The organism is Streptomyces sp. NPDC058464, from assembly GCF_042721035.1.
Classification (GTDB): Bacteria; Actinomycetota; Actinomycetes; order Streptomycetales; family Streptomycetaceae; genus Streptomyces.
In genome coordinates, this window is record NZ_JBHXMA010000059.1 from 1 (window position 1) to 54,648 (window position 54,648).

54 protein-coding genes and 5 pseudogenes are annotated in these 54,648 nt (G+C 71.3%); 34 read left to right on the forward strand and 25 right to left on the reverse strand.

What is annotated here, in order from left to right:
* Nucleotides 1–56: 56 nt before the first annotated feature.
* From sepH to ACFWPQ_RS46170, 3 genes are all read right to left on the reverse strand, one after another.
* Nucleotides 57–1,094: a septation protein SepH gene (gene sepH, locus ACFWPQ_RS46160; protein WP_384049529.1), complete on the reverse strand. Its 1,038-nt coding sequence runs from the start codon at nt 1,092–1,094 to the stop codon at nt 57–59.
* Nucleotides 1,095–1,646: 552 nt separating this feature from the next.
* Nucleotides 1,647–2,966 carry a D-arabinono-1,4-lactone oxidase gene (locus tag ACFWPQ_RS46165; protein WP_384049533.1) on the reverse strand — a complete coding sequence of 440 codons (1,320 nt, stop codon included), beginning with the start codon at nt 2,964–2,966 and terminating at the stop codon, nt 1,647–1,649.
* The gene (locus ACFWPQ_RS46170) at nt 2,926–4,164 is read right to left on the reverse strand and encodes an MFS transporter (RefSeq protein WP_384049536.1); all 1,239 of its coding nucleotides are present in this window, start codon (nt 4,162–4,164) and stop codon (nt 2,926–2,928) included. The genes ACFWPQ_RS46165 and ACFWPQ_RS46170 overlap by 41 nt, the downstream gene beginning before the upstream one ends.
* A 164-nt stretch (nt 4,165–4,328) precedes the next feature.
* Between ACFWPQ_RS46170 and ACFWPQ_RS46175 the strand changes: the two genes are divergently transcribed.
* Entirely contained in the window at nt 4,329–5,456 is a 1,128-nt protein-coding gene (locus ACFWPQ_RS46175; RefSeq protein ID WP_384049539.1) for a ferrochelatase, read from the forward strand.
* Between the two features lie 8 nt (nt 5,457–5,464).
* Entirely contained in the window at nt 5,465–6,280 is an 816-nt protein-coding gene (locus tag ACFWPQ_RS46180) for an inositol monophosphatase family protein (protein ID WP_384049542.1), read from the forward strand.
* Between the two features lie 260 nt (nt 6,281–6,540).
* Here the strand turns inward: ACFWPQ_RS46180 and ACFWPQ_RS46185 are convergent, their stop codons facing one another.
* Nucleotides 6,541–6,714, reverse strand: a complete 174-nt coding sequence (locus ACFWPQ_RS46185; protein WP_167450044.1) for a hypothetical protein — start codon at nt 6,712–6,714, stop codon at nt 6,541–6,543.
* A gap of 417 nt (nt 6,715–7,131) precedes the next feature.
* Here ACFWPQ_RS46185 and ACFWPQ_RS46190 point away from each other — a divergent pair, with 417 nt between their 5' ends.
* The 4 genes from ACFWPQ_RS46190 (at nt 7,132) to ACFWPQ_RS46205 (ending at nt 10,670) form a co-directional block, all read left to right on the forward strand.
* Nucleotides 7,132–7,785: a response regulator transcription factor gene (locus ACFWPQ_RS46190; RefSeq protein ID WP_003993508.1), complete on the forward strand. Its 654-nt coding sequence runs from the start codon at nt 7,132–7,134 to the stop codon at nt 7,783–7,785.
* Nucleotides 7,786–7,790: 5 nt separating this feature from the next.
* Complete coding sequence (locus ACFWPQ_RS46195) at nt 7,791–9,041, forward strand: sensor histidine kinase (protein WP_384049655.1); 1,251 nt, start codon at nt 7,791–7,793, stop codon at nt 9,039–9,041.
* Nucleotides 9,042–9,442: 401 nt separating this feature from the next.
* The gene (locus tag ACFWPQ_RS46200; RefSeq protein WP_003997302.1) at nt 9,443–9,739 is read left to right on the forward strand and encodes a DUF4193 domain-containing protein; all 297 of its coding nucleotides are present in this window, start codon (nt 9,443–9,445) and stop codon (nt 9,737–9,739) included.
* 13 nt (nt 9,740–9,752) lie between these two features.
* A complete protein-coding gene (locus ACFWPQ_RS46205; protein ID WP_384049545.1) occupies nt 9,753–10,670 on the forward strand; it encodes a hypothetical protein in 918 nt (305 codons plus the stop codon).
* A gap of 136 nt (nt 10,671–10,806) precedes the next feature.
* Here ACFWPQ_RS46205 and ACFWPQ_RS46210 read toward each other — a convergent pair whose 3' ends face one another.
* The gene (locus ACFWPQ_RS46210; protein WP_384049548.1) at nt 10,807–11,271 is read right to left on the reverse strand and encodes a DUF3093 domain-containing protein; all 465 of its coding nucleotides are present in this window, start codon (nt 11,269–11,271) and stop codon (nt 10,807–10,809) included.
* Between the two features lie 58 nt (nt 11,272–11,329).
* Here ACFWPQ_RS46210 and ACFWPQ_RS46215 point away from each other — a divergent pair, with 58 nt between their 5' ends.
* The 8 genes from ACFWPQ_RS46215 to ACFWPQ_RS46250 all read left to right on the forward strand — a co-directional run bounded on the left by ACFWPQ_RS46215 (nt 11,330) and on the right by ACFWPQ_RS46250 (nt 19,288).
* Nucleotides 11,330–11,914 carry a PaaI family thioesterase gene (locus ACFWPQ_RS46215; protein ID WP_384049551.1) on the forward strand — a complete coding sequence of 195 codons (585 nt, stop codon included), beginning with the start codon at nt 11,330–11,332 and terminating at the stop codon, nt 11,912–11,914.
* Nucleotides 11,911–12,492, forward strand: coding sequence for a dUTP diphosphatase (gene dut / locus ACFWPQ_RS46220; RefSeq protein WP_384049554.1), 582 nt, complete (start codon nt 11,911–11,913; stop codon nt 12,490–12,492). Before ACFWPQ_RS46215 ends, dut begins: the two co-directional genes overlap by 4 nt.
* A gap of 1 nt (nt 12,493) precedes the next feature.
* Nucleotides 12,494–13,255 (forward strand): DUF3710 domain-containing protein, encoded by a 762-nt coding sequence (locus ACFWPQ_RS46225; protein ID WP_384049557.1) that lies wholly within the window; start codon nt 12,494–12,496, stop codon nt 13,253–13,255.
* 188 nt (nt 13,256–13,443) lie between these two features.
* Complete coding sequence (locus ACFWPQ_RS46230; protein WP_384049560.1) at nt 13,444–14,613, forward strand: alginate lyase family protein; 1,170 nt, start codon at nt 13,444–13,446, stop codon at nt 14,611–14,613.
* Between the two features lie 154 nt (nt 14,614–14,767).
* Nucleotides 14,768–17,326: an ATP-binding protein gene (locus ACFWPQ_RS46235; protein ID WP_384049563.1), complete on the forward strand. Its 2,559-nt coding sequence runs from the start codon at nt 14,768–14,770 to the stop codon at nt 17,324–17,326.
* Entirely contained in the window at nt 17,323–18,009 is a 687-nt protein-coding gene (locus ACFWPQ_RS46240; RefSeq protein WP_360488783.1) for a response regulator, read from the forward strand. Before ACFWPQ_RS46235 ends, ACFWPQ_RS46240 begins: the two co-directional genes overlap by 4 nt.
* A gap of 94 nt (nt 18,010–18,103) precedes the next feature.
* Entirely contained in the window at nt 18,104–18,502 is a 399-nt protein-coding gene (locus tag ACFWPQ_RS46245) for an OB-fold nucleic acid binding domain-containing protein (protein ID WP_384049566.1), read from the forward strand.
* Nucleotides 18,503–18,505: 3 nt separating this feature from the next.
* Nucleotides 18,506–19,288, forward strand: a complete 783-nt coding sequence (locus ACFWPQ_RS46250; RefSeq protein WP_384049569.1) for a DUF3159 domain-containing protein — start codon at nt 18,506–18,508, stop codon at nt 19,286–19,288.
* A gap of 74 nt (nt 19,289–19,362) precedes the next feature.
* On the opposite strand, the gene ACFWPQ_RS46255 is transcribed toward ACFWPQ_RS46250, so the two are convergent.
* Together ACFWPQ_RS46255 and ACFWPQ_RS46260 are read right to left on the reverse strand one after the other, a co-directional pair.
* Nucleotides 19,363–20,034 carry a TrkA family potassium uptake protein gene (locus tag ACFWPQ_RS46255; protein ID WP_351713759.1) on the reverse strand — a complete coding sequence of 224 codons (672 nt, stop codon included), beginning with the start codon at nt 20,032–20,034 and terminating at the stop codon, nt 19,363–19,365.
* Nucleotides 20,034–20,705, reverse strand: coding sequence for a TrkA family potassium uptake protein (locus ACFWPQ_RS46260; protein WP_089104280.1), 672 nt, complete (start codon nt 20,703–20,705; stop codon nt 20,034–20,036). Before ACFWPQ_RS46260 ends, ACFWPQ_RS46255 begins: the two co-directional genes overlap by 1 nt.
* A 363-nt stretch (nt 20,706–21,068) precedes the next feature.
* Here ACFWPQ_RS46260 and ACFWPQ_RS46265 point away from each other — a divergent pair, with 363 nt between their 5' ends.
* Together ACFWPQ_RS46265 and ACFWPQ_RS46270 are read left to right on the forward strand one after the other, a co-directional pair.
* Nucleotides 21,069–23,114, forward strand: coding sequence for an APC family permease (locus ACFWPQ_RS46265; protein ID WP_361304586.1), 2,046 nt, complete (start codon nt 21,069–21,071; stop codon nt 23,112–23,114).
* Nucleotides 23,115–23,345: 231 nt separating this feature from the next.
* Nucleotides 23,346–24,674, forward strand: coding sequence for a class I SAM-dependent RNA methyltransferase (locus ACFWPQ_RS46270; protein WP_384049573.1), 1,329 nt, complete (start codon nt 23,346–23,348; stop codon nt 24,672–24,674).
* On the opposite strand, the gene ACFWPQ_RS46275 is transcribed toward ACFWPQ_RS46270, so the two are convergent.
* Nucleotides 24,626–25,192: a hypothetical protein gene (locus ACFWPQ_RS46275; RefSeq protein WP_384049576.1), complete on the reverse strand. Its 567-nt coding sequence runs from the start codon at nt 25,190–25,192 to the stop codon at nt 24,626–24,628. The genes ACFWPQ_RS46270 and ACFWPQ_RS46275 overlap by 49 nt on opposite strands.
* Before the next feature lie 174 nt (nt 25,193–25,366).
* On the opposite strand from ACFWPQ_RS46275, the gene ACFWPQ_RS46280 reads away from it, so the two are divergent.
* Nucleotides 25,367–26,680: a DUF418 domain-containing protein gene (locus ACFWPQ_RS46280; protein WP_384049578.1), complete on the forward strand. Its 1,314-nt coding sequence runs from the start codon at nt 25,367–25,369 to the stop codon at nt 26,678–26,680.
* A gap of 17 nt (nt 26,681–26,697) precedes the next feature.
* Here the strand turns inward: ACFWPQ_RS46280 and ACFWPQ_RS46285 are convergent, their stop codons facing one another.
* A complete protein-coding gene (locus ACFWPQ_RS46285; RefSeq protein WP_384049581.1) occupies nt 26,698–27,105 on the reverse strand; it encodes an ArsR/SmtB family transcription factor in 408 nt (135 codons plus the stop codon).
* Nucleotides 27,106–27,246: 141 nt separating this feature from the next.
* On the opposite strand from ACFWPQ_RS46285, the pseudogene ACFWPQ_RS46290 reads away from it, so the two are divergent.
* Both ACFWPQ_RS46290 and ACFWPQ_RS46295 read left to right on the forward strand, forming a co-directional pair.
* Nucleotides 27,247–29,204: pseudogene (locus ACFWPQ_RS46290) on the forward strand (heavy metal translocating P-type ATPase).
* Entirely contained in the window at nt 29,201–29,605 is a 405-nt protein-coding gene (locus tag ACFWPQ_RS46295) for a (2Fe-2S) ferredoxin domain-containing protein (RefSeq protein WP_384049584.1), read from the forward strand. The pseudogene ACFWPQ_RS46290 and the gene ACFWPQ_RS46295 overlap by 4 nt, the downstream one beginning before the upstream one ends.
* A gap of 148 nt (nt 29,606–29,753) precedes the next feature.
* Here ACFWPQ_RS46295 and chrA read toward each other — a convergent pair.
* The 4 genes and pseudogenes from chrA to ACFWPQ_RS46315 form a co-directional block, all read right to left on the reverse strand.
* Nucleotides 29,754–30,992, reverse strand: a pseudogene (gene chrA / locus ACFWPQ_RS46300) (chromate efflux transporter).
* Between the two features lie 56 nt (nt 30,993–31,048).
* Entirely contained in the window at nt 31,049–31,480 is a 432-nt protein-coding gene (locus ACFWPQ_RS46305; protein ID WP_384049587.1) for a chromate resistance protein ChrB domain-containing protein, read from the reverse strand.
* Complete coding sequence (locus ACFWPQ_RS46310; RefSeq protein ID WP_384049589.1) at nt 31,477–32,007, reverse strand: Chromate resistance protein ChrB; 531 nt, start codon at nt 32,005–32,007, stop codon at nt 31,477–31,479. Before ACFWPQ_RS46310 ends, ACFWPQ_RS46305 begins: the two co-directional genes overlap by 4 nt.
* 102 nt (nt 32,008–32,109) lie before the next feature.
* Nucleotides 32,110–32,430 (reverse strand): ATP-binding protein, encoded by a 321-nt coding sequence (locus ACFWPQ_RS46315; protein WP_384049592.1) that lies wholly within the window; start codon nt 32,428–32,430, stop codon nt 32,110–32,112.
* Between the two features lie 107 nt (nt 32,431–32,537).
* Between ACFWPQ_RS46315 and ACFWPQ_RS46320 the strand changes: the two genes are divergently transcribed.
* Nucleotides 32,538–33,215: an ATP-binding cassette domain-containing protein gene (locus ACFWPQ_RS46320; RefSeq protein WP_384049595.1), complete on the forward strand. Its 678-nt coding sequence runs from the start codon at nt 32,538–32,540 to the stop codon at nt 33,213–33,215.
* The gene (locus tag ACFWPQ_RS46325) at nt 33,212–34,027 is read left to right on the forward strand and encodes an ABC transporter permease (protein ID WP_384049598.1); all 816 of its coding nucleotides are present in this window, start codon (nt 33,212–33,214) and stop codon (nt 34,025–34,027) included. Before ACFWPQ_RS46320 ends, ACFWPQ_RS46325 begins: the two co-directional genes overlap by 4 nt.
* A gap of 6 nt (nt 34,028–34,033) precedes the next feature.
* On the opposite strand, the gene ACFWPQ_RS46330 is transcribed toward ACFWPQ_RS46325, so the two are convergent.
* Nucleotides 34,034–34,246 (reverse strand): hypothetical protein, encoded by a 213-nt coding sequence (locus ACFWPQ_RS46330; protein ID WP_384049601.1) that lies wholly within the window; start codon nt 34,244–34,246, stop codon nt 34,034–34,036.
* Here ACFWPQ_RS46330 and ACFWPQ_RS46335 point away from each other — a divergent pair.
* Nucleotides 34,245–36,701, forward strand: a complete 2,457-nt coding sequence (locus ACFWPQ_RS46335) for a family 16 glycoside hydrolase (RefSeq protein ID WP_384049603.1) — start codon at nt 34,245–34,247, stop codon at nt 36,699–36,701. The genes ACFWPQ_RS46330 and ACFWPQ_RS46335 overlap by 2 nt on opposite strands.
* 916 nt (nt 36,702–37,617) lie before the next feature.
* On the opposite strand, the gene ACFWPQ_RS46340 is transcribed toward ACFWPQ_RS46335, so the two are convergent.
* Together ACFWPQ_RS46340 and ACFWPQ_RS46345 are read right to left on the reverse strand one after the other, a co-directional pair.
* Nucleotides 37,618–38,313 carry a response regulator gene (locus tag ACFWPQ_RS46340; RefSeq protein WP_384049606.1) on the reverse strand — a complete coding sequence of 232 codons (696 nt, stop codon included), beginning with the start codon at nt 38,311–38,313 and terminating at the stop codon, nt 37,618–37,620.
* Nucleotides 38,285–39,514 (reverse strand): sensor histidine kinase, encoded by a 1,230-nt coding sequence (locus tag ACFWPQ_RS46345; protein ID WP_384049609.1) that lies wholly within the window; start codon nt 39,512–39,514, stop codon nt 38,285–38,287. Before ACFWPQ_RS46345 ends, ACFWPQ_RS46340 begins: the two co-directional genes overlap by 29 nt.
* An 88-nt stretch (nt 39,515–39,602) precedes the next feature.
* Between ACFWPQ_RS46345 and ACFWPQ_RS46350 the strand changes: the two are divergent.
* Nucleotides 39,603–39,992 (forward strand): annotated as a pseudogene (locus ACFWPQ_RS46350) (LacI family transcriptional regulator); the annotation flags it as partial.
* A gap of 46 nt (nt 39,993–40,038) precedes the next feature.
* On the opposite strand, the gene ACFWPQ_RS46355 reads toward ACFWPQ_RS46350, so the two are convergent.
* Nucleotides 40,039–40,659 carry a TetR/AcrR family transcriptional regulator gene (locus ACFWPQ_RS46355; protein ID WP_384049612.1) on the reverse strand — a complete coding sequence of 207 codons (621 nt, stop codon included), beginning with the start codon at nt 40,657–40,659 and terminating at the stop codon, nt 40,039–40,041.
* Between the two features lie 91 nt (nt 40,660–40,750).
* Here ACFWPQ_RS46355 and ACFWPQ_RS46360 point away from each other — a divergent pair, with 91 nt between their 5' ends.
* The 7 genes from ACFWPQ_RS46360 (at nt 40,751) to ACFWPQ_RS46390 (ending at nt 46,879) form a co-directional block, all read left to right on the forward strand.
* A complete protein-coding gene (locus tag ACFWPQ_RS46360) occupies nt 40,751–41,410 on the forward strand; it encodes a class I SAM-dependent methyltransferase (RefSeq protein ID WP_384049615.1) in 660 nt (219 codons plus the stop codon).
* Nucleotides 41,411–41,649: 239 nt separating this feature from the next.
* Nucleotides 41,650–42,159 (forward strand): hypothetical protein, encoded by a 510-nt coding sequence (locus ACFWPQ_RS46365; RefSeq protein WP_384049618.1) that lies wholly within the window; start codon nt 41,650–41,652, stop codon nt 42,157–42,159.
* Nucleotides 42,160–42,246: 87 nt separating this feature from the next.
* Nucleotides 42,247–43,419 carry an FAD-dependent oxidoreductase gene (locus ACFWPQ_RS46370; protein WP_384049621.1) on the forward strand — a complete coding sequence of 391 codons (1,173 nt, stop codon included), beginning with the start codon at nt 42,247–42,249 and terminating at the stop codon, nt 43,417–43,419.
* Nucleotides 43,420–43,607: 188 nt separating this feature from the next.
* On the forward strand, nt 43,608–43,826 hold the full coding sequence (locus tag ACFWPQ_RS46375; protein WP_384049624.1) for a hypothetical protein: 219 nt from the start codon (nt 43,608–43,610) through the stop codon (nt 43,824–43,826).
* Nucleotides 43,827–43,909: 83 nt separating this feature from the next.
* A complete protein-coding gene (locus tag ACFWPQ_RS46380; protein WP_384049627.1) occupies nt 43,910–44,341 on the forward strand; it encodes a hypothetical protein in 432 nt (143 codons plus the stop codon).
* A 154-nt stretch (nt 44,342–44,495) separates the two neighbouring features.
* Nucleotides 44,496–45,632: a PLP-dependent cysteine synthase family protein gene (locus tag ACFWPQ_RS46385; protein WP_384049630.1), complete on the forward strand. Its 1,137-nt coding sequence runs from the start codon at nt 44,496–44,498 to the stop codon at nt 45,630–45,632.
* Nucleotides 45,629–46,879, forward strand: coding sequence for an MDR family MFS transporter (locus ACFWPQ_RS46390; RefSeq protein WP_384049632.1), 1,251 nt, complete (start codon nt 45,629–45,631; stop codon nt 46,877–46,879). The genes ACFWPQ_RS46385 and ACFWPQ_RS46390 overlap by 4 nt, the downstream gene beginning before the upstream one ends.
* 14 nt (nt 46,880–46,893) lie before the next feature.
* Here ACFWPQ_RS46390 and ACFWPQ_RS46395 read toward each other — a convergent pair whose 3' ends face one another.
* The gene (locus ACFWPQ_RS46395; protein ID WP_384049658.1) at nt 46,894–48,258 is read right to left on the reverse strand and encodes an MFS transporter; all 1,365 of its coding nucleotides are present in this window, start codon (nt 48,256–48,258) and stop codon (nt 46,894–46,896) included.
* Between the two features lie 141 nt (nt 48,259–48,399).
* On the opposite strand from ACFWPQ_RS46395, the gene ACFWPQ_RS46400 reads away from it, so the two are divergent.
* On the forward strand, nt 48,400–48,759 hold the full coding sequence (locus ACFWPQ_RS46400) for an ArsR/SmtB family transcription factor (RefSeq protein WP_384049635.1): 360 nt from the start codon (nt 48,400–48,402) through the stop codon (nt 48,757–48,759).
* A gap of 156 nt (nt 48,760–48,915) precedes the next feature.
* Here ACFWPQ_RS46400 and ACFWPQ_RS46405 read toward each other — a convergent pair whose 3' ends face one another.
* Both ACFWPQ_RS46405 and ACFWPQ_RS46410 read right to left on the reverse strand, forming a co-directional pair.
* Complete coding sequence (locus tag ACFWPQ_RS46405; protein WP_384049638.1) at nt 48,916–49,632, reverse strand: DUF1775 domain-containing protein; 717 nt, start codon at nt 49,630–49,632, stop codon at nt 48,916–48,918.
* A gap of 79 nt (nt 49,633–49,711) precedes the next feature.
* A complete protein-coding gene (locus ACFWPQ_RS46410; protein ID WP_384049661.1) occupies nt 49,712–50,167 on the reverse strand; it encodes a hypothetical protein in 456 nt (151 codons plus the stop codon).
* Between ACFWPQ_RS46410 and ACFWPQ_RS46415 the strand changes: the two are divergent.
* A pseudogene (locus ACFWPQ_RS46415) lies at nt 50,136–51,080 on the forward strand (APC family permease); the annotation flags it as partial. The gene ACFWPQ_RS46410 and the pseudogene ACFWPQ_RS46415 sit on opposite strands and share 32 nt — an antisense overlap.
* A gap of 7 nt (nt 51,081–51,087) precedes the next feature.
* Here ACFWPQ_RS46415 and ACFWPQ_RS46420 read toward each other — a convergent pair.
* Entirely contained in the window at nt 51,088–51,402 is a 315-nt protein-coding gene (locus ACFWPQ_RS46420) for a PadR family transcriptional regulator (RefSeq protein ID WP_384049641.1), read from the reverse strand.
* Between the two features lie 113 nt (nt 51,403–51,515).
* Nucleotides 51,516–51,764 (reverse strand): Tn3 family transposase, encoded by a 249-nt coding sequence (locus tag ACFWPQ_RS46425; protein WP_384049644.1) that lies wholly within the window; start codon nt 51,762–51,764, stop codon nt 51,516–51,518.
* Between the two features lie 120 nt (nt 51,765–51,884).
* Here ACFWPQ_RS46425 and ACFWPQ_RS46430 point away from each other — a divergent pair, with 120 nt between their 5' ends.
* Nucleotides 51,885–52,544, forward strand: coding sequence for a TetR/AcrR family transcriptional regulator (locus ACFWPQ_RS46430; protein ID WP_384049647.1), 660 nt, complete (start codon nt 51,885–51,887; stop codon nt 52,542–52,544).
* An 85-nt stretch (nt 52,545–52,629) separates the two neighbouring features.
* On the opposite strand, the gene ACFWPQ_RS46435 is transcribed toward ACFWPQ_RS46430, so the two are convergent.
* From ACFWPQ_RS46435 to ACFWPQ_RS46445, 3 genes and pseudogenes are all read right to left on the reverse strand, one after another.
* Complete coding sequence (locus ACFWPQ_RS46435) at nt 52,630–53,313, reverse strand: DUF2218 domain-containing protein (protein WP_384049650.1); 684 nt, start codon at nt 53,311–53,313, stop codon at nt 52,630–52,632.
* A gap of 28 nt (nt 53,314–53,341) precedes the next feature.
* A complete protein-coding gene (locus ACFWPQ_RS46440) occupies nt 53,342–53,959 on the reverse strand; it encodes a class I SAM-dependent methyltransferase (RefSeq protein ID WP_384049652.1) in 618 nt (205 codons plus the stop codon).
* A 221-nt stretch (nt 53,960–54,180) separates the two neighbouring features.
* Nucleotides 54,181–54,330, reverse strand: a pseudogene (locus ACFWPQ_RS46445) (multicopper oxidase domain-containing protein); the annotation flags it as partial.
* Nucleotides 54,331–54,348: 18 nt separating this feature from the next.
* Between ACFWPQ_RS46445 and ACFWPQ_RS46450 the strand changes: the two are divergent.
* Nucleotides 54,349–54,546: a hypothetical protein gene (locus tag ACFWPQ_RS46450; RefSeq protein ID WP_384049664.1), complete on the forward strand. Its 198-nt coding sequence runs from the start codon at nt 54,349–54,351 to the stop codon at nt 54,544–54,546.
* The last annotated feature ends 102 nt before the right edge of the window (nt 54,547–54,648 follow it).

Sequence of the window (54,648 nt, forward strand, 5' to 3'; positions counted from 1 at the left end):
GTACGAAGAGGGGGCACGCTCGCGTGCCCCCTCTTCGTACTGCCTGTTCCGGCTTCCTACTCCTGCTTCTTGCGCCGCGTCCCGAAGACGATCTCGTCCCAGCTCGGTACGGCGGCCCGGCGGCCCGGGCGGACCCCGTCGGCCTCGGCCTGGCGGTCGGTGGCGCCGACCAGCCGGTCGCGGTGGCTGCCGACGGAGCGGGGCATGAGGACGTCCGCGTAGGCGGAGCCGGCCGAGGCCGCAGGGGCCGGGGGCTCCTCCGCCGCCGGTTCCGGCGCGGGCTCCTCCGGGGCCTCCACGGGGCGCTCCGGCACCACCATGTCGCCCCGGAAGCTCGGCACCGCCTCCAGCAGGCTGGTCAGCGAGTCCCGTTCGCTCGTGCTCTCCTCGACCGGCTCGGACGACTGCGCGGGCAGGCTCGGCCGCTCGCGGTCCCGGTCGCCGGGACGGTCCAGCGGGCGGTCGCGCGGCAGCCGCGCGATGCGCGGCACGAACGGAAAGCTGGGCTCCGGTGCGGCGAGGTCGTCGGACTCGCCGATCAGCGAGCGCGCCTCGTCGTCGACCGCCTGGACGAGCCGCCGGGGCGGGTCGTAGGTCCAGCTCGCCGAGTGCGGTTCGCCCGCGACCCGGTAGACGAGCAGGACCTCCCAGGTGCCGTCGTCGCGGCGCCAGGAGTCCCACTGCACGGTGTCCTTCTCGGCACCGCGCAGCACCAGCCGCTCCTGCACGGCCTCGCCGAGCAGTGGACCGGAGTTCTCGCCGGGCCGGCGGACGGGCGTCTTGCGGGCCCGCTCGGCCATGAAGGCGCGCTCGGCCAGTACCGGACCCTCGAAGCGCCGCACCCTGTCCACGGGGATCCCGGCGAGCTGGGCGACCTCTTCCGCGCTCGCGCCCGCCCGTATCCGCGCCTGGATGTCTCGGGGCCGGAGATGGCTCTCGACCTCGATCTCGATCTGGCCGAGCCGGGGCCGGTCGCCGCGTACGGCGGCACGGAGCCGTTCGTCGATCGGAAGGGTGTACTCCGTAGAGTCGGCAGCCTTGAGCACCAGCCGTGTGCCGTCATTGGAGACGGCCACGACACGCAGTTCGGGCATGGGGACCTCCCGGGTGGTGCCTGCCGACGTCACGTGCGTCGCTGCTTCCGCTAGTCGAGTGTGGCCTGCCCGGGTGCAGCCTGCCACAACCTTGCCGAGTTGCCCGGCGTGTCGGGCGTGAGCCCTGGGCCGCCGTTATGGCACGGTTACCTATTCGCAACGCTAAGTGACCAAAGCTGTCACCCTGTGCAACTAGCCCCCTCCCGGCGGTCCTGCAAGGCCTCGGACACCCCGGCGGGAGACCGGACCCAGGGCTCGCAACAGTACTCCATTCGGGCCACGTGCGTGGATTGGCGCGCCGCCCAACTTCTGGCAACAACCGCTCCTCGGCAGTTGTTTGCCCATCGCGGGCGATCTTGAACGTGGCGTACTTCACGCAATCTTCGGAAACGGAACCAATTGTTTCGTCCGTACGTCCCTTTCCTGCGCGGTCGGTCGAACAAGTGCGGGAAAGGAAGGCGGGGTTGGGAATGCGCGAAAGGCCCGGTTCTGATGACCGGGCCGGTGCGGGGGAGAGCGCGAGGGGGAGTTCGGAGCCGGGTGGCTCCCCGGCTACTGCCCCAGAACCCTTCGCAAGTAGTCGTTCTGGAACAGACGGTCGGGGTCGAGCCGGTCCCGCAGCGCCGTGAACTCGCCGAAGCGCGGGTAGACCTCGGCGAAGTAGCCGGCGTCCCGGGTGTGCACCTTGCCCCAGTGCGGGCGGCCCTCGTGCGCGGTGAAGATGCGCTCGGCGGCGGTGAAGTACGCCTGGTACGGCGTGCCCCGGAACATGTGCACGGCGATGTAGGCGCTGTCCCGGGCGGACGCGGTGGACAGGGCGATGTCGTCGGCGGGCGCGGTGCGGACCTCGACCGGGTAACTGATCCTGAGGTCCGACCGGTCGACCATGGCCTTCAGTTCGCGCAGGGTGTCCACCAGGGCTTCGCGCGGGACGGCGTACTCCATCTCGACGAACCGCACCCGGCGGGGCGAGGTGAAGACCTTGTAAGGGATGTCGGTGAAGGTCCGGGCGGACCAGGCGCGGGTGGAGATCCGCGCGATGGACGGAATGGTCGCGGGCACCGCGCGGCCGACCATGTTCACCGCCTGCCAGAGGCCGTTGGCGACGAACTCGTCGTCGAACCAGCCGGCCAGCTGCCCCACCGGCTGGGGCGGGCCCGCGCTGCGGTTGTTGCGCTTGGTGTTCGTCGACGCGGTGTGCGGGAACCAGTAGAACTCGAAGTGCTCGTTCTCCGTGCTGTGTTGGTCGAACTCGGCCAGCACCCGGTCGAAGGCCATCGGTTCCTCGCGGGCCGTGAGGAGGAAGACCGGTTCTACCGCGAACGTGATCGCGGTGACGATGCCCAGCGCGCCGAGGCCGACCCGCGCGGCCGCGAATATCTCCGGGTTCTCCTTCTCCGAGCAGGTGAGCACCGAGCCGTCGGCGGTGACCAGTTCGAGTTCCCTGATCTGCGCGGCGAGCGAGGCGGACTCGCGGCCGGTGCCGTGGGTGCCGGTGCTGGTGGCTCCGGAGACCGTCTGCTCCATGATGTCGCCCATGTTGGTCAGCGAGAGTCCCTCGCGGGCCAGGGCCACATTGAGTCTCTTGAGCGGCGTACCGGCCTCGACCGTGACGGTCATGGCCTTACGGTCGATGTTGCGGATGCCCGTCAACAGTTGAGGGCGGATCGAGAGACCGTCGGTCGCGGCGATCGCGGTGAAGGAGTGGCCGCTGCCGACCGCCTTCACCTTCAGGCCGTCCTCCGCCGCCTGCCGTACGGCCGCCGCCAGCTCGTCCACGGAGGCGGGCGTCACCTCCCGCGCGGGGCGGACGGTGACATTCCCTCCCCAGTTACGCCACGTGCCGCTCTTCCCGCTCGCTGTACTGCTCAACGGTGCCTCCCCGACCCGTGACCGGCCTGCTGAGCCGGCGGTACCCGAGGAAACCGACCGCGACCGCGACGGCTCCGGACACGGCCGGAACCCCGTACCCGGCACGGGCGCCGGCCGCGTCGATCACCCAGCCGGCGACCGAGGAGCCGAGCGCCACCCCGACCGCGAGGCCGGTGCTCACCCAGGTCATGCCCTCGGTGAGTTTCGCGCGAGGTACGTGCTTTTCGATGAGGGACATCGTCGTGATCATCGTCGGTGCGATGGACAGGCCCGCAACGAACAGCGCCACGGCCAGAAGCGGCAAGTTTCCGACCAGTAGGAGGGGGATCATACTCACGGCCATCGCGCATATGCCCAGCAGCCACCGGCGTTCCGGCTTCCCCCCGAACCGCATGAGCCCGAAGACCACCCCGGCCACGCAGGAACCCGCCGCGTACAGCGCCAGGACGATGCTGGATGCGGCCTTGTGGCCGCGTTCGTCGGCGAAGGCGACGGTCACCACGTCGACCGCCCCGAAGATGGCTCCGGTGGCCACGAAGGTCGCCACCAGCACCTGGAGACCGGGCGCACGCAGCGCCGAACCGCCGCCGTGGCGGTCACGCGGGTGCGGCTCGGGCTCGGTGGCCCGCTGGGCGGTCAGCCAGAAGACGCCGGCGGCGAGGAAGCCGGCGGCCAGCAGCGGGCCCGACTCCGGGAACCAGGTCGTGGACAGGCCGATGGAGAGGATCGGCCCGAAGATGAAGCACACCTCGTCGACGACGGACTCGAACGAGTAGGCGGTGTGCAGCTGCGGGGTGCCCCGGTAGAGGGCGGCCCAACGGGCCCGGATCATCGCGCCCAGGCTCGGCACCGCGCCGATCCCGGCGGCGCACACGAACAGCACCCAGTCCGGCCACCCGTAGTGCGCGGCGAACAGCAGTCCGGCCGCGGCCGCCAGCGCGAGCAGGGTCGCGGGGCGCAGGACGCGGCGCTGGCCGTGCCGGTCGACCAGCCGGGACACCTGCGGCCCGATCGCGGCGGCGGACAGTGCCATGGTGGCCGACAGCGCACCCGCGAGCCCGTACCGACCGCTGAGCTGGGAGATCATCGTGACCACGCCGATGCCCATCATGGACAGCGGCATCCGGCCGACGAAGCCCGCGGCGGAGAAGCCCTTGCTGCCGGGGGCGGCGAACAGGGCGCGATAGGGGCTGGGCACGGTGGTCTCCGACAGATGTACGAGGTAAGGCGTGATTGCGGCTGATACAGCTTACGAGTGAGGTGGCCGTCCTGCACCCGCCGGGTACCGGGGATAAACCTCCCGAATCCGACTCTTCATGCTCCTGTTTCCGGGCCGTCAGTGCCGGGTGGCAGGATCGGCTCATGCCAGACGCGCTCGATGCCACCCCCTACGACGCCCTGCTCCTGCTCTCCTTCGGCGGCCCGGAAGGCCCGGACGACGTGGTCCCGTTCCTGGAGAACGTGACGCGCGGGCGCGGTATCCCGAAGGAACGTCTCAAGGAAGTCGGGCAGCACTACTTCCTGTTCGGCGGGGTCAGCCCGATCAACGACCAGAACCGCGCCCTGCTGGACGCCCTGCGCAAGGACTTCGCCGAGCACGGCCTGGACCTGCCGGTCTACTGGGGCAACCGCAACTGGGCGCCGTACCTCACGGACACCCTGCGTGAGATGGTCGCCGACGGCCGCCGCCGCATCCTGGTGCTCGCCACCAGCGCCTACGCCTCCTACTCGGGCTGCCGCCAGTACCGCGAGAACCTCGCCGACTCGCTGGCCGCGCTGGAGGCCGAGGGCCTCGAACTCCCCGAGATCGACAAGCTGCGGCACTACTTCAACCACCCCGGCTTCCTCGACCCGATGATCGACGGGGTCCTCGCGTCCCTCGCCGACCTCCCCGAGGACGTCCGCGCGGGCGCCCACATCGCGTTCACGACCCACTCCATCCCGACCGCGTCCGCCGACACCTCCGGCCCGGTCGAGACGCACGGCGAGGGCGGCGCGTACGTCGAGGAGCACCTGGACGTGGCCGAACTGATCGCCGCCGCGGTCCGCGAGCGCACCGGCATCGACCACCCCTGGCGGCTCGTCTACCAGTCCCGCTCCGGCGCCCCGCAGATCCCGTGGCTGGAGCCGGACATCTGTGACCACCTGGAGGCGCTGCACGGCGCCGGGGCCCCGGCCGTCGTCATGGCCCCCATCGGGTTCGTCTCCGACCACATGGAGGTCCTCTACGACCTCGACACGGAGGCCACGGCCAAGGCGGAGGGGCTGGGTCTGCCGGTCCGCCGGTCCGCGACCGTCGGGGACGACCCGCGGTTCGCCGCCGCGATCCGCGAGCTGGTCCTGGAGCGCGCCGCCGTGGAGAGCGGGCGGGAGGTCACGCCGTGCGCTCTGGGCACGCTCGGCGCGAGCCACGACCTCTGCCCGGTCGGCTGCTGCCCGGCCCGCGCGCTCCGCCCCGCCGCGGCCGGCGCCGACAGCCCCTACGCGTGAGGAGCCCCGTGACCGACGCCCTGCACACCGACCTCCTGAAGCTCGCCCGGGAGGCGGCCGCCCGCGCGGGCGAGCTGCTGCGGGACGGCCGCCCGGCCGACCTCTCCGTGGCCCGGACCAAGTCCAGCCCGATCGACGTCGTGACCGAGATGGACATCGCGGCGGAGAAACTGATCACCGACCTGATCGCCGGTCACCGTCCCGACGACGGCTTCCTCGGCGAGGAGGGCGCGTCCACGCAGGGCACGAGCGGCGTGCGCTGGGTGATCGACCCGCTCGACGGCACCGTCAACTACCTGTACGGGCTGCCGACCTGGGCGGTCTCCATCGCCGCCGAGCAGGACGGGGAGACCGTGGCCGGCGTCGTGGCGGCCCCGATGCGGGGCGAGACGTACCACGCGGTACGCGGCGGTGGGGCCTGGGCGACCGGGGCGTGGGAGGGCGAGCGGGAGCTGCGCTGCCGTCCGGCGCCGCCGCTGGACCAGGCCCTGGTGTCGACCGGCTTCAACTACGTCACCGAGGTCCGCACCCACCAGGCCGAGGTCGCGGCCCGGCTGATCCCGCTGCTCCGCGACATCCGGCGCAGCGGTTCCGCGGCGATCGACCTCTGCGACGTGGCGTGCGGCCGGCTGGACGGCTACTTCGAGCGCGGGCTGAACGCGTGGGACTGGGGAGCGGGGGACCTGATCGCCCGCGAGGCCGGCGCCCGCACCGGTGGACGCCCCGGAGAGCCCCTGTCCCGCGATCTGACGGTCGCCGGCACCCCGGGTGTCTTCGAGTCCCTCCAGCGCCTCCTGGAGGACTTCGGAGCCTGGCACGACTGAGGACGCCTGAGGGAACGCCGCCCGCGTGGGCGGAGGGTGCTTCGGCACCGCCGGAGACCGCCGTCGTGGCTTGGCGCCGTGCCGGCGGGAAAAGAAAGATGATGACGGACGTCGGCGGGCCGATCTCGCGAAAAAGATCCCTTGTCCTGCCGGTCGGCAGGAATCGAACGCCGTTGCGGTGGGAATGGATCAGGTACGAGCAGGGCCCCGGCGCTGGATTCGCCGGGGCCCTGTTCTCGTGGTGTCCTGCTGCGGGACTGTCAGACGCTGGTCGCGCCGACTTCCACACCGTGTTCGGCTGCGAGGCGGCGCAGGTCGTCGAGCTCGGCCTGTTCCACTTCGACGAGGAAGTCGTCACCCTCGTCACGAGCCCTCGTGATGTCGGACTCGGTCGCCTTTATGCGCTGCAGAAGTCCTGCGGTGAATGCGTCCATGCTGCGCCCCCTCGTCCTGGGTCGTGGGTCGGTGGCACGGGGGTGTGCCGTTCAGAAGGGGCGATCACGTCTCTTGCGGGTGCCCAGCGCTGCCCAGCCGGGCGGCGACGGTGCCGGACACCCCCATCGTCCACTCTGCTGTAGCGGCGGTGTACGTACCGCATGGTGCTGCGGCACATGCAGAGCGTGATCGCGGGGTGTACATGCCGTCCTCCCCCCGCTCCCCTCCGTGGAAACCTCAACCGCAGGAGAAAATCTCGCATTCCCGCCCGGCGGCCTCCGATCCGACTGCCGGGGTCCCTGTCTTACTGCCGACTTATGGCCGAAAAGGGCAGGATGGAGGTCACACCCCACGGAGAACCCTGCCCGCGTGCGCCGGTGCGCGCTACGCGAGTGGACAGAGGAAGGACAAGCGACGTGCGCGTACTCGTCGTCGAGGACGAGCAACTGCTCGCCGATGCGGTGGCCACCGGACTGCGCCGGGAGGCCATGGCCGTCGACGTCGTGTACGACGGTGCGGCCGCCCTGGAGCGCATCGGCGTCAACGACTACGACGTGGTCGTCCTCGACCGCGACCTCCCCCTGGTGCACGGCGACGACGTCTGCCGCAAGATCGTCGAGCTCGGCATGCCCACCCGCGTGCTGATGCTGACCGCTTCCGGTGACGTCAGCGACCGCGTCGAGGGCCTGGAGATCGGTGCCGACGACTACCTCCCCAAGCCCTTCGCCTTCAGTGAGCTCATCGCGCGCGTGCGCGCCCTCGGCCGCCGTACCAGCGTCCCGCTGCCGCCCGTCCTGGAGCGCGCCGGCATCAAGCTCGACCCGAACCGCCGCGAGGTCTTCCGCGACGGCAAGGAGGTCCAGCTCGCGCCGAAGGAGTTCGCCGTCCTGGAGGTGCTGATGCGCAGCGAGGGCGCGGTGGTCAGCGCCGAGCAGCTCCTGGAGAAGGCCTGGGACGAGAACACGGACCCCTTCACCAACGTCGTGCGCGTGACCGTGATGACCCTGCGCCGCAAGCTCGGTGAGCCCCCGGTGATCGTCACCGTCCCCGGCTCGGGATACCGGATCTGATGACCGTGGCCACGACTCCCGCGCCCCCACAGGCGCCCCCCAAGCCCACCTGGGACCCCAGAAGGCCGCAGCCGGTCCTGCCGTGGCTGCGCCCGACCATCCGGATACGGCTCACCCTGCTGTACGGCGGCATGTTCCTGATCGCCGGCATCCTGCTGCTGTCGATCATCTACCTGCTGGCCGCGCAGGCGATCAGCACCGGAAACCAGCCGTTCTTCAAGATCGTCAGCGGCTCCGACATCAAGGTCTCCAGCGACAAGTGCGCGGCGATCACCGGCATGCCCAACGTGCCGATCACGGAATTCAACGCCGCGATCGCCCAGTGCGTGGACCACCAGCGCCAGGCGGCCCTGGACGACCTGCTGAGCCGCTCGCTGCTGGCCCTGCTGGGCCTGGCCGTGATCGCCTTCGCGTTCGGCTACGCGATGGCCGGCCGGGTGCTGTCCCCGCTCGGCCGGATCACCCGCACCGCCCGCGCGGTGGCCGGCTCGGACCTGTCCCGCCGGATCGAGCTGGACGGCCCGGACGACGAGCTGAAGGAGCTCGCGGACACCTTCGACGACATGCTGGAACGGCTGCAGCGGGCCTTCACCGCCCAGCAGCGCTTCGTCGGCAACGCCTCCCACGAGCTGCGCACGCCCCTGGCGATCAACCGCACGCTCCTGGAGGTGCACCTCTCGGACCCGGGCGCGCCCATGGAGCTGCAGCAGCTCGGCAAGACCCTGCTGGCCACCAACGAGCGCAGCGAGCAGCTCGTGGAGGGCCTGCTGCTGCTCGCCCGCAGCGACAACCAGATCGTCGAGCGCAAGCCGGTCGACCTGGCCGAGGTGGCCTCCCAGGCCGTCGACCAGGTGCACGCCGAGGCGGAGGCCAAGGGCGTGACGATCCGGGGCGTGCGGAAGCCGGCGGTGGTGCAGGGCAACGGCGTGCTGCTGGAGCGGGTCGCCCTGAACCTGCTGCAGAACGCGGTGCGCTACAACGTGCCCGAGGACGGCTGGGTCGAGGTCGACACGGAGATCCAGCACGGGCAGGCGGTGCTGTCCGTCTCGAACACCGGGCCGGTGGTGCCGGCGTACGAGATCGACAACCTGTTCGAGCCCTTCAGGCGGCTCCGTACCGAGCGCACGGGCAGCGACAAGGGCGTCGGCCTCGGCCTGTCCATCGTGCGGTCGGTGGCCCGGGCGCACGGCGGGTACATTGCGGCCCAGCCTCGCGAGGGCGGCGGTCTCGTGATGCGGGTCACGCTGCCGGTCTGACGCCGTTACAAGATCGCGACACACGCGGGGGATGTTCGCTTTGCGCTGAATTTTCCAGCGGCGCGGCACATTCCCCCGTGTGTGATCGATCACAAGGGCGGATTTCCGGCCATCTACTCTCTGTGATCATGACTAGGGGAATAAAGCCGGGAAAATCCCTGTTTTCAGGGGTCTTGATCACGGGAAGTACAGGGTGAGGCGCCTTTGAAGTGCCCCGGCAGGACCGTGTACGGTCCCCATCGCCATTCAACCTGATCACTCTTGAGGGGTCCGGTTGGGTGTCGATTGAGTAACAGACCTTGATGTGAGGCAAAATCTCCGCCTCGGGTCGGGCACAAGTCCGGCCTCTCACGCGTTACGTGCGCTGGAGACACCGCAGACACCCAGAGGGGGAGAGCGACATGGCAACCGATTACGACACTCCACGCAAGACCGACGACGACGTCGACTCGGACAGTCTTGAAGAACTGAAGGCCCGGCGGAACGACAAGTCAACGTCCTCGGTGGACGTCGACGAGTTCGAGGCCGCCGAAGGCCTGGAGCTGCCCGGCGCGGACCTCTCGAACGAGGAGCTGGCCGTCCGGGTGCTGCCCAAGCAGCAGGACGAGTTCACCTGCATGAGCTGCTTCCTGGTGCACCACCGCAGCCAGCTGGCCCGGGAGAAGAACGGTCAGCCGATCTGCCGCGACTGCGACTGAGGGCGGGTCGGGCATGACTGGCTCGACCCCACCTCGGAAGCGCCGCTTCCCGCTGCCGGGAGCGGACTCTGGGCCGTCCGACGGCCCACGTGCGCGTGACGACGAGCGGGGCTCATCCGAACCGGGAGCCTCGCTCGAACCGGCGGCCGGCCGGGGTGACCTCCCGGTGTCGGCGGACCAGCCCGCGCCCGTCGCCCGGCGACGGGCCGCGGTCATCCGCGACAAGGCCGTGGACATGGCCCGGGAAGGCGCCCGTAAGGGCGGCAGCCGCGCTAAAGCGGGGCTGGCGTACCTCGCGGACCGGATCATCGAGATCGCCCCGCGTGTCCCCGTACGTGACCTCGCGTCCCTGCGCCGGCAGTTCCCGGGTCTCGGGCCCGAGCAGCTCGCCGACAAGCTGGTGGCGGGCGCGGCGGGCGCGACCTCGGCGGTCGGGGCCGGTGTCGGGGCGGCCGCGATGCTGCCGGTGCCGCCGGCCATGCCGACCGAGCTGGCCGCCGAGATCACCGGGGTCGCGGCGATCGAGCTGAAGCTGATCGCCGAGCTCCACGAGGTGTACGGCGTGCGGCCGCCGGGGAACCTGAAGGCCCGCAGCACCGCCTATCTGTCCTCCTGGTCGGGGGAGCGCGGGATCGACGTGATGAAGCCGTCGACGATCAACACGGCCCTCGGGGGCCAGATGAAGCGCGAGCTGCGTCAGCAGATCATGAAGCGGGTGGTGCGGGACCTGCCCAACCTGATGCCGTTCATGGTGGGTGCCGCGGTGGGAGCGGTCATGAACCGCAGGGACACCAGAAAACTCGCGGCGCGCATCCGGGCGGACCTGAGAAAGATCCAGGTGCCGTGGGAGGAACTGCCGGAGCTGCCGCCGCTGGAGAAGCCGGCGGAGCCGCTGCCGATCGCCGAGCTGCCGGAGGACTTCGGGGGCTGACGGCCGTTCCGGGGACGCGGGCGTTCAGCGCTCCGCGGTTCGGCAGCGCCCCGAAGGGGCGCGGGGAACTGCGCGACCAGCCACGACGGCGCCGCAGTCGGCAGACGGCAGATCGTGGCACTTCCGGTGGGGGCGCTTACCCCTTCGGGGTCTTCGCCGCCTCGATCGCCGCCGCCAGGGCCTCCGGCTCCCGGGTCGACAGGTACAGGTACGGCGTCGGGTCCTCCGGGTCCGTGACCTCCACGCGCAGGGCCCTCGGGATGTAGGAGCGCAGCAGGAGGAAGGCGCGGACGTCGGCCTTGTAGGTGCGCCAGGCGCGCGCCTCGTCCGGGTCCAGGACCTCCGACGAGCCCAGGGCCGACACCGGGATCCGCGCCTCGCCCGCGATCAGCGAGTCGCCGACGACCCGGATGCGCGGGGAGCCGTACGAGCTGGCCACCACCGCCGCCGCCGCGGTGCCGCCGACCAGGCCGCCCAGCATCGGCAGGGTGCCGAACGGCAGCAGGACCAGGGCGAACGAGACGCCGATCAGGAAGCTGAGGAACCACCAGGACCGGGGGGCGGTCAGGCGTTCTTCGTACGGGGTCGCGGAGAGCTGCATGGAGCCAAGCTTGGCACGGTGTCCGGATTCACTGGACGCGCGGGTAAGGTCTGCGCCTGTGAGTGGTAGTTCCGCAGCTCTTCAGCCTCCCGCCAGTGCCCGGAAACCGGAGCGGCACCCCGACGCGCCCGCGCCCGGTCAGCTCATCGGTGCACACTACGAACACTGTTTCGGGTGTGGTCACGGGCAGTCCCACGGGCTGCACCTGGAGGCACGGGCCGGCGAGGGCGTCTCCCTCACCGCCGAGTTCACCGTGCGCCCCGCCCACCAGGGCGCCCCGGGCCTCGCGCACGGCGGCGTGCTCGCCACCGCCCTCGACGAGACGCTGGGCTCGCTCAACTGGCTGCTGCGGAAGATCGCCGTGACCGGACGGCTGGAGACCGACTTCGTGCGGCCCGTGCCCGTCGGCACCACCCTCCACCTGGCGGCCGAGGTGGTCGCCGTGGCCGGCCGGAAGATCTACTCGACCGCCACCGGACGCATGGACGGCCCCACGGGACCCGTCGCCGTCCGTGCCGAGGCCCTCTTCATCGAGGTCCCGGTCGAGCACTTCGTCGACAACGGCCGCCAGGAAGAGATCCAGGCCGCCATGAAGGACCCCGACCAGGCCCGGCGCGCCCGCGCCTTCGAGGTGAATCCGTGAACTCCGCAAGTCCAGTGACCCCGGCCCGCTCGGCGAGCCCGCTCGGCGTCCTCGTGCGCCGCGTCGACCCCGACGTACCGCTTCCGGCGTACGAGCACCCCGGCGATGCCGGGGCCGATCTGCGCACCACGGAGGTGTGCGAGCTGAAGCCGGGGGAACGGGCCGTGCTGCCCACGGGAGTGTCGATCGCCCTCCCGGAGGGGTACGCGGCCTTCGTGCACCCCCGCTCGGGGCTCGCCGCCCGATGCGGTGTGGCCCTCGTGAATGCCCCGGGGACGATTGATGCCGGGTACCGTGGGGAGATCAAGGTGATCGTGGTGAATCTCGACCCGCGCGAGGTGGTGCGGTTCGAGCGCTTCGACCGGATCGCCCAACTGGTCGTCCAGCAGGTCGAGAGGGTCCGCTTCCAGGAGGTGGCGGAACTTCCCGACTCGGCGCGGGCCGAGGGGGGCTTCGGGTCCACCGGCGGTCATGCCGCGGTGGGCGACGTGAGCGGCACAAGCGGTCAGGCCGCCGAGGGCGGTCGGACAGGTGGGAATCGATACGCTTCGGTCGTATCCGACCGGGAAGGACAGTGACGTGTTCGGACGTCGCAAGAAGAAGGGTGCCGCCGAGGACGCGGCCGGCGAGGCCGAGCAGGTCGTCGACAGCGTCGACACCGAGGCGGACGAGGAAGAGGGCGAGCGCGAGCGCGTTCGTCTGGAGCCGGAGCCCCGGCCCGACGGGCCGTGGGACGACACCGAGGTGCGCGAGCCCGGCGAGGGCCGGGTGGACCTGGGCGGTCTGTTCGTGCCCGGCGTGGACGGCATGGAACTCCGGGTCGAGGTCGCGGGCGACGCGATCGTCGCGGCGACCGTCGTGCTCCGCGACAGCGCCGTCCAGCTGCAGGCCTTCGCCGCGCCCAAGCGCGAGGGCATCTGGGGCGAGGTCCGCGAGGAGATCGCGACCGGCATCACCCAGCAGGGCGGCATCGTCGACGAGGTCGAGGGGCCGCTGGGCTGGGAGCTGCGCGCCCAGGTGCCGGTGCAGCTGCCGGACGGCACGGGCGGCTTCCAGGTCGTGCGGTTCGTCGGTGTGGACGGCCCCCGCTGGTTCCTGCGCGGGGTGATCTCCGGGCAGGGCGCGGTGCAGCCGCAGGCGGCCGGACTCCTGGAGCAGATCTTCCGGGACACCGTCGTGGTCCGCGGCGAGGGCCCGATGGCGCCCCGCGACCCGATCGTCCTGAAGCTCCCCAACGACGCCCAGATGGTCCCCGAGGGCGTCCAGCAGGAGGAGTCCTCGCGCTTCTCCGGCGGCATGGGCCAGCTCCAGCGCGGGCCGGAGATCACCGAGGTCCGGTAGCGGAACGGGCAGGCGACGAGGGCCGTACCCCACACCGGGGTGCGGCCCTTTCACATGCCCGGGTGCTCCGGTGTGAATGACTCCTGCTTACTTCACACCTTGACGGAAGTCTGGTCCGTACCTACGGTCTCGATTCACGCCTACGTTCACAGAGGCGCTCCACGTTCACATACGAGAACGGAGTCGCTGTGCGTCGTATCCCCCTGCTCGCGGCCGCGGGAGCTCTGCTCCTGGGCGTCTTCACGGCCCCCGCCGCCCACTCGGCCCCCAGCACCTTCGTGCACCCCGGGGTCACCGTCTCCAAGGCCCAGCTGGACTTCGCCCGCACCGAGGTGCTGGCCGGCGCCCAGCCCTGGAAAGCGGCCTACGACCAGATGATGGCGAGCAAGTACGCCGACCTGAACCGCACCCCCACACCCTGGGCGACGGTCGAGTGCGGCTCGTACTCGAACCCCAACTACGGCTGCACCGACGAGCGCGAGGACGCGATCGCCGCCTACACCGACGCCCTCGCCTGGTACATCACCAAGGACGCCCGCTACGCCCAGAAGGCCATCCAGATCATGGACGCCTGGTCGGCCACCATCACCAGCCACACCAACAGCAACGCGCCCCTCCAGACCGGCTGGGCGGGCTCCTCCTGGCCCAAGGCCGCCGAGATCATCAGGTACACGTACACCGGCACCTGGGCGAACGAGGCCCGCTTCGCCACCATGCTGCGCAACGTCTACCTCCCCACCGTCATCAAGGGCTCCAACTCCAACGGCAACTGGGAGCTGTCGATGATGGAGGCCGCCGTCGGCATCTCCGTCTTCCTGGAGGACAAGACGTCGTACGACACGGCCATGGCCAAGTTCCGCACCCGCACGGCCGCCTACGTCTACCTGGCCTCCGACGGGTCGGTGCCGAAGACCGTGCCCAGCCAGAACCTGGACACCACCGCCAAGATCGTCTCCTACTGGCAGGGCCAGTCCACCTTCGTCACCGGCCTCACCCAGGAGACCTGCCGGGACTTCACGCACACCGGGTACGGCATCTCCGCGATCTCGCACGTCGCCGAGACCAGCCGGATCCAGGGCGAGGACCTGTACGGCACGGACGTCGGCGAGCGGCTGCGCCAGGCGCTCGGCTTCCAGGCCAAGTACCAGCTGGGCACCGCCGTCCCCAGCTGGCTCTGCGGCGGCTCCCTCAACCTCGGGCTCGGACCCGTCACCGAGGTCGGCTACAACGCCCTCCACAACCGCCTGGGCATCGCCATGACCAACACCCAGACGCTCACCCTGAACAACCGCCCCGCGGGCAGCAACAACCTCTTCGTCGCCTGGGAGACCCTCACCCACGGCGACAACCCCAACTGACGTGCACGGTGATGGGCGCCGGACCCGCGGTACCGGCGCCCATCAGGGTTGCGTCAAAGATGCCCGCTGCCGGGCCCCCTGCCCCGTTCGCCCGGATTGTTGGCCGTAAGGTCGACGCTGCGTAGGCGGCAGTTGCAGGAAGACAATGGGAACCATGGCACGCGGCAGGCTTCGGATCTATCTCGGTGCGGCACCGGGCGTCGGCAAGACCTACGCCATGCTCTCCGAGGCGCACCGGCGGGTGGAGCGGGGCACCGACTGCGTGGTCGCCTTCGTCGAGCACCACGACCGGCCGCGCACCGAGGTGATGCTGCACGGCCTGGAGCAGATCGGGCGCAAGGAGCTCGAGTACCGGGGCGCCCTGTTCACGGAGATGGACGTGGACGCCGTACTGCGCCGGGCCCCCGCCGTCGCCCTGGTGGACGAACTCGCCCACACCAACATCCCCGGCTCCCGCAACGCCAAGCGCTGGCAGGACGTCGAGGAACTGCTGGCCGCCGGCATCGACGTGATCTCGACCGTCAACATCCAGCACCTGGAATCGCTCGGCGACGTCGTCGAGTCCATCACGGGGGTGCGCCAGCGCGAGACGGTGCCCGACGAGGTGGTACGGCGCGCGGACCAGATCGAGCTGGTCGACATGTCGCCCCAGGCGCTGCGCCGGCGCATGGCGCACGGCAACATCTACCAGTCGGACAAGGTCGACGCGGCCCTGTCGAACTACTTCCGGCCGGGCAACCTCACCGCCCTGCGCGAGCTGGCGCTGCTGTGGGTGGCCGACCGGGTCGACGAGTACCTGAAGCAGTACCGCAGTGAGCACCAGGTGTCGGCGATCTGGGGCTCACGGGAGCGGATCGTGGTCGGGCTCACCGGCGGTCCCGAGGGGCGGACCCTGATCCGGCGGGCGGCCCGGCTGGCGGAGAAGGGCGCCGGCGGCGAGGTGCTCGCGGTCTACATCTCCCGCAGCGACGGCCTGACCTCGGCCTCCCCGAAGGAGCTCGCCGTCCAGCGCACCCTCGTCGAGGACCTCGGCGGCACCTTCCACCAGGTCGTCGGCGAGGACATCCCCGCGGCCCTGCTCGACTTCGCCCGCGGTGTGAACGCCACCCAGATCGTGCTCGGCTCCTCGCGCCGCAAGGCCTGGCAGTACGTCCTCGGACCCGGCGTCGGCGCCACCGTCGCCCGCGAGTCCGGACCCGACCTGGACGTCCACATCGTCACCCACGGCGAGGCCGGCAAGGGCCGCGGACTGCCGGTGGCCCGGGGCGCCCGGCTCGGGCGGGGCCGGATCATCGCGGGCTGGCTGGTCGGACTGGCCGGCCCGGCCGTCATGGCGGTGCTGCTGAACACCGTCGATCTCGGCCTCGCCAACGACATGCTGCTCTTCCTGACCCTCACGGTCGCGGCCGCGCTGCTCGGCGGGCTCTTCCCGGCGCTGGCCTCGGCGGCCTTCGGATCGCTGCTGCTGAACTACTTCTACACCCCGCCCCTGCACCGGCTGACCATCGCCGACCCGAAGAACATCGTGGCCATCGTGATCTTCTTCGGGGTCGCGCTGTCCGTCGCCTCGGTGGTGGACCTCGCGGCCCGCCGCACCCACCAGGCGGCCCGGCTGCGCGCCGAGTCGGAGATCCTCTCCTTCCTGGCCGGCAACGTGCTGCGCGGCGAGACCAGCCTGGAGGAGCTGCTCGAACGGGTCCGCGAGACCTTCGGCATGGAGTCCGCCGCCCTCCTGGAGCGGGCGGGCGACGTCGAGCCGTGGAGCTGCGCGGGCCGCGCCGGGTTCGGGCCCGCTCTGGAGCGGCCCGAGGACGCCGACGTCGACATGCCGATAGGCGACCACATGGCCCTCGCGCTGACCGGCCGGGTGCTGCCCGCCGAGGACCGCCGGGTGCTGGCCGCCTTCGCCGCGCAGGCGGTCGTCGTCCTGGACCGCAGACGCCTCCAGGAGGAGGCCGAGCAGGCCCGCGCGCTCGCCGAGGGCAACCGGATCCGCACCGCCCTGCTGGCCGCCGTCAGCCACGATCTGCGCACACCGCTGGCCGGGATCAAGGCGGCGGTCACGTCGCTGCGCTCGGACGACGTCGAGTGGTCCGAGGAGGACCGGGCGGAGCTCCTCGAAGGCATCGAGGAGGGTGCCGACCGCCTCGACCACCTCGTCGGCAACCTCCTCGACATGTCCCGGCTGCAGACCGGCACCGTCACCCCGATCGTCCACGAGACCGACCTCGACGAGGTGGTCCCGATGGCGCTGGTCGGGGTACCGGACGGCAGCGTGGACCTGGACGTCCCCGAGACCTTGCCGATGGTCGAGGCCGACGCCGGGCTCCTGGAGCGGTCGGTGGCCAACCTGGTCGAGAACGCCGTCAAGTACAGCCCGCCCGACCGGCCCGTGCTGGTCTCCGCCAGCGCCATCGCGGACCGGGTGGAGGTACGGATCGTGGACCGCGGGCCCGGCGTGCCCGACGAGGCCAAGGAGCGCATATTCGAGCCCTTCCAGCGCTACGGTGACGCTCCGCGCGGCGCCGGGGTCGGACTCGGGCTCGCGGTCGCCCGGGGCTTCGCGGAGGCGATGGGCGGCACCCTGAACGCCGAGGACACGCCCGGCGGCGGGCTCACCATGGTCCTCAGCCTCCGCGCGGCAGGATCGGTCACCGAAGCGGCGCGAGCCGTGGCGGAACCCTTGGCAGAACCGGAAAGGACGCCCTCATGACCCGTGTGCTCGTGGTCGACGACGAGCCGCAGATCGTGCGCGCCCTCGTGATCAACCTCAAGGCGCGCAAGTACGAGGTCGACGCGGCCCCCGACGGCCGTACCGCCCTCGAGCTGGCCGCCTCCCGCCACCCCGACGTGGTCGTCCTCGACCTCGGCCTGCCCGACATGGACGGCGTCGAGGTGATCAGGGGGCTGCGCGGCTGGACCCGGGTGCCGATCCTGGTCCTCTCCGCCCGCCACTCCTCCGACGAGAAGGTCGAGGCGCTCGACGCCGGCGCCGACGACTACGTCACCAAGCCCTTCGGCATGGACGAGCTGCTGGCCCGGCTGCGGGCCGCCGTACGCCGCGCCGAGCCCGTCGCCGGGGGCGGCGAGGACGACGTCCTGGTGGAGACCGAGGGGTTCACCGTCGACCTGGCCGCCAAGAAGGTCAACCGGGCCGGCCGGGACGTCCGGCTCACCCCGACCGAATGGCACCTCCTGGAGGTGCTGGTGCGCAACACCGGGCGGCTGGTCAGCCAGAAGCAGTTGCTGCAGGAGGTGTGGGGGCCGTCGTACGGGACGGAGACCAACTACCTGCGCGTGTACATGGCACAGCTGCGCCGGAAGCTGGAGGCGGACCCGTCGCACCCGAAGCACTTCATCACGGAGCCGGGAATGGGGTACCGGTTCGAGAAGTGATCCGGTTCGGGCAGCGAGCCGGTCCGAGGAGTGAGGCGGGTCGCTAAGTGAGCTGGACTACGGCGGTGTCGGTGTGCCCCGGTACGCTTCAGACATGAGTGCTGTTCCTCGTTCCGAAAAGCCGGTCGGCCGGTTCCGGCGCATGCTCGACCGGCTCTCCTCGTCGCAGGAGGACCTGGAGTCGGAGGAGCTGCGCGAGGACGCCGACACCACGGGCTGCATCCGGATCGGTGACTGCCACGACCGGCAGATCGTCACCGTTACTGGTACCTTGCGCACGGTCACCCTGCGGCCGCGCGCCGGAGTCCCGGCCCTGGAGGCCGAGCTGTTCGACGGCTCCGCCGCGCTGGACGTGGTATGGCTCGGCAGGCGTTCCATCGTGGGCATAGAACCGGGGCGCAGGCTGATCGCATCGGGCCGGATCTCGCTGAGCCGGGGCCGCCGGGTGCTGTTCAATCCCAAGTACGAACTGAGACCCCTCGGTAGGGAGTAGCCGGTGACGTCGCTCGACAAGCCGACCGAAGACACGCAGACGGCGGACGCCCGGGCGGAAGACGCGCGGGCGGTGACCGAGGCCGCGCTCTTCGAGGCGTTCGGCGGTGTCCGGGGCATGGTCGAGACGGTCCTGCCCGGCCTGCTCTTCGTCACGATCTTCACCATCAACAAGGACCTGCACTGGTCGGCGATCGCCGCCCTCGCGGTCTCGGTGGTGCTGGTCGTGGTCCGCCTCGCCATGCGGGACACCGTCAAGCACGCCTTCAGCGGTGTCTTCGGCGTCGTCTTCGGCGTCGTCTTCGCGATGATGACCGGCAACGCCAAGGACTTCTACCTCCCCGGCATGCTCTACACGCTGGGCCTGGCGCTGGCGTACATCATCACGACCCTGTGCGGGGTCCCGCTGATCGGCCTGATCCTCGGCCCGGTCTTCAAGGAGAACCTCTCCTGGCGCACCCGCAACCCCGGCCGCAAGAAGGCGTACGCCAAGGCCAGCTGGGCCTGGGGCCTGATCCTGCTCGCCAAGTGCGCGATCCTCTTCCCGCTGTACTGGTGGGCGAACACGGCCCAACTCGGCTGGGTGCTCGTCGCCTTGAAGATCCCGCCGTTCCTGCTCGCCGTCTGGCTCACCTGGGTCTTCCTGGCCAAGGCGCCGGCGCCGATCGACGTGTTCGCGGAGATGGAGGCGGCGGAGAAGGCCGAGGAGAAGGCCGAGGAGGAGCGCAAGGCGGCGCAGGCCGCGGAGAGCGGTGAGGCGGCCTCGGGCGGACGCCACCGCAAGTAGGCAGATACGGCATATACGAGAGAAGGGGGCGCCCTCCCCGCGGAGGGCGCCCCCTTCTTCGTGCCCTGCCTGCGTCAGCTGTCCTCCCGCCGTACCGACAGCAGGTCCTCCAGCTGCTCCTCGCGGGCCTGGGCCGCCACGAAGAGGAGCTCGTCACCCGCTTCCAGGGAGTCCTCCTTGGACGGGGTGAGGACCCGGGTGCCGCGGATGATCGTGACCAGGGAGGTGTCCTCGGGCCACTCCACGTCGCCGACCTGGGTGCCGGCCAGGGCCGACTCCTCGGGCAGCGTCAGCTCCACCAGGTTCGCGTCGCCGTGGCTGAAGCGCAGCAGCCGGACCAGGTCGCCGACCGACACCGCCTCCTCCACCAGGGCCGACATCAGGCGCGGCGTCGAGACGGCGACGTCCACGCCCCAGGACTCGTTGAAGAGCCACTCGTTCTTGGGGTTGTTGACCCGGGCGACGACGCGCGGAACGCCGTACTCCGTCTTCGCGAGCAGCGAGACGACCAGGTTCACCTTGTCGTCGCCGGTCGCGGCGATCACGACGTTGCAGCGCTGCAGCGCCGCCTCGTCGAGGGAGGTGATCTCACAGGCGTCGGCCAGCAGCCACTCCGCCTGCGGCACCCGCTCGACCGAGATGGCGGTCGGGGCCTTGTCGATCAGCAGGACCTCGTGGCCGTTCTCCAGCAGCTCGCCCGCGATCGAGCGGCCGACGGCACCGGCCCCGGCAATGGCGACCCTCATCAGTGACCGCCCTCCTCTTCCGGACCCCCGGCGAAGGCGGCCTCGACCTTGTCGACGTCGTCCGTCCGCATCATCACGTGCACCAGGTCGCCCTCCTGCAGGACCGTCTGCGAGGTGGGCAGCATCGCCTCGCCGAGCCGGGTCAGGAACGCGACCCGGACCCCGGTCTCCTCCTGGAGCTTGCTGATCTTGTGGCCGACCCACTTCGGGGAGGCGTGCACCTCGGCGAGCTGGACCCCGCCGGTGGGGTCGCGCCACAGCGGCTCGGCGCCCGAGGGCAGCAGCCGGCGCAGCATCTGGTCGGCGGTCCAGCGGACGGTGGCGACGGTCGGGATGCCGAGGCGCTGGTAGACCTCGGCGCGCCGGGGGTCGTAGATCCGGGCCGCGACGTTCTCCACCCCGAACATCTCGCGGGCGACGCGCGCGGAGATGATGTTCGAGTTGTCGCCGCTGGAGACGGCGGCGAAGGCGCCGGCCTCCTCGATGCCCGCCTCGCGCAGGGTGTCCTGGTCGAAGCCGACTCCGGTGACCCGGCGGCCCCCGAATCCGGGGCCCAGCCTGCGGAAGGCGGTGGGGTCCTGGTCGATCACGGCGACCGTGTGCCCCTGTTGCTCCAGGGTCTGGGCGAGAGCGGAACCCACTCTGCCGCAGCCCATGATGACGATGTGCACGACCGTCCTTCCGGTGTCCAAAAGTTACTGCTCAGCCCCATCAGGGTCTCAGACCGAGCCCCAAGCTACACACGCACCGTCCCGGCCGGGCACCCCTCTGCCGTGCTCATCGCCGAGTGATGCTGCGCACGCTCCAGGCGGTGAGGATTCCGAGGCCGACGAGGGCGACCGTGGCACCGATCAGCTCTGCGGTCGCGGGCATAGGACCTCCGAAGTGCGAAGACAGGCGGGGTCTGCCATCTAGGCACGGATCGGGCGAAGGCCGCGGAATCCGCAGTTCCAGCAGTCACCTTTTTCACTCGGGAGGCAGATCATGTACTGCGGCTGGAGGACTGCCAGGTCGAAGGCCTACGATCCTCTCTCGTGTCCAAACTGACCGACGTGCCCAAACGGATCCTGATCGGGCGCGCTCTGCGCAGTGACCGGCTGGGCGAAACACTCCTGCCGAAGCGCATCGCACTCCCCGTCTTCGCCTCCGACCCGCTGTCCTCCGTCGCCTACGCGCCGGGGGAGGTCCTGCTGGTCCTGTCCATCGCGGGCGTGTCGGCGTACCACTTCAGCCCCTGGATCGCCGTCGCGGTCGTCGTGCTGATGTTCACGGTGGTCGCCTCCTACCGGCAGAACGTCCACGCCTACCCGAGCGGCGGCGGCGACTACGAGGTCGCCACCACCAACCTCGGCCCCAAGGCCGGCCTCACCGTCGCCAGCGCCCTGCTCGTCGACTACGTCCTGACCGTCGCCGTCTCCATCGCCTCCGGCATCGAGAACCTCGGCTCCGCGATCCCCTTCGTCGTCGAGCACAAGGTGCTCTGCGCGGTCACCGTGATCGTGCTGCTGACGCTGATGAACCTGCGCGGCGTGAAGGAGTCCGGCAAGCTCTTCGCGATCCCGACGTACGTGTTCGTCGGCGGCGTCTTCATCATGATCGCGTGGGGTGCGTTTCGGGGGCTGGTCCTCGGGGACACGATGCGCGCCCCGACCGCGGACTACCACATCAAGGCCGAGCACCAGGGCCTGGCGGGCTTCGCCCTGGTCTTCCTCCTCCTGCGCGCCTTCTCCTCCGGCTGTGCGGCGCTCACCGGTGTCGAGGCGATCTCCAACGGCGTCCCGGCCTTCCGCAAGCCCAAGTCGAAGAACGCGGCGACCACGCTGGCCGCGATGGGCCTGCTGGCCGTCACCATGTTCTGCGGCATCATCGCGCTCGCCGCGGTCACCAAGGTCCGCATGGCCGAGAACCCGGCCACCGACCTGATCCACAACGGCGTCGCGCTGGGCTCCGGCTATGTCCAGAACCCGGTGATCTCCCAGGTCGCCGAGGCCGTCTTCGGCAAGGGCAGCTTCCTGTTCGTCGTGCTCGCCGCGGCCACCGCCCTGGTCCTCTTCCTGGCGGCGAACACGGCCTACAACGGCTTCCCGCTCCTCGGCTCGATCCTCGCCCAGGACCGCTACCTGCCGCGCCAGCTGCACACCCGCGGCGACCGCCTCGCCTTCTCCAACGGCATCGTGCTGCTCGCCGGCGCCGCCGCCCTCCTGACGGTCATCTACGGCGCCGACTCGACCCGCCTGATCCAGCTCTACATCGTCGGCGTGTTCGTGTCCTTCACGCTCAGCCAGACCGGCATGGTCCGGCACTGGAACCGCCACCTGGCCACCGAGCAGGACCCGGCCAAGCGCAGCCACATGATCCGCTCCCGCGCGATCAACGCGTTCGGCGCCTTCTTCACCGGCCTGGTGCTGGTCGTCGTCCTGGTCACGAAGTTCACCCACGGCGCCTGGGTGGCGCTGCTCGGCATGTGCATCTTCTACGCCACGATGACCGCGATCCGTAAGCACTACGACCGGGTCTCCGAGGAGATCTCGGCCCCCGAGGAACCGGACGACGACCTGGTCCGCCCCTCCCGCGTCCACTCCGTCGTCCTGATCTCCAAGATCCACCGCCCCACCCTGCGCGCCCTGGCCTACGCCAAGCTGATGCGCTCGGACACCCTGGAGGCGCTCACCGTCAACGTCGACCCGGCCGAGACGAAGGCGCTGCGCGAGGAGTGGGAGCGGCGCGGGATAGACGTACCGCTGAAGGTCCTCGACTCGCCCTATCGCGAGATCACCCGGCCGATCATCGAGTACGTGAAGGGCCTGCGCGCCCAGTCCCCGCGGGACGCGGTCTCCGTGATCATCCCGGAGTACGTCGTCGGCCACTGGTACGAGCACATCCTGCACAACCAGAGCGCGCTGCGGCTCAAGGGCCGGCTGCTGTTCACGCCCGGCGTGATGGTGACCTCCGTGCCCTACCAGCTGGAGTCCTCCGAGGTGGCCAGGAACCGGGCCCGCAAGCGGCAGGAGTGGAACGCACCGGGCGCGGTGCGGCGCGGTCCGGCGGAGCACCGGCCCAAGGAGCACAGCGGGGGCTGACGGGGCGGGGGAGCGGGGGCGCACGGACGGAGGCGTTCGTCCCAACGGACGGAGGCGCTCGTCCCAACGGAGGGAGGCAGCCGTCTCCAACGGAGGGGCCTCCCTCGTCCCCCCGTCCCCCCCGTCCCCCTGTGCGGACACGGCGGGCACCGGCGACCACGTAGACTGGTGGGCTGTCGTCGGCCCTCGCCCGGGCCGTTTCCCTCCCCCTTGATCTGGAGTCACCCCGCCATGCAGGCAGAACCGAAGAAATCGCTGGTGGGGACGGAGTACGAGGTAGAGGTCGGCCCGGTCGCGCACGGCGGGCACTGCATCGCCAGGACCGCCGAGGGCCAGGTGCTGTTCGTCCGGCACGCGCTGCCCGGTGAGCGGGTCGTGGCCCGGGTGACCGAGGGCGAGGAGGGGGCCCGCTTCCTGCGCGCGGACGCGGTGGACGTCCTGGACGCGTCCAAGGACCGCGTGCCGGCCCCCTGCCCCTACGCCGGCCCCGGCCGCTGCGGCGGCTGCGACTGGCAGCACGCGAAGCCGGGAGCCCAGCGCCGGCTGAAGGGCGAGGTGATCGCCGAGCAGCTCCAGCGGCTCGCGGGCCTCACTCCCGAGGAGGCCGGCTGGGACGGCACGGTGGTGCCGGCGGAGGGCGACAAGCTCCCGGCGGGCGAGGTGCCGCAGTGGCGCACGCGCGTGCAGTACGCCGTCGACGCCGACGGCAACGCGGGACTGCGCCGGCACCGCTCGCACGAGGTGGAGCCGATCGAGCACTGCATGATCGCGGCGCCGGGCGTCAGCGAGCTGGGCATCGAGGAGCGCGACTGGTCGGGCATGGCCGCGGTGGAGGCGATCGCCGCGACCGGCTCCCAGGACCGCATGGTCATCCTGGAGCCGCGCCCCGGCGCGCGCCTCCCCCTGGTCGAACTCGACAGGCCCGTCTCGGTCATGCGGGTCGACGAGCACGACGGCGGCATCCACCGCGTCCACGGCCGCGCCTTCGTCCGCGAACGCGCCGACGGCCGCACCCACCGGGTCGGCAGCGGCGGCTTCTGGCAGGTCCACCCGAAGGCGGCGGACACCCTGGTCACCGCTGTCATGCAGGGCCTCCTCCCGCGCAAGGGCGAGATGGCGCTCGACCTGTACTGCGGCGTCGGCCTCTTCGCCGGCGCCCTCGCCGACCGCCTCGGCGAGAAGGGCGCGGTCCTCGGCATCGAGTCCGGCAAGCGCGCGGTGGAGGACGCCCGCCACAACCTCGCCGACTTCCCCCGGGTCCGCGTCGAGCAGGGCAAGGTCGAGTCGGTCCTCCCGCGCACGGGCATCACGGAGGTCGACCTCATCGTCCTCGACCCGCCCCGCGCGGGCGCCGGCCGCAACACGGTCGCCCACCTGGCGTCGCTGGGCGCCCGCCGCATCGCCTACGTGGCCTGCGACCCGGCGGCCCTGGCCAGGGACCTGGCGTACTTCCGGGACGGGGGGTACCGGGTGCGGTCACTGCGGGCGTTCGATCTGTTTCCGATGACGCATCATGTGGAGTGCGTGGCGATCCTTGAACCGGCCGCAAAGGCCGCCTGACCTGCGGGTTTGGGTAGGTTCTGATGGGGCGTCAGGTGGCTTGAGGTGCAGGTGATGAGCGCTGTCTCGTTCGACAGGGCATCGGCGCGAGCGGAAAAGTGCCGGACGGGACGGCGATCGCATCGCCCGAGAAGAAGCTGGGAGTCGACGGGCAGCGACTGGCCCGCAGCGGTCAGTCCGTGCCCGTGCCCAAGGACACCGGGTTCATGACTGCCGACATGACGGGGAAGACCGGTGACTTCTTCGCACTCCTGGGCGTGCAGGTCGGCGAAGCGGATTTCGCCCTCGGCTGTGCTGCCAACGCCGGCCAGCCCGTGTACGGAACCGTCGCGACTTGATACGGAAAGAGCCAAGGTGTGATCAAGTGCCGCCGGGACGCCGGAGCTTACCTGGGAGGCAGAGAGGCGCACGGCCTGCTGTGCGGGGAGGAACCTCGGACCGCCATCCGCCGCGTTGAGAATGTGCGAGAAGCCCATGCGGACCAGGGCTTCGTCGTCGACCACCAGGACCCGGATCACCTGCGCTCCGCTCGTCGCATGCCCACCGGCGGATCCGTACCACCGGGAAGCCCTCCCTCGCCCGGCCGTCCGCGATTTCCCGCCGGTTGGCCGGGGTGACATCAGTCGGTCGGCGGGGTGGCTTCGGAAACGTACCCGGGTGGATCGGGTGGTCCGTCGGTCAAAACTGTAGACATGACGCTGAACGCCCCGTCGGCAGTGCCGGCAGACGTGCCGGACGAGTGCACGAGGGCACCCTCCTCCGCTTCCGCCTCTACGCCCTCATCCGTCCTGTCCGACGCGGCCCCCTCCGTCTCGGCGGGTACACCGTCCACGGGGCGGCTCGTCGGCATCGATCTCGCCCGCGGTCTCGCGGTCTTCGGCATGTACGCCGCGCACGTCGGCCCCGACCCGGCGGTGGGCGGCCCGGTGGGATTCCTGCTGGAGACGGCACGGGGGCGGTGCTCCGCCCTCTTCGCGCTGCTGGCCGGCTTCTCGCTGGTCATCATCACTGGTCGCCCGCATCCGCGGACCGGGCGCGCCGGCCGCCAGGCCGTGGCGCGGATCGTGATCCGCGCCGTCGTCCTGGCGGTGCTCGGTTACGCCCTGACCGCCCTGGACACCGACGTGGCCGTCATCCTCAGTTTCTACGGACTGCTCTTCCTGGCCGTCCTGCCGCTGTACCGGCTGCGGGCAGGGACGCTCGCGCTGATCGCAGCCGCGGGTGCGCTGGTCATGCCCCAGCTGCTCTACGTGATCAGAGGCTCGATCGAGCAAGGGAGCTGGGCGGACGCCGTCATCGCCCGGGATCCGCTCGCCCACCTGACCGGCACGGACGGCTTCGTGGAACTGCTGTTCACGGGTGAGTACCCGGTACTCACCTGGATGCCGTTCGTGGTCGCGGGTATGGCGGTGGCCCGGCTGGACCTCACGCGGCCCGGCGTACGGTCGCGGCTCGCGCTCGTCGGCGGGGGCCTCGTCGTGCTCGGCTACGGCGGTTCCTGGCTGGCCCTGCGACTGGTCCCGCACGCTCTGTCCACCGTCGCGGCCGCCACGGACGGCGGGTCGGCGTCCTCCGCCTGGTGGTCCGACACCGTCGGTGATCCCGTGGCCCACACCCCGCCCGCCTGGCTGCTGGTGGCGGCGCCGCACAGCCAGACGACCTTCTCCGTCCTCGGGAACACGGGCGTCGCCCTCGCGGCGGTGGCCGGGTGCCTGACCGTCGCCGAGCGGATGCCGCGCCTCACGGCCGTGGCCAGGCCGGTCGCGGCGGTCGGCACGATGGCGCTGACGGCGTACGTCCTGCACATCGTCGCCCTCTGGCTCCTCACCGACGTCTGGCGCGTGCCGGCGATCGAGGACGAGTCCCTGAACGGGGGGCTGCCGGTGCTTCTCGGCTTCATCGGGACGGCGACGGTCCTGGCCGTGGTCTGGACCCGGCTGTTCCGGCGCGGGCCCCTGGAGTACCTGCTGCACAACGCCACCCGACCTGCCCGCAGGCTCAGGTAGGCGAGTACCTGTCGGGCTCAGCGTGCCCCGGCCGTCACGGTGGCCGGGGTCTCCGCCGGCGCCTCGGCCGAGGTGTCGCGAAGGCCGAGGCGCAGGTGCTCGACGTGGTAGAGGGCCTGCTCCAGGAGTTCGGCGACGTGGTTGTCGTAGAGGGTGTAGATGACCGAGCGGCCCCGGCGCTCGGTGGTGACCAGGCCGAGGTTGCGCAGCAGCCGGAGCTGGTGGGAGCACGCGGACTGTTCCATGCCGACGGCGTCGGCCAGTTCGGTCGCCGCGCACGGACCCTCCTGGAGGCGCGCCAGGATCCGCAGCCGGGAGGGCGTGGCCAGCGCCTGGAGGGTGGCGGCCACATCGGCGGCGCCCACGGTTTCCAGACGCTCACGCGCGGTGGCTTTGGTTTTGGCGGCGTCAGCTCGGTGGCCCATGCCCTTCATCTTACGGAGGGCAATCCATGAACGTATGAATGGGTCTTCAAGTGGTCCTGTACGGTGGGGGGTGTGGTGCCCACTCCGGCTGCCCGCTGTCTCGTCATTCCCGTCGTGCCTTTGTGAAGGACCTCCGCTCCGATGACCTCCACCCTTGCCCCGGCGCCGGCCGTCCGCACCGTCGACGCACGGAGTGACCACGCGCCTCGGCGGCGCACCCGTCTCTTCGCGCTGCCCGAGGCGCGGTGGGCGGTCGCGGCCGCGGTCCTGTTCCTGCTCGCGCTCCCGTTGCAGCTGGCCGGTGCACCGGCGTGGGCGTGGGGTCCGCTGTATGCGCTCACCTATGTGGCCGGCGGCTGGGAGCCGGGCTGGGCGGGTGTGCGGGCGCTGCGGGACAAGACCCTCGACGTCGACCTGCTGATGGTCGTCGCCGCGCTCGGGGCGGCGGCGATCGGGCAGGTGATGGACGGAGCACTGCTGATCGTCATCTTCGCCACGTCAGGGGCGCTGGAGGCGCTGGCCACCGCGCGTACGGCCGACTCGGTGCGGGGGCTGCTCGACCTGGCGCCGGCCACCGCCACCCGGGTCGACGCCGACGGCGACGAGGATGTCGTGGCAGTCGAGGAGCTGTCCGTCGGCGACACCGTGCTCGTGCGGCCCGGCGAGCGCATCGGTGCCGACGGGCGGGTGCTCGACGGGGCGAGCGAGGTCGACCAGGACCGCTGCCCGTGGCCAAGGAGAAGGGCGACGAGGTCTTCGCGGGGACCCTCAACGGCACCGGAGCCCTGCGTGTCCGCGTCGAGCGCGACGCCTCCGACACGGTGATCGCCCGGATCGTGCGGATGGTGGAGGAGGCGTCGGAGACCAAGGCGCCCACGCAGTTGTTCATCGAGAAGATCGAACAGCGGTACTCGCTGGGCATGGTGGCGGCGACCCTCGCAGTGTTCCTCCTGCCGCTCGCCTTCGGCGCCGGCCTCACCGGCTCACTCCCGATGACCTTCATGATCGTTGCGTCGCCCTGCGCGGTTGTCCTGGCGACCATGCCGCCGCTCCTGTCGGCGATCGCGAACGCCGGACGGCACGGTGTGCTGGTCAAGTCCGCGGTGGTGATGGAACGACTGGGCGAGGTCGACGCGGTGGCGCTCGACAAGACCGGGACGCTGACCGAGGGCACCCCGCGCGTCACCGAGGTACGGCCGCTGACCGGATCCGGTCTGGACGAGGCGGAGCTGCTGGGATTGGCGGCCGGAGCCGAGCACCCGAGCGAACACCCGCTGGCCCGGGCGGTGGTGGCCGCGGCACGCGAGCGCGGACTCGCTCTTGCGCTGGCGGAGGACTTCGACTCCACACCGGGTGTCGGAGTGACCGCGGCCGTAGACGGGCGCGTGGTCGTGGTCGGGGCTCCGGCGCGGCTCCTCGGCGACGCGAGGGACGCCGAGTCCGCACGTGCCGCTGCCCTCGCCGGTGGGCTGGAGGAGGACGGGCGGACCGCGGTGCTGGTCATGGTGGACGGCGTGCCGGTGGGGCTGCTGGGCATCGCCGACCGGCTGCGCGTCGACGCCGCCGCGACCGTCTCCTCCCTGACGGCTCTCACTGGGACCGCGCCCCTGCTGGTCACCGGCGACAACCCGCGCGCCGCCGTCCGCCTCGCGGCCGAGGTCGGCATCACGGACGTCCGTGCCGGGCTGCTGCCCCGGCACAAGGTGGACGCGGTGAGGGAACTGGAGGAGACGGGCCGCAGGGTGATGGTGGTCGGTGACGGCGTCAACGACGCCCCTGCCCTGGCCGCCGCGCACACCGGGGTCGCCATGGGCCGGGCGGGCTCGGACCTGGCGCTGGAGACCGCCGACGCCGTGATCGTCCGCGACGAACTGGCCACCGTCCCCGCCGTGATCTCCCTGTCCAGGCGCGCCCGGGCCCTCGTGGTGCAGAACCTGGTGATCGCCGGAGTGTTCATCGCCGGCCTCGTGGTCTGGGACCTGGTCGGCAGCTTGCCGCTGCCGCTCGGCGTCGCGGGCCACGAGGGCTCCACGGTCGTCGTCGGTCTCAACGGCCTGCGGCTGCTGCGCGAAGCGGCCTGGCGGCGGGCCGCCGAGTGAGCCGCCGCAAGGCTCCCGCCCGGGCGGCGGCGCCCCAGCCCCAGTGCACGGTGACGGTGTGCCGGGGCTGCTGCTGCGGCACGGACAAGGTTCCCGGCGTCGACCACGCGGCCCAACTCGCCATGTTGAAAGCCGAGCTCGGAGCGGTTGCCCAGGTGCGGGCGGTGAACTGCCTCGACGCCTGCGAGCAGGCCAACGTCGTCGTCGTACAGCCCTCCCCGGCCGGCCGGGCCGCGGGAGGGCGGCCGGTCTGGCTCGGCCTGGTCAACGACCCCGACGCGACCGCCGACATCACCGCGTGGGTACGGGCGGGCGGGCCGGGGCTCGCCGAACCGCCCGACATCCTCGATCTGTACGCGTTCGCTCCGTCCCGGCGCGTCCGGCGGGCCGTGGAGGACTGAGACACCGTCCGGCCTGAACTCGTACGGCGCTCGCGAGGTGCGGGGCACCGTCGTTGAGGCCGCTGTCTCGTGCGCGACGGTCACCGGCTCCCGAGACGGCCACGACCGCGCCGCCAGCCGACAGGACGCCACGGCGCCCGGCGATCAGTCAGTGGAGCAGCAGGCCGAGCACCCCGGCCACGCCGACGACGTACGGCTCGGGAATCTTGAAGCGCCACAGCAGGGCGAGGGTGACCAGGGCTATGGCGGCGGTGGGGAGGTCGATGACGGCCTGGCGGGTCAGGACGACCACCGCGCCGCACAGGGCGCCGCCCGCCGCGGCCGTGGCGCCGGTGACGAACGCCTTGAGCTGGGGGTTGTCGCGGTGACGGATGAATCAGCGGCCGGGGACGACGACGCCCAGGTAGATGGGGATGAAGATGGCGGTGGTGGCGACGAGGGCGCCGGTGGCCCCGCCGACGAGGTGGCCGATGAAGGCGCCGGTGATGACGACCGGGCCGGGGGTGATCAGCCCCATCGCCACGGCGTCCAGGAACTGTGCCTGGGTCAGCCAGTGGTGCTGGGCGACCACGCCGTCGCGCAGCAGCGGGACGATGGCCAGGCCGGAGCCGAAGACCAGGGCGCCGGTCTTGAGGAAGAACAGGCCGAGGGAGGCGAGTGCCCCGCCGGTGGCGAGGGCGCCGAGGGTGGTGGAGGCGAGCGGTCCGGCGGTGAAGCCGTATGCGGAGGTGCTCTTGCCGGGAGACGGGGTGCGGCGGCGGGGCAGGCGCAGGCGGGGGCGTGCGTCGAGGCTGATCATCAGCAGGCCGGCGCCGACGATGAGGTAGATCGGTTCCCTGCCGGTGAGCGCGGTGACGGTGAACACCACGGCGCTGATGGCCCAGGCCCGCCAGTCCTTGCCGTCGGTGAGGCGGACCAGTTTGTACGCGGCGATGGCGGTGATCGCCATGACGGCCGGAGCGATGCCGTAGAAGAGCGCCTGTACGGCGCTGAGGCCCGCGTAGTGGGCGTAGACGGCGGCGACCGCGGTGACCATGAGGAAGGACGGCGCGATGAACGCGAGCGCGGTCGCTGCCGCGCCGAGCGCGCCGCGCCTGAGGTAGCCGACCGACATGGCGACCTGGGCCGCCAGCGGGCCGGGCATGGTCTGTCCGAGGGCGACGCCGTTCAGGAACTCCTGCTTGGCGATCCAGCCGCGCTTTTCCACCAGGTCGCGCTGCATGTAGCCGACCACGGCGATGGGGCCGCCGAAGCCGAGGGTGCCCAGGCGCAGGAAGTAGCGGAGCACGGCGCCGAAGCCCGGGTCGACCGGTGCCGGTGCCGGTGCCGGTGCCGTGGCCGGTGAGGGGACCGGGCTGCCGGGTGTCGCCGTGCCCTCGGAGGTCATACCGGCACTGTAACCACGGTTGCATTTTCTCGGCAACGGGGTCGTGGATCACCTGGTCAGGCCGGATCGCGCCCCAGCAACATGGCCCGGCGGTGGTACTCGTACAGGCCGTCGAAGAGGGGGCCGCTCAGCTCCAGGATCCGTTCGTCGTCGCAGGTCATGGACAGGCCGCGCAGGACGACATCCACGCCGGGGGCCTCGGGCGCGTCGTAGCGTTCGTCGTCCAGGTCGGCCTCGTGCACGATCTCCGCGAGCTTCCACAGCACCGGGTCGGTCAGGTCGTAGCGGCGCAGGATCGTCTCGAACGAGCAGTCGCTGCCGTGGTGGCCGAGGTCGACGCCGCGCATGTCGAACGGGGTGGCGTCGTCCGGGACCTCGGCCGGGTCGGTGACGAAGACGAACTCTGCTTCCCTGTCCAGGTGTTGGCGGATGAGCCAGGCGCAGGCGGCGCGGTCGATGTGGATCCCGGCTCGGGTCGCCCACTTCATGCGTTCTTCTCCGGTCGGTTCGGGGTGTTCGGTGCTGTGACGCGGGACTTGGGGACGGGTTCGCCGGCGAGGTCGCGTACGGCGGCGTGTGCGCGGTCGCGTTCGAGCGGCGGGAAGAAGTCGCGGCGGCCGATGCGCCGTAGTTCGGCGCGGAGTCTGCGTACGGCCGGTGCCGTGTCGGCTGCGCTGGTGGCCTCGGCCGCCTGGTCGATGACGGCTTGGTATTCGGCGGCGCGGGCGGCGGCCATGGTGGTGGCCAGTTCGCGTTCCTGGGCGCGGGTCGCGGGCCGGGCGATCCAGATGGAGGCGGTCCCGCCGGCCTCGATCGCCTCGTCGGCGATCCACTCCAGCTGTTCGCGGGTGCGGGCGTCGGCGGGCAGGGCGACCAGGCCGTCGGAGAGCTGGGCGACGCCGAGGCGCTTCAGCTTGCGCCAGACCGCGATGCGGGGCGTGGACGGTTCGCGGGGCATGCGGTAGGAGAGCAGGACCCACTCGCCCGGGCCGTCGGCCGGCCGATCAGCGGCCATGGCGGGCACCGATCCGCGCTTCGGGCGTTGTCCGGTCCATCGACGCTCCTCACCATTGGTCCACCCTGGACGCAACCATGGTTGCATAGCCCTTTTGATGCATCAAAAGGACTCCGGCGGCTGCGGAAGGGCGGGGAGGGCAATCCGGACCACGGCGCCTCTCTCGGGGTGGTCGTAGGCGCCGTACTCGCCGTCGGCGGCGCGTGCGATGGCGGCGGTGACGGCCAGGCCGAGGCCGGTGCCGCTGGTGGCGCGGGAGCGGTCGGCCTGGGTGAAGCGGTCTAACGCGTGCGGGAGGAAGCCGGGCGGGAACCCGGGGCCGTGGTCGCGGACCTCGATACGGACCTGGTCCCTGCCGGGGGTGCCGCTGCCCCCACCACCCACCGCAACTGCTACCCCGTCCCGCACGGCGACGGCGGGCACCCGACCCTCCTCGTCCACCAGCCTGCGCCGTGACCCGGGGCTCACCCGAACCGGCATATCGGTGTAACCATGGTTGCATCGATGTGTGAAAGGTGGAGGAGGGACCCGTGGAGACAAGCGCGTTCGCCCTGGAGCAGGTCACGGTCAGGCGCGGCGACGCCACCCTCCTGCAGGACATCACCTGCGGGATCCCGGCCTCGGCCTGCACCGCCCTCGTCGGACCGAGCGGCGCAGGCAAGACCACCCTCCTGCGCCTCCTCAACCGGCTCGAAGAACCCACGACGGGGACCGTCGGCTTCCAGGGCCGTCCGCTGCCCGACTGGAACGTGCTCACCCTGCGCCGCCGGGTCGTCCTCGTCGGCCAGCAGCCGATCCTGCTCACCGACAAGGTCCTGGACGACCTGCGTGTCGGCCGCCCCGGCCTCGGCCGGCACGAAGCGGCGGCCCTACTGGACCGCGCCCACCTGCCCGCCGCATACCTCGACCGCTCCACCACGAACCTCTCCGGCGGCGAAGCCCAACGCGTCTGCCTTGCCCGGGCCCTCGCCGTCACCCCTCAGGCGCTGTTGCTGGACGAACCCGCCTCCGCCCTCGACGCGGTCGGCACCGCGGCCGTCGAAGACGTCGTACGCGAACTGGTCGCCGACGGCCTGACCGTGGTCCTGGTCAGCCACAACACCGCACAGGCCCGCCGCGTCTCCGACCACGTCCTCGTCCTCGACGACGGCCGCCTCGTCGACCAGAGCGAAGCGAACCACGTCGACTACCTCAAGGAGCCCGCGTGAACCCCGCCGTCCCCACCTGGGAGGGCGTCGCCGCCTCCGCCGCCCTGATCGCCCTCACGATCGCCGTGGCCTGGCGCGGACGCCTCGGCCTGGCCCGCGACATCGCCGCGGCCGCCGTCCGCGCCGCACTCCAGCTCGCCGCCGTCGGCGCCCTGCTGCTCCTGGTCTTCCGCCACACCGGCCTGGCCGGAGCCGTCGGCTGGCTCGCCCTCATGGTCCTGATCGCCGGCCAGGTCGCCGCCCGCCGCACCCCGGCCCTGCCCAAGGCTCTCCCCACCGCGACCCTCGCGATCACGATTGGTACCGCGGCGACCATGGGCACCCTGCTCGCCCTCGGCGTGATCGCCACCCAGGCCCGGGTCGTCATCCCCGTCGGCGGCATGGTCGTCTCCGGCGCCATGCAGGCCACCGCCCTCGCCCTGACCCGCCTCCACGACGAGGTCCGCACCGCCCGCCCCGCCATCGAGGCCCGCCTCAGCCTCGGCCTCGCCGCGCCCGACGCCTTCGCCCCGCACCAGCGCACCATTGTCCGTACGGCCCTGATCCCCGCCCTCGACTCCACCAAGACCGTCGGCGTCATCAGCCTGCCCGGTGCCATGACCGGCCTCATCCTCGCCGGAGTCGACCCCTTCACGGCGATCCGCTACCAGATCGTCGTGATGTACATGCTTCTCGCCGCCGCGGCGCTGGCCGCACTGATCGCCGTACGACTCAGCGAACGCGCATTGTTCGACGACGCCCACCGCCTGCGCCCGCTCGAAGGGGCTGAACGCGCCGGGGCGGCCATCTCCTTCCGGGTCGACAGGAACTGACCCTTGTCAGGATGCCCGGTCGGCCTGATGACAGTAGATTTGCCGAGGCGCCAGTTGTGGTTGGAACGCCGGAACATGCGAGGGAAAGAGGAAGAGCGGAACGGGCTCTTGTATTTCTTCTGCCTCGTTGACGGTCCGCGTATCGAGGATTAAACCGTTCAGCGCCAGATGCGTCGTATTCGATCTGGCGCACAGCCTTCCGGCGAAGGGATCGCCCATGGTCACCACCCTCATTCCTCAGACCACCGACTTCACCTTGGACGTCCTCGGCCGATATGTCTGCAACGGCCTGGACGAGGCCCTGGCCAGCACGGATACCGCCGCACACGCCGACGCGCGCCCCTTCGACCTGATCGTCCTGGGCGGCGGGAGTTTCGGAGCGGTCCTCGCCAGTCACCTGTTCCGCAACGACACTTCCCGCGCCCATCGAATTCTTGTTCTGGAGGCCGGGTCATTCGTTCTTCCGGAACACGTGCAGAATCTCCCACCACAGCTGAACCCCGGCGAAGTGTGGGGAGTTCCATGGAATTCCGACAGTCCGCAGCCCTGGAATCAGCGATTCCCCGGGCTCGCGTTCTGTCCGGGCGGCCGGTCACTGTTCTGGGGCGGATGGTCACCGTATTTCATCGACTCCGAGCTGGCCGAGTGGCCCAAGGCCGTGACCGACGACCTCACCGCGGGCGGCTACCTGGACGCGGCGGCCGAGCAGATCGGCACCGACAAGACCAACGACTTCGTCTACGGCGACCTCAACGACGCCCTCAAGGAGCGTCTGTACGACGGACTGCGTGCCCGCCCGAACGGCCCGACGGCCCTGGTCGGCAACCGGGGTACGCCGATGACCGCCGCGCGGCCGAAGGACCGACTGCTGCGTGAACTCGACGCCCCGCTCGCCGTGCAGTCCGCCTCGCCCCGCCCCGGTTTCTTCCCGTTCAACAAGTTCAACGCCATGCAACTGCTCATCCGGGCTGCTCGCTCGGCCCAGTCCGAGGCGGAACAGAGCGCCGTCGGCGGGCCCGCCGAGCGGGATGTGAAGAAGCGGCTCATGCTCGTGGACCGCACCAGGGTCATCCGCCTGGAGCGGCAGGGCGGGCGTATCACCAGGGTGGTCACCAACCAGGGCGTCGTCGACGTTCCCGCGGGCGGCCACGTCTTCCTCGGCCTGGGCACGGTGGAGAACACCCGGCTCGCCCTGGCCACGCTGCCGAACACGCACGGCCTGATCGGCCGCAACCTGATGGCGCACCTGCGCTCCAACGTCACGATCCGCCTGCCACGCGCCTCCCTCGACAGCGCGCTCGCCGGCATCGACGAACTCGCCGTATCCGCCTTGTTCGTCAAGGGCGTCCACACCCACACCGACGGCAGCCCGGGACACTTCCACCTCCAGATCACGGCCTCCGGCGTCGGCGCGCTGGGCACCGACTCGGAGGCGGAGCTGTTCAAGAAGATCCCCGACATCGACACGCTCGACAGCTTCCGCGACCTGACGGACGAGTGGGTCGTCGTCACCCTGCGCGGCATCGGCGAGATGACCGGCGACAAGACGTCGCCGGACCCCGAGAACCGCATCGCCCTGGACGTGTTCGGCCCGCAGGGCCCGTACGACTACGGTCAGCCCCGGGCGCTCGTCCGTCTGGAGGCGCAGGACCCGGCCGACCCGATCGGGCGCAACATGGCCCTCTGGGAGGCACTGGACCGCGCCACCGACGAGGTGGCACTGATCCTGGCGAACGGCGGGCCGATCCAGTACCTCGGCGGTAGCGGCTGGCAGAACAAGCCGCCGTCGGCCGACGCCCGCCGTGACCCGCTCTCCTCCACCCACCACGAGAGCGGCACCCTGTGGATGGGGGAGGACCCGGCGTCCTCGGTGACGGACGTCTGGGGCCGCCTGCACGAGAGCGACAACCTCCACGCGGTCGGCCCGTGCGTCCTGCCGACCATCGGCTCGCCGAACCCCATGCTCTCCGGGGTCGCCCTCACCCGCCGCACAGCCGACCACATCATGCCCAGGCCGCAGCCCGATGCGCCCGAAGCCGGGTTCCACCACCTCTTCGACGGCACCGATCGCACCTTCAGCGGATGGCGCGCTGTCGGCGGCGGCAGCTTCGCCCTGGTCGACGGCGCCATCGTCGCCCAGCCCGGCGGCACCGAACTGGGCCTGCTCTACTACGCACTCCGGCCCTTCAGCGACTTCGTGCTCCGGCTGCAGTTCCGCATCGCAGCGGTCCAGGACAACTCCGGCGTCTTCGTACGCTCCCGGGATCCACGGATGCCCGTGCCCGACCGGGCCGACCCCGCCCACCTGATCCCGTACAAGAACCAGCACTGGGTCGCGGCCGACACCGGCTTCGAGATCCAGATCGACGAAACCGCCGCACCGGACGGCCAGGACATGCACCGCACCGGGGCCGTCCACGGCATTGCCGTACCGGTCGGCCAGGCCTACCAGCGGCCCGCGCCACTGGTGCCCGGGCAGTGGACGAGCTACGAGATCGAGGTCCGCGGCGACACGTACACCGTGCGCCTGAACGGCATCCAGACCGCCCTCTTCACCAACACCGACACCTGGCGCGGCAAGCCGGCCACCACCGACCCGGCCTCGGGCTTCATCGGACTGCAGGCCCACACGGGAATGGTGTCCTTCCGGGACATCCGCATCCAAGAACTCTGACGCGTCGCCGCACACGCTGCCGCAGCCCCCGGGACGGCCGGTGTTCGGGTACTCGACGCAGTGGTGCCGTGTCGGTCCAGGCGCTCACCGAATCTACGAGATCCAGTTCGGCCGCCGGCTGGCCTTCGCCTGGGCGGACGACGTGGACCTGCCGCGAGTCACCAAGCAGAACGAGCAGCCTCGTCCCCCCGGGGGTCTGCTCCGGACCGGAGGCATTCAGACCGAGGGCCTCTCCTCCGTCTGGCCCAAGCCCGTCGTCGTCTCCGCGAGATCTGCTCCACGGATGGACGGCGTGGTCCTGCTGACCCATTGGGAGAGGGTGATCTGCTTGGCCGCGGTCGCTTGGGACTTCCTGCGGCGACGGACCGGCACGTGGCCGGATCCGGGCGGGCCGGCAGGGGACCTCCGCGTGCTCCGGCAACCGCCGGAGGCGAGGGCCTCGCGCAGCAGGGACAGGTGTGGGGCCACCGTGGCGAGGGAGTCGTGTTCTTCCCGGGACATGTCGTGGGTTTTGAGGTGAACCCGCGCCGCGCCCACCTCGTCGGGCGTGGGGGTCCGGAGTGCGTGTCCGTCCAGTCCTCCGGGGGCTGAGCGGTCTTCCTCATGGGCTGCGGTCTCGCCGGACTCTCTGGTCGGACAGTGGACTTGGGCCATGGTGGAACCTCCGTTCATGGTTTCACCTTCGCTCATGGACGGCCCCGGCCGCATCGTCCCCGTGCAGCGATTCCCGGCTACCACGGCTGCGGTATCCGACTCCTCGGCCTACCGCTGGGACAGATGCCTCGGACGCGAGCAGCCCGGCCGGCAGGCACGAACCGGACGGTGGTCTCTGCCCCGGCTCCGGGTGGCCCGTGCGGCCGTACCGCTTGGGACCACTCGGCGGGACATCGCCGGGTCCGGGGCGCCGTGCCGACGTTCAGGCGGGTGCCTGCATGCTGCTGGGGTCGGCCGCCGGGCTGACCAGCCCGCACTGGTAGGCGATGACGACGAGCTGGGCACGGTCACGAGCTGCCAGCTTGGTCATGGCCCGGTTGACGTGCGTCTTGGCCGTCAGCGGGCTCACGAACAGGCGGTCGGCGATCTCGTCGTTGGACAGGCCCAGGGCGACGAGGCCGGTGACGTCGCGTTCCCGTGGAGTCAGGCAGGCCAGCCGCTCGGGCACGGCGGTCAGGCAGGGTTCCGGCTGGGCCAGAAACCGGGTGATCAACGCTCGCGTCGCCGACGGGGACAGCAGGGCCTCGCCGTCCGCGACCGTGCGGACGGCGTCGAGAAGCTCCTCGGGGCGCGCACCCTTGCCGAGGAAACCGCTCGCTCCCGCGCGCAGCGCCTCGGCGACGTGCTCGTCGTCCTCGAACGTGGTCAGGATGAGCACCTTCACACCCGCGAGGTCCTCGGACTCGCCGATGAGCCGTGTGGCCTCCAGGCCGTCCATCTCCGGCATGCGGATGTCCATCAGGACCACGTCGGGTCGCTGCGTGCGGGCCAGCTCGACCGCCTCACGCCCGTCGGACGCCTCGCCCACGGTCTCCATGTCCTCCGTGGCGTCGAACAGCATGCTGAACGTGCCCCGCAGCAGGGCCTGGTCATCGGCTAGCAGTACGCGAATCGTCATGCCCGTCTCTCCGATCCCGCATCGGACCGGGGCGCAGCGGCAGCTCGGCGGCCACGGTGAAACCGCCCTCGGGGCGCGGCCCGGCGTACAGTCGGCCCCCGATCGTGGCAGCCCGCTCCCGCATCCCGATCAGTCCGTGACCTGCACCGGGGTGAGGGCGGCACGGTTCCGGGGGTCCGTCGTTCTCGATGGTGATGGTCAGCCGTTCGGGGTGGTAGTGCAGGAAGAGCCGGGCATGGCCGGCCCTTGCGTGCTTGCGCACATTGGTCAGGGACTCCTGCACGATGCGGTACGCGGCCAGGTCGACGGCCGGCTCCAGAGCCTGGGGGGTGCCGCTGCGGGCATGACTCACGGCCAGCCCGGTGCGTTCGAAGGACGCGAGAAGGGCCGGTACCTGGGCGAGGCCCGGCATCGGGTCGCGGGGCGCCACCGGGTCGTCGGACTGCCGGAGCAGCCCCACGGTCACTCGTAGTTCGTCCAGTGCGGAGCGGCTGGTGTCCCGGATGCCCTTCAGAGCCGTGAGGACGTGTTCCGGCCGTCGGTCCACCAGGTGGACGGCGACGCCTGCCTGGGCATTGATCAGGGCGATGTGGTGCGCGACGATGTCGTGCAGTTCGCGTGCTATCCGTACCCGTTCGGCCGCCACCCGCTGCCGGGCCTCCTGTTCCCGGGTGCGCTCCGCGTGCTCCGCCCGTTCCTCGACGGCCGCCAGGTGCGCGCGGCGTGAGCGCACCCCGTCCCCCACCGCCGCCGGCAGCGCCGTCCAGGCCAGCATCGCGGCGTTGTCCGGATCCAGCCATGTCTTCGCCGTGAGAACCGGGGCCACGGACACCAGGGCGGCGGCCGAGATCGATGCCGCGGTCCAGGCGGTACGCCGGTCGGTCCGCACGGCCACGTTGTAGACGGACACCAGGACCGGGCTCGTCGCCAGCGGGCTCGTACGAAACCCGAGCAGCTGAAAGAGCACCCCGCAGCCGATGGTGATCGCCAGTACGCCGAACGGGTGGCGATGCCGCCACAGCAAGGCGGAGCTGCCGACGGCCGCGAGCACGACAGCGGCCCATCGCAACGAGAACTGGTGGTGGTGCGGTTCCACCGAGGCGGCCACGACCGACAGCAGGAACAGCCCGACCGTCGCCAGCGCGTCCACCGCGCGGACCCGGGCCTGCTCTCCTCGTCTTTGACCGTGGATCACCGCCATGTCACCACCGTAGGGCCGGTGGCCGGATCGGGCATCGTCTCCAGGGAACGCGGTCCTCCTGGGGCTGCTGTCCGGCGCGACCGGCCGGGCGCGGTCCGGGTTCAGGCCGAAGAAGGCACTTCAGGAGGCCCGCCCGGTCCCACTGCTCGGCGAGCCCTGGCCGGGTATCCCGGTCCGTGGCCGCAACGCCCGAGGCAGGGCGGACGCCTGCTGGCTGCCCATCGCCAAGGGCCTCACCCCGCACGGCCCACGCCACTCCCACCGCACCCGCATGGAGGACCTCGGCACCGAGAAGGTCCTGATGGACGAGCGCATGGGTCACGTCGACGGCTCGGTCTCGGCCCCGTACGCCCCCGTGACCCCGGGCATGCGCAAGCGCCTTGTGGCCGGTCTGACCGATCAGCGGGAGGCGTCACTCGACGCACGCCGCAGAAGGCACTCGCGGTCCTCGGCCGTCGTCCTCGGCCGCCTGCTGTGAACGCGCCGGTAGGCGGCCGACCCGCAGTCTCGATGGCGACTCGCACTCAGCGGCCGGTCAGCGTATCCAGTGTCATGGACACCAACTGCGCTTCCAGGGCGGTCTGTTCGGGCATGAAGGCCGCCCGGAAGGTGCGGGCGTGCAGCAGGGACATCAGCCACCAGGCCGCCGCGTGCGGGTCGAGATCGGCGCGGAGGGTGCCTGCCTGCTGGCCCTGGCGGACAAGTTCGGCGAAGGTGTCGGCGAAGCGCTGGTGCGCGGTGTGGACGGCCTCCCGCAGTTCGGGCTCCCCGGTGAGGGTGAACGCGTCGGCGAAGAGGAAGCCCAGCGAGCCGCGGGAGTGGAAGCGGGCCATGTGGTCCGGCTCCAGGAAGCCGGCCAGCAGGGCGGTCACGGAGCGGCCGGCCGCCACCTCCTCGGTGAGCACCGCGCAGACGTGGGTGACGGCCTGGTCGAGGACCGCCTGGTACAGCGCGGCCTTGGTGCCGAAGTTCTGGAAGACCACCGGTTCGCTGACGCCGACGCGGGCCGCGATGGCGGAGACCTTGGTGCGCTGGTAGCCGGTGTCGGCGAAGACCTCCGTGGCGGCCGTCAGGATCGACTCCCGACGCTGGGCGGGAGTCATCCGCACCCGCTTCGCCCGCCGCGTCGCCTCGATCTCGCTCACCCCCGCATGGTACGGCCTCTTGCCCGCCTTACTTAGTTGTGACTAAGCTCAAATCATCAACTTAGTCGTGACTAAGTAAGGGGACGGGATCGTGAATCTCGGACAACTCCTCCAGCACGGACATGCGCATCCCGATACAGAGGGCCTGACCATCGCCCACCCGCGGGGCTACGAACTCTGCGGCGCACTCTGCTTCGGCGGCCTGCGCCCCCGTGCCTACACCCGCCTGGCCCGGCTGAGCGGCGCCCGCCCAGCCGACCGGGTGCTGGACGTCGGCTGCGGCACCGGCTACCTGACCCGCCGCATGGCCAAGGCCGTGGGTCCCACCGGATCGGTCCTGGGCATCGACCCGTCGGCCGAGGTCGTCGGATACGCCCGCGACAGGACACGCGAGTCCCACTGCTCGTACGAGACCGGCGTCGCCGAGGCGCTGACCGCGCCCGACGGCTCCTTCGACGTCGTGGTCACCAGCCTGGCCGTGCACCATCTGCCCGAGGATCTGCGGCCGGTCGCCCTCCGGGAGATGTGCCGGGTACTGCGTCCCGGCGGGCGCCTGCTGGTCGCCGACTTCCGGCCGCCACGCACCCGGCTCGTACGGCACCTGATCGGCGCGAGTGTCGGGCACGTCATGGCGGAGTACCGCGTGGACCTGCTCGACAGGCTGGTCGCGGACGCGGGCTTCGAGGTGCGGGGGCGCGGGGACGTGCGACCGTGGCTGCGGTACGTGCAGGCGGTGCGCCCGGAGAAGTAGGCCGTAACAGCTCAGTGGCAGCGGGGGCCGGTTCCGGATGCGGTGGTGACATGGGCGCGTACTGCGCCCCATCATGGGTCCTCATGGGGGGTTCGGTGTATGTGTCCCGTGTCCGCCACCGCGGCCGGGTGCCGCGTGTGGTGCCGGTGGTCGTTGCCCGGGCCGGCCTGTTCTCCCTGCTCGGTACTGCGGTTGCGGTCACAGTGCATCATCTGGCCTTCGACTCCAGCCCTTCGTGGATGGTGCGCACTCTCGCCGCAGGCGTGCTCTTCGGCGTGGCGCTGCCCGGTGCGGGTCAGGACAAGTCGCTGGTACGGCAGTTGGTGCTGGCGGCGGGTGCGCAGGTGGTCGTGGGGTACTGGTTCGTACGTGCCGACGACGCGGTCTCCGTACCGGCGCACGCGGTGTGGCCGTCCTCCGTACATGCGGGCTGGCCGGTCGTGGTCGGGCACGTGTTGCTGACGGTCCTGTGCGCGGTACTGCTGCACGGCGTCGACACCTGCCGACGGCGCGTGCTGTACGTCGCCGGGCACGAGTGGGAGAAGCTGCGCGAGCTGCTGCGCGGGCTCTTCGCGCCGGTCCGTAACCCCGTTGACCTGACCGCGTCCGTGCGTGCCGCGTGGCGCGAGGACACCGGCCCCGCGCCCGGCGCTCCGCCACAGGTCCTCCTCGCGGACACCGTCGTACGACGCGGTCCGCCCTCCTCCTCCCGGCCGCCGCTCACGCGGCGGCTCTCGGTGTGCGTCTGAAGACCTGTGCGTCTGAAGCTCCGACCTTTCACGCCATACCGGAGCGCGGGCTGCCCGACAGCGCCGCGCCAGGGGGGAATCCACATCATGCCCAAGAACGTCGTCGTCATCGGGGCGGGCCCGTACGGCCTGTCCACCGCCGCGCATCTCAAGGCGCGCGGCCTGAGTGTCAGGGTGTTCGGTTCGCCGATGGCGAGCTGGGCCGAGAACATGCCCGCGGGCATGCTGCTGAAGTCACCGCCGAGCGCGTCGGTGCTGTCGGCGCCGCGTCCGGGGTTCACGCTGGACGACTACGCCCGGCAGGCCGGTGAGTCCCGGCTGAGCGGGCACGACCAGGTGCCGGTCGAGATGTTCGTGCGCTACGGGCGATGGTTCGCCCGTGAGGTGGTGCCCGAGGTGGAGCAGGTTCGGGTCCTCGGCGTCGACCGGCAGACCGACGGCTTCCATCTCAAGCTCGCCTCGGGCGAGGAACTGCGGGCGGCGGCGGTGGTCGTGGCCAGCGGCATGGACGGCTTCGCACACGTCCCGGAGCCGCTCGCCGAGTTCGTCCCGGAGGGGCTGGTCTCGCACACCTCGCACCATGCCGATCTCGGCACCTTCGCCGGACGGGACGTCGTGGTGGTGGGCGGCGGGCAGTCGGCGCAGGAGAGCACGGCGCTCCTGCACGAGTCCGGTGCGCGGGTCCAACTGCTCGTGCGCGCGCAGAAGCTGGTGTTCGGCGCGGAGCCGACCCCGCCACCGCACTGGCAGCCCGACACCCCGCTGGGCCGGTCCTGGGGGCTGTACGGCGTCGTCCACCAGGCCGCCGCCTTCCGCCACCTGCCCGCGGCCACGCGGTTGCGGCTGGTCAAGCGGGTGCTCGGTCCCTTCGGGTCATGGTGGCTCAAGCCGCGATTGGACGGGCTCGTCCCCGTCCGGCTGGGAGAGCACATCACCGGCGCGCGACGGCACGACGGCGGTCTTCTCCTCACCACCGGGGACGGCGAAGGACGCCCCCACACCGTTGCCGCGCAGCACGTCCTGGCCGCCACCGGCTATCAGGTCCGTTTGGACGGTGTGGACTTCCTGGCCCCGGAACTCCGTGCCGGACTCGCCCGCACCGGAGGCTTCCCGCATCTCGACGCGGGGTTGCAGTCCTCGGTACCCGGCCTGTACTTCACCGGTATTCAGGCCGCGGCCACCTTCGGGCCGCTCCTGCGGTTCACCTGCGGTACCGCCTTTGCCGCACCGCGTCTGGCGGCGGCGGTAGCGAGTCGTTAGCGGCGAGGCCCGGCGGCGGAGGCGCAGGCTGATCCGCGGGTGCAGTCACATGTGTCCGTGGGCCAGGGCACAGTCGGCCGCACTGGTGTCCGGGGGCGCCACCATGGCGCCCCCGGACAGCGGGGCCGGTGCGTGATCCGGCCGGTGGCGGCCTTGACGGGCAGCGCGCTCGTGCGGTGGTGGCTGTGGTGACGGGGTTCGTCACCAAGGACGGTGCCTGGTACCTGACCCGGCTGCTCAGCACCTGCTGCGCGGCGGTCGCCGGCCCTGACAGGATCGAGATCCGCGGCCTGGACGCGCCCGCCGACTCCTGGGCCACCGTCACCGGTACCTGGATTCCCCAGGGCGGGTTCGGCGCGGACGGCGCGTGGGGCCCGTACAGCACGGCGACTCCGTCAAGCGGGTGAAGCAGCCGGAGAACCCGTACGAGACGCGGTAGGCTCCACATCCCCGGAATGACGGATCGTAGTCACTGAACTACTGTGTGTATGTGATCGGATTGCGGGTTCCTGCCAGGGTCACCGAGCGTCCGGGCCGGGTCGGCCCCTTGCTCGGTCTCGTCCTGCTGATCACGCTCCACCTGACCGGCCACGCGCACGCCGCTTCCTGCGACGGCTCGGATCTGAACCTGCCCACCGTGACGTGCGCACAGCACGAAGCGGACGCGGGCTCCGGGAAGACCTTCGCAGGCGCCCCTGAACATCGCCACCATGCAGGGCTGCACATCGACCATGCGGTGGACCGGCCGCGCGGTGTCTCCGCCGACCGTCCCGACTCCGCGCCGGCTCCCGGCGCGGTCGCCCTGGTTCCGGTCACCGTCCCGGACTCCGTCCCTGTCGGCGCATCCGGGGATCCGCCACTCGATCCCCATTCCCTGTACGGCAGTTCCGCCCGAGCGCTCCACTGCGTCTGGCGGCAGTAGACGCCCCTGCCCACCCCGGCCTGACGAGTCCGTGCCCGCACGCCCCACTGAAGGCGTGCCGCGCATCCGACCCGGCGGGGTGTGCCCGCGCGTCCACTGAACCCAACACCGCGCCCCGCCTTTCCACGCCCGGGCGCGAAGGAGCCGTACACCCATGCACCACATTCCCCTGCTCGACATCGCCGAGCCGCTGGGCGCCCACACGCGTCGCCCCGCCGTCGCCCGCCGTCCCGCACAACTCGTCGGCAACACCCCGGCCCTGTGGATCGACAAGCCCTTCTCCCCCCTCGGCCGTGGTTTCTACGCCAAGCTGGAGGGCGCCAACCCCGGCGGCATCAAGGACCGTCCTGGCCTGCACATGGTCGGCGAGGCCCGCCGACGCGGCGAGCTCGCTCCCGGCGCTCCGATCGTCGAGTCCTCCAGCGGCACCCTCGGTCTGGGACTGGCCCTGGCCGGACTGACGTACGGCCATCCGGTGACCGTCGTCACGGACCCGGGCATGGAGCCGGCCATCGTCCGTCTGCTCACCTCGCTCGGCGGGCAGGTCGACCAGGTCACCCGCCCGCATCCGGAGGGCGGCTGGCAGCAGGCGCGCCGCGAGCGCGTCGCCGGCCTCCTGGCCCGCACCCCGGACGCCTACTGCCCGGACCAATACCACAACCCCGACAACGTGGCCGCCTACCGGCCGCTGGCCGCCGAGCTCATCGCCCAACTCGGCCGTATCGACGTCCTGGTCGCGGCCGTGGGCACCGGGGGTCACTCGGCAGGCGTCACGGCGGGACTGCGCGAGCACTGCCCCGGGATGCGGTTGATCGGGGTGGACTCGGTCGGCTCGACCATCTTCGGCCAGCCCGCCGCCGCCCGCCTGATGCGGGGCCTGGGCTCCAGCATCCACCCGTCCAACGTCGACTACGACGCCTTCACCGAGGTCCACTGGGTGGCCCCGGCCGAGGCGGTGTGGGCCTGCCGGCAACTGGCCCGCCGCCACTACGCCTCCGGAGGCTGGAGCGTCGGTGCGGTCGCCCTGGTCGCGGGCTGGGCCGCGCGGACGTACCCGCCCGGCACCCGGATCGCCGCGATCTTCCCCGACGGACCGCACCGCTACCTGGAGACCGTCTACAACGACTCCTGGTGCCACGAACACGGCCTGCTGGGCCAGGCCCCGCCCACCGAGCCCGGCGAGATCGCCGCGCCCGACGAGTGCGTGGTGACCGCCTGGACCCGGTGCAGCCAGGTCCGCGATCCGCTCGGACGCGACCGGGCGGACCTGAAGGCGGGTGTCCTCCGATGAGGGGTCTGCGGGCCCAGATGGCCTCCTTCGACCGGCCGGCGCGGCTGCTGATGGTCAACCAGTTCGCCATCAACCTCGGCTTCTACATGCTGATGCCGTACCTCGCCGACCACCTCGCCCACGGCCTCGGCCTGGCCGCCTGGACGGTCGGCCTGGTGCTCGGCGTGCGCAACCTCTCCCAGCAGGGCATGTTCCTCGTCGGCGGCACCCTCGCCGACCGGTACGGCTGCAAGCCGATGATCCTGACCGGCTGCGTCCTGCGCACATTCGCCTTCGGGCTGCTCGCGGTCGCCGACAGCCTGCCCGTACTGGTCATGGCCTCGGCGCTGACCGGCCTCGCCGGGGCGCTGTTCAATCCGGCCGTCCGCGCCTACCTCGCCGCCGACGTGGGCGAGGAGCGGAGAGTGGAAGCCTTCGCGGCCTTCAACGTGTTCTACCAGGCGGGCGTCCTCGTCGGCCCCCTCGCCGGACTCGCCCTGCTGACCTGGGACTTCAGTGCGGTCTGCGCGGTCGCGGCACTGATCTTCGGCGCCCTTGCCCTCCTCCAGACCCGTGCCCTCCCGGCCCGCCCGCCCGCCGGTCGGGGCGCCGAACCCGCCTGGCGCGCCGTCGCCGCCGACTGGCGCGCCGTCGCCGCCAACCGGCCCTTCCTGCTCTTCGCCGCCGCGATGACCGGCTCGTACGTCCTCGCCTTCCAGGTCTATCTGGCCCTTCCGCTCCGCGCCCGTGAACTCTTCGGGGAACGGACCGGACTGGTGACCGGCGCGGTCTTCGCCGTCTCCGCGCTTGCCGCCCTGTCCGGGCAGCTCAAGCTGACGGCATGGGCGAAACGGACCCTGTCGGGGCCGCGCGCCATCGCCTCGGGACTGGCGGTGATGGGAGCCGCCTTCCTGCCCCTGCTGCCCGACGCGCCGGGGGCGGTGACCGGAGTCCTCGCGCTCGCCGCCTGCGCCGCCCTGCTGGCCTGGGGCGGGGCGCTGCTGTACCCGTTCGAGATGGACACCGTCGTACGACTCTCCGGTGACCGGCTCGTCGCGACGTACTACGGCGCCTACAACACCGCCTCCGGGATCGCGATCTCACTGGGCAACCTGGCTGTCGGGGCGCTCTTCGACACCGGCGTGCGCTGGTTGCCGTGGGCCGCGCTGGCCGGCACCGGGCTCGCGTGCGCGGTCCTGGTCACGCGGCTGCACCGGGCGGGATACCTTGCGCAGCCGCGACCCCTGCCGATCCCCGCGCCGGGCTGAGAGAGGAAGGCGGTTCAGGGGTGGGCCGGGTGCAGCGCGTCGGCGTAATGGCCGTGACGGTGCCGCCAGCCCACCCCCACCTGGGTCGCTCCGACCAGGTGCGGGTGGCCGGCGTGGAGATCGGTGTGCTCGTGTTCGACATCGGCGTGCTCTTGCTCGACGACGGCGGCCACGGGTGCCGGCCACAGACGTGCGGCCAGCAGGGACGCGGTCAGCGCGATGCCGCCCAGCGCGATCACGGCGGCCTGCAGACCGGTCTTCGCGCCCAGCCACCCCGCCAGCGGGTACGTCAGCAGCCAGCAGCTGTGCGAGAGCGAGAACTGGGCTGCGAACGCCGCCGTGCGCTCCCGCTCAGGTGCCGAGCGGCGGATCAGCCGGCCTGTCGGCGTGAGCACCATCGAGCAGGCGGCCCCGAAGGCCGCCCACACCGCCAGGAGAGCGGGCCAACGCCAACTGCCTCTCGACGCAGCCGTGATCGCGCCGAGGCTGGCGAAGACGAGGGCGAGGAGCAAGGCGCCGCGCAGCATCACCGCGCGGTCGGGGACCTTCTCCAGTACGCGCGGCAGGAGCAGGGCCAGCACCATCGAGCCCGCGCCGTACGCCCCGAGCGCCACCGGTACGACCCCGGCCGACAGGCCCAGGAAGTCTCGGACGTACACGACCGAGTTGACGGTGACCATCGCGCTCGCGGCGGCGACGGCGAGGTTGAGCGCGAGCAGGGCACGCAGTTGCGGGACGGCGAAGAAGAGACGGGTGCCGGCGGTGGCCTTCGCGTACGCGCCGCCGGTGCGCGCTGCGGTGGCGGCGACCGGTTTCGGCAGAACGGCGGAGACCACGAGTGCCGCCGAGGCGAGGAAACCGAGCATGGTGCCGGTGAACAGCCAGTTGTACGTGATGACGGACAGCAGGGCCGCCGCCAGCGCGGGGGAGAAGAGGCTCTCCAGGTCGTAGGCGAGGCGGGACATGGACAGTGCCTGCGTGTAGTCCCGCTCCTCGGGCAGCACGTCCGGGACAACGGCCTGGAAGGTCGGGGTGAACGCCGCCGAGGCCGACTGGAGCAGGAACACCAGGAGGTACACCTGCCACACCTGGTCCACGAAGGGCAGGAACAGAGCTGCAGCGGCCCGGGTGAGGTCGGCGGTGACCATGAGCGCCCGGCGCGGCAGCCGGTCGGCGATCGCGCCGATCGCCGGGGCGATCAGGACGTAGGCCACCATCTTGATCGCGAGCGCGGTGCCGAGCACCGACCCGGCGTCCGCGCCCGCGATGTCGTACGCCAACAGGCCGAGGGCCACCGTGGCCAAACCGGTGCCGACCAGCGCGATGACCTGGGCGGCGAAGAGGTGGCGGTAGGTGCGGTTGCGCAGGACGGCGAGCATGCGGGCGGCTCCCGGAGACATGACGGACCGGTCGGTGACCCGAGTGTAGCCATCATGTGCGCACCTGTGCACATGACGGACGGATGCGATCGGTGCAGGGACGCATCCAACCGTCCGTCCTGGTGGCTCTAGGCTTGCCCCATGTCCGAAGGCCAAGCGATCTCACCTGCAGCCGATGCGCATCTGCGTGCCCCGGACAGCGCCCGGCTGGCCGAGGCGACCGGGGTGTTCGCGATGCTCTCGGACGCGACCCGGCTGCATCTGCTGTGGCTGCTCGCTCAGGGCGAGTCGGACGTCGGCTCGCTCACCGAGCGCACCGAGGCGTCGCGCACGGCCGTCAGCCAGCACCTGGGAAAGCTGCGGCTCGCCGGGCTCGTCGACACCCGCCGCGAGGGCCGGCACATCTACTACCGCCTCGGTGACGGCCACTTGCGCCGCCTGATCGTCGAGGCGCTCAGCCACGCCGACCACCGGGTCAGCGGCAAGGCCCCGCACGACTGATCCGCAGAGCGTCGCTCAGCCCGCCAGGACCTTCGCGAACGCGCCGTCCTGCTGGTGTGCGCGCGGTGCTCGGTTCCGGCGGTGCGGGGCACCGGGTCCCGCCACCTCATGATGTGGGTGGCGGGGGCCACGGCTCAGCGCGACTTCAGCGCCGGGTCACTCCTGCGTCGCGCCACCACCGCGACGCCGTACGACGAAGGCGACTGCCGCGGCCACGACGAGGACCGCGGCGACGATGGCGGTCCAGGCACCGGCGGACAGTCCGCCGTCGGCGTCCTTCTCGGTGTCGGCCGCCTGCGGAGCGGCCGAGGTGTCGGCGGTCTCCTCGACCGTCGGGGCCGGCGTCGGGGACGCGGACTCGGTGGTGGAGGGAGACGCGGCCGGTTCGGCACCCGGTGCGGCCGCCTTCAGCTTGAGGACCGGCGCTGGGTTCTCGCCGCTCTCGTCCAGCTCGATCCAGCGGTCGGTGCGCCCGTCGCTGTAGGACTGGAGCGTCTTGAAGGCCAGCTCCTTCGCGTCGGGAAGCTGCTTGACGACGATCGAGTACTCGGCGTTGGCGCCGGCCTTCACGGCGGGGCCCTCGACGGTGTAGCCGTCGGCGGCGGCGGTGAACTTCCAGCCCTTCGGACCTTCGCCGTACGCGACACCGGCCGGGTCCATGCCCTCGGGCAGGACGACCCGGATCCCGGTGATGCCGGCGGTGTTGGACTCCGACTCCGCGTCGAACTTGATCTCGACGTTCTCGGCGAGGGCCTGTGCCTTCTCCGACTCGACCTCCACGTGGGCGGCGGCGGGACCGGCGGTCACGAGGACCGCGGTGGCGCTCGCAGCCGACAGCAGGGTCAGACGGCGGACAGCGCTGTGCTGCTTCATGGCAGTGAACATGGGTGTGGTGTCTCCAGGCGTGGTGGAGCACGGGGCGGCGGTACATCGAACCGCGGTCCCGGCAGGGTCAGTCGGTGAGAGCGAGCCCTGCCTGGGGAGGGCCCCGTCGTACCACCACGTCCATGAGCACCGCGCCCTGAGGTGGCGGCCGTTCCAGCCAGGCGCGGGCGACGGGCTCACGCGCGCCGGCCTGGGCCGGCACCGGCCGGTCACCCAGGAGCGAGTGCGCGGTGGCGATCCGCGTCCGGACCGCCTCCACCGCCGTGGTCAGCCCGCGTGCCAGCGTCCAGCACACGGCGTCCGCACGGTGCAGCAGAACGGCGACCAGGACAGCGGCCAGCGCATGCGCCACCGTCATCGCCGTGGAGGCGTGCAGCCGCTCGTGCCAGGCGCTGTGGGTGTCGGCCGCGTGCTGCGTGTGACCGGGCATGCTCATGGTCATGCCCGGTGAACCGTCGGGGTGCTCCCTCATGAGCCACAGGTGCAGCCCCGCCTGCGCGGCGATGGCCCTGACTGTGGGCACGTATGTGTGGCCGGGCCATGCACACGCTGTGGCGGTCGCCGCGGTGGTGGCACTGACCGCGGTCAACTACGTCGGCGTGCAGAAGTCCGCGTGGCTGACGCGCGGGATCGTCGCGGTCGTCCTGGCAGTGCTCGCCGCGGTGGTCACCACCTGCCTGACCGGCGGCACGGCGCAGGCCGCGCGTCTGGACGTCGGGGCGGATGCCACCTTCGGCGGCGTGCTCCAGGCGGCCGGGCTGCTGTTCTTCGCGTTCGCCGGCTACGCCCGCATCGCCACCCTCGGCGAGGAGGTCCGCGACCCGAAGCGGACCATCCCCCGCGCCATCCCCCTCGCGCTCGGCATCACGCTGGTCGTCTACGCGGCCGTCGCCGTCGCCGTGCTCGCGGTGCTCGGGCCGGACCGCCTCTCCCACACCGCGGCCCCGCTCGCCGAGGCCGTGCGCGCCGCCGGTGTCCCGGGCCTGGCGCCGGTGGTGCGCGGCGGGGCGGCCGTCGCCGCAGTCGGGTCGCTGCTGGCGCTGATCCTCGGGGTCTCGCGCACCACCCTGGCCATGGCTCGCGACCGGCACCTGCCGCACGCGCTGGCCGCCGTCCACCCGCGGTTCCAGGTGCCGCACCGCGCCGAACTCGCGGTCGGCGCGGTGGTCGCCGTGCTGGCCGCCACCACGGACGTGCGCGGTGCGATCGGGTTCTCCTCCTTCGGCGTGCTGGCCTACTACGCCATCGCCAACGCCTCCGCCTGGACGCTCACTCCCGCCGAGGGCCGTCCCGCGCGGATCGTGCCGATCCTCGGCACCGCGGGCTGCCTGGTCCTGGCCTTCGCCCTGCCGGTGGCCTCGGTGACGTGGGGGGCCGCGGTGCTCGTGGCCGGCGCCGTCGCCTACGGCCTGCGCAGGGCTGCCGCCCGCGCCTGACGGGCCGCTACGGGCGGGGCCGGTCCGCGGCGGGCAGGACCTCGCGGGCCAGCTCCGCCAGCGCCCGCCGGTCCTCGGCAAGCGCCGCCTTGCCCGCCTCGGTCGCCCGGTAGACGCGGCGGGTACGGCCGTCGACCACCCGCTGCTCGGACACCAACAGTCCGTCCGACTCCAGCCGGTGCAGCGTCGGATACAGCGTGCCGGGGCTGATCTGGTAGCCGTGTCCGGCCAGTTCCTGGGCCATCCACGCGCCGTGGATCTCCTCCTCGGCCGCGTGATGCAGGATGTGCAGCCGCACCGCGCCCCGCTGGAACTCCCTCACCCCGTCCACCGCCTCCCTGACCGCCGCCACCAGAGATGACGAATCCGATATCGGACCCCGATACTACGGGCACTTCGGTGACGGACCGTCCGGCACGGGGCTCTCTCCTGCGGTCAGGCCGCTTCGGTGAAGCCGACAGTGATCAGATCCTGCTCGTGCAGGGGAGCGGAGCCGACGTCGGGTTTCGGGTCGTACGCCTCCGGTTCGATGCCGAGTTCGTGCGTGGAATACTCGCCGAACCGTTTGATGTGCTCGGTCAGGCACGGGGAGACAGGGGCCAGGTCCTCGGGGTCGATCTCCCATCCCTCCTCCAGCAGCCGGCGGACGATTTCGGGGATGTCCAGGGCGCTGTGGAAGATCACCGTGTTGGTCGACGAACTGCGGCGGCCGCACCGCGCCATTCACTTCACGGCGTTTTCCGAGACGCTTTGTCTGCTGTGCCGTCGCTCTGTATCGACAGTGTCGCCCCGTACACTCACACTGTGCCGAAGCTGTGGAACGAGACGATCGAGGCGCACCGCCGCGCGGTGCACGACGCGATTCTGAGCACCACGGCAGAGCTGGCCGCCGCCCATGGCGTGCGGTCGGTGACCATGTCGCAGATCGCCGAGCGGGTCGGTATCGGACGGGCCACGCTGTACAAGTACTTTCCGGACGTGGACGCGATCCTGCTCGCCTGGCACGACCGTCGGATCGCCGAGCACCTGGCGCAGCTTGCCCAGGTCCGGGACCAGGTCGACGGAGCCGGCGAACAACTCGAAGCGGTGCTCCGGGCGTTCGCCCACATCTCGCGCCGGTCGCGAGGGCACCACGGCACCGAATTCGCCGCGTTCCTGCACCGGGACGAGCACGTCGCCCACGCCGAACAGCAGCTCCACGGCATGATCCGGGACTTGCTCGCCGCAGGTGCGCGGGCCGGTGACTTCCGCGACGACGTCGCTTCGGACGAGCTTGCGGCGTACTGCCTTCACGCCCTCTCGGCGGCTGCGGCGCTGCCCTCCGATGCGGCCGCCGACCGCTTGGTCACGGTCATTCTGTCCGGACTGCGCGATGACCACGTAGTAGCGGACGGCGGGAAACCGGCGAGCCGAGGCGGACACGCCGAACATCACGGCCACCGGGCGCGACACTCCGATCACTGAGCTTCTCACCTGCCGTTCCCCGGGTCTCGTCCGGCGCATCAGCGGAGCATCAGCCCCGTGCGCATGGACCCCACGGCCGGTGGAGCTACGAACTCCGCCTGGAACTCCCGGCCCGTGGCGAGGCGTGACCGAACCGCTTCCAGGTGTGCAAGCGGCCGTGGCGGGCGGCCAGGGTCCCGATGCCGACGACCTTGACGAGGACGATCAGGAGAACGACACCGCCGGCGCCCCAGTCCAGCCAGCGCGACGCAGCCAGTACGGACCCGCCGAGCAGCAGATGCGCGGCAACGAACAGTGCGACGACTCCGCCGACCAGCCGGAGGAGCCGGCGCCGTTGGACGCCCTGGAGGTGCTGTGTCCCGGTCCGCGGCTGTGAGCCCTTCGGCGAGTCGGGCTCACAGGGCTGAAGGCCCGTCGCCTCAAGGTGTTGCCAGGTCACGACGAGGCGATCGCGTCTGCCGATCCTTTCGAGGCGTGCGGCGACAAGGTCCTGGAGCCGCCGCAGGTCTTCCTCGTTGTCGGCTTCCGCTCGCAGTGTCAGCGTGCCCTCGTCGGCCTGCATGGTCCACCGGCCGAGGCTCACCCGTACGGTCCCGTGGGTGTCCGACCACTGGACGTCGTGCACCTCCGGTGGCCGGTGCGTGTCCGCGGCGTCGTGGTTGCGTGTCCCGTAGTGGGGGTGGCGGCCCATCTGCTGTGCATGACGGCAGAGTTGGACGAGGTAGCGGCTCGCGCGCTCGGTTTCGACTCGGGCTTCCGCGGTCGGCATGGCATTCCCTTTCGGGTCTCTCGGTGGATCAGATCCTGGTGAGGGCGACGAGCCAGGCCCGGATGCCGTCCGGGTCGGTGGTGATGTCGATCGTGCTGGGTTCGATGGAGTCGATACGCCATCCCCCGGTGAACGCGTCCTCGAACTCGGTCGACTTGAGTCCGTGCACCCGTCCCCACTCGCCGGGTTGCCGGTCGCTGAAGCACAGCATGAAGTAGCGGCCGCCCGGCTTGATCACCGCTCGCAGATTGTCGATGTAGGTGCTGCGGTCGGCGCCACCGAGGGCGTGGAAGAGCCCGCAGTCGAGAACGGTGTCGAAGGTTTCCCGTAGATCGGTCAGTTCGAGGGCGTTCCACCGGAGGAACCTCGCCGTGCCGCGCTGCTCGCGTGCCTTCAGTTCCGCGGTGTGAACGGCCTTGGAAGCGAGGTCGACGCCGGTCGCCTCCAGGCCGAGATCGGCACACATGAGCACGTGCTCGCCCGTGCCGCAGCCGACGTCCAGTACCCGGCCCCGGAAGGCGCCGGCCTTGGCGAGGGCCAGGAACGCCGGCTGCGGCCGGCCGATGTCCCAGGGCGGCGGGCCGGCGTACAGATCGTCGGGCTCCACCCCCTCGGCCGCATCGGGATGGTGCAGTGGGCCGGCCATGGCGGGCCTCCTTCCCGTTGTGCCCGGTGCTTCCGGAGCCTGGTCCGGTCGCGTGTGACGGCCACCAGCTTTATCGAGACAGACTGTCTATGTCAATCCATTGTGTTTTGATCCTGGCGCCGCGCGTACGGCGCGCAACAGCGAGGGCGAGAACAGGCACGCGACATCAGGGCGGGCTCATCGGCAACCGCCGAGCCCGCCCTGATGGCATGGGTGCGGGATCAGGCGCGATAGGCGACGTCGGCCATCATCCCGGCCTGGCCGTGGTAGGCGTTGTGGCAGTGCAGCATCCACTGGCCGGGGTTGTCGGCGTCGAGGAAGACGGAGAGCTTCTTCTTGGGCAGCACGATCGCGGTGTCCTTGCGCGGCCCTGGGACGGCTCGGGGAGGATGCGGCCCTGGTCGGCGCCGGAGCTGGAGGAAGAGGAGAAGAACTACCTCGGTCTCAGCGTGGTCACACCGCCCCGGTACGACACGATCCCGCCGGTCGGGAACGGCGCGGTCACCGGGAAGAGGCTGGACGACCTGCGGCACCTGCTGGAGGACCCGGCCGTTCGCCAAGCGGTCAGGACTCTCCTGCCCGCGTAAGTCACACGGGGGAGTCACGGTCGGTGTTGCCGCCGACCGCCCGAACCGCACCAGACCGTTCTCAGTCCCCCTCTCGGTCGAGAGGGGGACTGAGAACGGTCT

Excerpts from the sequence above, each read along its gene's own strand:
- sepH (WP_384049529.1), bottom strand. The coding sequence starts at position 1,094 with ATGCCCGAACTGCGTGTCGTGGCCGTCTCCAATGACGGCACACGGCTG.
- ACFWPQ_RS46175 (WP_384049539.1), top strand. The coding sequence starts at position 4,329 with ATGCCAGACGCGCTCGATGCCACCCCCTACGACGCCCTGCTCCTGCTC.
- ACFWPQ_RS46185 (WP_167450044.1), bottom strand. The coding sequence starts at position 6,714 with ATGGACGCATTCACCGCAGGACTTCTGCAGCGCATAAAGGCGACCGAG.
- ACFWPQ_RS46200 (WP_003997302.1), top strand. The coding sequence starts at position 9,443 with ATGGCAACCGATTACGACACTCCACGCAAGACCGACGACGACGTCGAC.
- ACFWPQ_RS46205 (WP_384049545.1), top strand. The coding sequence starts at position 9,753 with ATGACTGGCTCGACCCCACCTCGGAAGCGCCGCTTCCCGCTGCCGGGA.
- ACFWPQ_RS46210 (WP_384049548.1), bottom strand. The coding sequence starts at position 11,271 with ATGCAGCTCTCCGCGACCCCGTACGAAGAACGCCTGACCGCCCCCCGG.
- ACFWPQ_RS46235 (WP_384049563.1), top strand. The coding sequence starts at position 14,768 with ATGGCACGCGGCAGGCTTCGGATCTATCTCGGTGCGGCACCGGGCGTC.
- ACFWPQ_RS46240 (WP_360488783.1), top strand. The coding sequence starts at position 17,323 with ATGACCCGTGTGCTCGTGGTCGACGACGAGCCGCAGATCGTGCGCGCC.
- ACFWPQ_RS46245 (WP_384049566.1), top strand. The coding sequence starts at position 18,104 with ATGAGTGCTGTTCCTCGTTCCGAAAAGCCGGTCGGCCGGTTCCGGCGC.
- ACFWPQ_RS46255 (WP_351713759.1), bottom strand. The coding sequence starts at position 20,034 with ATGAGGGTCGCCATTGCCGGGGCCGGTGCCGTCGGCCGCTCGATCGCG.
- ACFWPQ_RS46270 (WP_384049573.1), top strand. The coding sequence starts at position 23,346 with ATGCAGGCAGAACCGAAGAAATCGCTGGTGGGGACGGAGTACGAGGTA.
- ACFWPQ_RS46280 (WP_384049578.1), top strand. The coding sequence starts at position 25,367 with ATGACGCTGAACGCCCCGTCGGCAGTGCCGGCAGACGTGCCGGACGAG.
- ACFWPQ_RS46285 (WP_384049581.1), bottom strand. The coding sequence starts at position 27,105 with ATGGGCCACCGAGCTGACGCCGCCAAAACCAAAGCCACCGCGCGTGAG.
- ACFWPQ_RS46305 (WP_384049587.1), bottom strand. The coding sequence starts at position 31,480 with ATGAAGTGGGCGACCCGAGCCGGGATCCACATCGACCGCGCCGCCTGC.
- ACFWPQ_RS46310 (WP_384049589.1), bottom strand. The coding sequence starts at position 32,007 with ATGGCCGCTGATCGGCCGGCCGACGGCCCGGGCGAGTGGGTCCTGCTC.
- ACFWPQ_RS46335 (WP_384049603.1), top strand. The coding sequence starts at position 34,245 with ATGGTCACCACCCTCATTCCTCAGACCACCGACTTCACCTTGGACGTC.
- ACFWPQ_RS46330 (WP_384049601.1), bottom strand. The coding sequence starts at position 34,246 with ATGGGCGATCCCTTCGCCGGAAGGCTGTGCGCCAGATCGAATACGACG.
- ACFWPQ_RS46340 (WP_384049606.1), bottom strand. The coding sequence starts at position 38,313 with ATGACGATTCGCGTACTGCTAGCCGATGACCAGGCCCTGCTGCGGGGC.
- ACFWPQ_RS46345 (WP_384049609.1), bottom strand. The coding sequence starts at position 39,514 with ATGGCGGTGATCCACGGTCAAAGACGAGGAGAGCAGGCCCGGGTCCGC.
- ACFWPQ_RS46365 (WP_384049618.1), top strand. The coding sequence starts at position 41,650 with ATGGTGCGCACTCTCGCCGCAGGCGTGCTCTTCGGCGTGGCGCTGCCC.
- ACFWPQ_RS46370 (WP_384049621.1), top strand. The coding sequence starts at position 42,247 with ATGCCCAAGAACGTCGTCGTCATCGGGGCGGGCCCGTACGGCCTGTCC.
- ACFWPQ_RS46385 (WP_384049630.1), top strand. The coding sequence starts at position 44,496 with ATGCACCACATTCCCCTGCTCGACATCGCCGAGCCGCTGGGCGCCCAC.
- ACFWPQ_RS46390 (WP_384049632.1), top strand. The coding sequence starts at position 45,629 with ATGAGGGGTCTGCGGGCCCAGATGGCCTCCTTCGACCGGCCGGCGCGG.
- ACFWPQ_RS46395 (WP_384049658.1), bottom strand. The coding sequence starts at position 48,258 with ATGCTCGCCGTCCTGCGCAACCGCACCTACCGCCACCTCTTCGCCGCC.
- ACFWPQ_RS46400 (WP_384049635.1), top strand. The coding sequence starts at position 48,400 with ATGTCCGAAGGCCAAGCGATCTCACCTGCAGCCGATGCGCATCTGCGT.
- ACFWPQ_RS46405 (WP_384049638.1), bottom strand. The coding sequence starts at position 49,632 with ATGAAGCAGCACAGCGCTGTCCGCCGTCTGACCCTGCTGTCGGCTGCG.
- ACFWPQ_RS46435 (WP_384049650.1), bottom strand. The coding sequence starts at position 53,313 with ATGCCGACCGCGGAAGCCCGAGTCGAAACCGAGCGCGCGAGCCGCTAC.
- ACFWPQ_RS46440 (WP_384049652.1), bottom strand. The coding sequence starts at position 53,959 with ATGGCCGGCCCACTGCACCATCCCGATGCGGCCGAGGGGGTGGAGCCC.
- ACFWPQ_RS46450 (WP_384049664.1), top strand. The coding sequence starts at position 54,349 with ATGCGGCCCTGGTCGGCGCCGGAGCTGGAGGAAGAGGAGAAGAACTAC.